The sequence below is a fragment of the Acinetobacter sp. ANC 5045 genome (genome assembly GCF_004331005.1).
In the GTDB taxonomy this organism is placed as follows: domain Bacteria; phylum Pseudomonadota; class Gammaproteobacteria; order Pseudomonadales; family Moraxellaceae; genus Acinetobacter; species Acinetobacter towneri.
In genome coordinates, this window is record NZ_SJNS01000010.1 from 1 (window position 1) to 57,671 (window position 57,671).

The 57,671-nt window shown below is 39.8% G+C and carries 61 protein-coding genes, 1 other RNA gene and 1 pseudogene (1 of these 63 running past the window's edge); 25 read left to right on the forward strand and 38 right to left on the reverse strand.

Going from position 1 to position 57,671, the window contains the following annotated elements; genetic code table 11:
• Positions 1–440 precede the first annotated feature (440 nt).
• The 4 genes from E0H79_RS09075 to ftsY all read right to left on the reverse strand — a co-directional run bounded on the left by E0H79_RS09075 (position 441) and on the right by ftsY (position 4,482).
• On the reverse strand, positions 441–1,106 hold the full coding sequence (locus E0H79_RS09075) for a DUF2057 domain-containing protein (protein WP_131261450.1): 666 nt from the start codon (positions 1,104–1,106) through the stop codon (positions 441–443).
• 194 nt (positions 1,107–1,300) lie between these two features.
• The gene (locus E0H79_RS09080) at positions 1,301–1,894 is read right to left on the reverse strand and encodes a nitroreductase family protein (protein ID WP_004976581.1); all 594 of its coding nucleotides are present in this window, start codon (positions 1,892–1,894) and stop codon (positions 1,301–1,303) included.
• A gap of 588 nt (positions 1,895–2,482) precedes the next feature.
• Positions 2,483–3,169, reverse strand: a complete 687-nt coding sequence (locus E0H79_RS09085) for a nitroreductase family protein (protein ID WP_096901452.1) — start codon at positions 3,167–3,169, stop codon at positions 2,483–2,485.
• Between the two features lie 206 nt (positions 3,170–3,375).
• Positions 3,376–4,482 carry a signal recognition particle-docking protein FtsY gene (ftsY, locus tag E0H79_RS09090; protein ID WP_004976589.1) on the reverse strand — a complete coding sequence of 369 codons (1,107 nt, stop codon included), beginning with the start codon at positions 4,480–4,482 and terminating at the stop codon, positions 3,376–3,378.
• 171 nt (positions 4,483–4,653) lie between these two features.
• Between ftsY and E0H79_RS09095 the strand changes: the two genes are divergently transcribed.
• Complete coding sequence (locus E0H79_RS09095; RefSeq protein ID WP_104851937.1) at positions 4,654–6,003, forward strand: M16 family metallopeptidase; 1,350 nt, start codon at positions 4,654–4,656, stop codon at positions 6,001–6,003.
• Between the two features lie 12 nt (positions 6,004–6,015).
• Complete coding sequence (locus E0H79_RS09100; RefSeq protein ID WP_131261451.1) at positions 6,016–7,656, forward strand: M16 family metallopeptidase; 1,641 nt, start codon at positions 6,016–6,018, stop codon at positions 7,654–7,656.
• Here the strand turns inward: E0H79_RS09100 and E0H79_RS09105 are convergent.
• Together E0H79_RS09105 and E0H79_RS09110 are read right to left on the reverse strand one after the other, a co-directional pair.
• Entirely contained in the window at positions 7,553–7,870 is a 318-nt protein-coding gene (locus E0H79_RS09105) for a hypothetical protein (RefSeq protein ID WP_004976594.1), read from the reverse strand. The genes E0H79_RS09100 and E0H79_RS09105 overlap by 104 nt on opposite strands.
• Before the next feature lie 126 nt (positions 7,871–7,996).
• Positions 7,997–8,356, reverse strand: a complete 360-nt coding sequence (locus tag E0H79_RS09110) for a hypothetical protein (protein ID WP_004976597.1) — start codon at positions 8,354–8,356, stop codon at positions 7,997–7,999.
• Positions 8,357–8,575: 219 nt separating this feature from the next.
• Here E0H79_RS09110 and E0H79_RS09115 point away from each other — a divergent pair, with 219 nt between their 5' ends.
• The 3 genes from E0H79_RS09115 to E0H79_RS09125 all read left to right on the forward strand — a co-directional run bounded on the left by E0H79_RS09115 (position 8,576) and on the right by E0H79_RS09125 (position 9,889).
• Positions 8,576–8,809 (forward strand): hypothetical protein, encoded by a 234-nt coding sequence (locus E0H79_RS09115; RefSeq protein ID WP_004976599.1) that lies wholly within the window; start codon positions 8,576–8,578, stop codon positions 8,807–8,809.
• A gap of 151 nt (positions 8,810–8,960) precedes the next feature.
• Positions 8,961–9,335 (forward strand): DUF2750 domain-containing protein, encoded by a 375-nt coding sequence (locus E0H79_RS09120; RefSeq protein ID WP_004976601.1) that lies wholly within the window; start codon positions 8,961–8,963, stop codon positions 9,333–9,335.
• A 119-nt stretch (positions 9,336–9,454) separates the two neighbouring features.
• Positions 9,455–9,889, forward strand: coding sequence for a CBS domain-containing protein (locus tag E0H79_RS09125; protein WP_004976604.1), 435 nt, complete (start codon positions 9,455–9,457; stop codon positions 9,887–9,889).
• Between the two features lie 92 nt (positions 9,890–9,981).
• Here E0H79_RS09125 and trpB read toward each other — a convergent pair whose 3' ends face one another.
• The 9 genes from trpB to E0H79_RS09170 all read right to left on the reverse strand — a co-directional run bounded on the left by trpB (position 9,982) and on the right by E0H79_RS09170 (position 17,792).
• Positions 9,982–11,190 carry a tryptophan synthase subunit beta gene (gene trpB, locus E0H79_RS09130; protein ID WP_131261452.1) on the reverse strand — a complete coding sequence of 403 codons (1,209 nt, stop codon included), beginning with the start codon at positions 11,188–11,190 and terminating at the stop codon, positions 9,982–9,984.
• Between the two features lie 105 nt (positions 11,191–11,295).
• Positions 11,296–12,483, reverse strand: coding sequence for a vWA domain-containing protein (locus E0H79_RS09135; protein WP_004976609.1), 1,188 nt, complete (start codon positions 12,481–12,483; stop codon positions 11,296–11,298).
• Positions 12,484–12,497: 14 nt separating this feature from the next.
• Complete coding sequence (locus E0H79_RS09140; protein ID WP_004976610.1) at positions 12,498–13,349, reverse strand: AAA family ATPase; 852 nt, start codon at positions 13,347–13,349, stop codon at positions 12,498–12,500.
• A 22-nt stretch (positions 13,350–13,371) separates the two neighbouring features.
• Complete coding sequence (locus tag E0H79_RS09145; protein ID WP_096901448.1) at positions 13,372–13,755, reverse strand: hypothetical protein; 384 nt, start codon at positions 13,753–13,755, stop codon at positions 13,372–13,374.
• A gap of 21 nt (positions 13,756–13,776) precedes the next feature.
• A complete protein-coding gene (locus E0H79_RS09150) occupies positions 13,777–14,085 on the reverse strand; it encodes a YcgL domain-containing protein (protein ID WP_004976615.1) in 309 nt (102 codons plus the stop codon).
• Positions 14,086–14,254: 169 nt separating this feature from the next.
• Complete coding sequence (locus tag E0H79_RS09155) at positions 14,255–15,397, reverse strand: ribonuclease D (protein ID WP_096901447.1); 1,143 nt, start codon at positions 15,395–15,397, stop codon at positions 14,255–14,257.
• A 239-nt stretch (positions 15,398–15,636) separates the two neighbouring features.
• Complete coding sequence (gene recR / locus E0H79_RS09160) at positions 15,637–16,233, reverse strand: recombination mediator RecR (protein ID WP_004976618.1); 597 nt, start codon at positions 16,231–16,233, stop codon at positions 15,637–15,639.
• Positions 16,234–16,243: 10 nt separating this feature from the next.
• Entirely contained in the window at positions 16,244–16,573 is a 330-nt protein-coding gene (locus E0H79_RS09165) for a YbaB/EbfC family nucleoid-associated protein (protein ID WP_004976621.1), read from the reverse strand.
• A gap of 31 nt (positions 16,574–16,604) precedes the next feature.
• Positions 16,605–17,792, reverse strand: a complete 1,188-nt coding sequence (locus E0H79_RS09170) for an O-succinylhomoserine sulfhydrylase (protein WP_096901446.1) — start codon at positions 17,790–17,792, stop codon at positions 16,605–16,607.
• A 151-nt stretch (positions 17,793–17,943) separates the two neighbouring features.
• Between E0H79_RS09170 and E0H79_RS09175 the strand changes: the two genes are divergently transcribed.
• The 5 genes from E0H79_RS09175 to E0H79_RS09195 all read left to right on the forward strand — a co-directional run bounded on the left by E0H79_RS09175 (position 17,944) and on the right by E0H79_RS09195 (position 22,164).
• Positions 17,944–19,038, forward strand: coding sequence for an alpha/beta fold hydrolase (locus E0H79_RS09175; protein ID WP_131261453.1), 1,095 nt, complete (start codon positions 17,944–17,946; stop codon positions 19,036–19,038).
• A gap of 13 nt (positions 19,039–19,051) precedes the next feature.
• Positions 19,052–19,924, forward strand: coding sequence for an NAD(P)-dependent oxidoreductase (locus tag E0H79_RS09180; RefSeq protein WP_096901444.1), 873 nt, complete (start codon positions 19,052–19,054; stop codon positions 19,922–19,924).
• An 85-nt stretch (positions 19,925–20,009) separates the two neighbouring features.
• On the forward strand, positions 20,010–20,279 hold the full coding sequence (locus tag E0H79_RS09185) for a YARHG domain-containing protein (RefSeq protein WP_004976631.1): 270 nt from the start codon (positions 20,010–20,012) through the stop codon (positions 20,277–20,279).
• Between the two features lie 38 nt (positions 20,280–20,317).
• Positions 20,318–20,731 carry an HIT family protein gene (locus E0H79_RS09190; RefSeq protein WP_131261454.1) on the forward strand — a complete coding sequence of 138 codons (414 nt, stop codon included), beginning with the start codon at positions 20,318–20,320 and terminating at the stop codon, positions 20,729–20,731.
• Between the two features lie 350 nt (positions 20,732–21,081).
• Positions 21,082–22,164, forward strand: a complete 1,083-nt coding sequence (locus tag E0H79_RS09195) for a porin (protein ID WP_004976633.1) — start codon at positions 21,082–21,084, stop codon at positions 22,162–22,164.
• Positions 22,165–22,301: 137 nt separating this feature from the next.
• Here E0H79_RS09195 and E0H79_RS09200 read toward each other — a convergent pair whose 3' ends face one another.
• On the reverse strand, positions 22,302–22,904 hold the full coding sequence (locus E0H79_RS09200; RefSeq protein WP_004976634.1) for a YidB family protein: 603 nt from the start codon (positions 22,902–22,904) through the stop codon (positions 22,302–22,304).
• A gap of 140 nt (positions 22,905–23,044) precedes the next feature.
• The gene (locus tag E0H79_RS09205) at positions 23,045–23,539 is read right to left on the reverse strand and encodes a DUF6231 family protein (RefSeq protein WP_004976635.1); all 495 of its coding nucleotides are present in this window, start codon (positions 23,537–23,539) and stop codon (positions 23,045–23,047) included.
• A 34-nt stretch (positions 23,540–23,573) separates the two neighbouring features.
• Here E0H79_RS09205 and E0H79_RS09210 point away from each other — a divergent pair, with 34 nt between their 5' ends.
• A complete protein-coding gene (locus tag E0H79_RS09210) occupies positions 23,574–24,446 on the forward strand; it encodes a DUF2797 domain-containing protein (protein ID WP_131261455.1) in 873 nt (290 codons plus the stop codon).
• Between the two features lie 81 nt (positions 24,447–24,527).
• Here the strand turns inward: E0H79_RS09210 and E0H79_RS09215 are convergent, their stop codons facing one another.
• The 3 genes from E0H79_RS09215 to E0H79_RS09225 all read right to left on the reverse strand — a co-directional run bounded on the left by E0H79_RS09215 (position 24,528) and on the right by E0H79_RS09225 (position 27,494).
• Positions 24,528–26,399 carry a SurA N-terminal domain-containing protein gene (locus tag E0H79_RS09215; RefSeq protein ID WP_131261456.1) on the reverse strand — a complete coding sequence of 624 codons (1,872 nt, stop codon included), beginning with the start codon at positions 26,397–26,399 and terminating at the stop codon, positions 24,528–24,530.
• Between the two features lie 131 nt (positions 26,400–26,530).
• On the reverse strand, positions 26,531–26,803 hold the full coding sequence (locus tag E0H79_RS09220) for an HU family DNA-binding protein (RefSeq protein ID WP_004976639.1): 273 nt from the start codon (positions 26,801–26,803) through the stop codon (positions 26,531–26,533).
• Positions 26,804–27,026: 223 nt separating this feature from the next.
• Positions 27,027–27,494 (reverse strand): phasin family protein, encoded by a 468-nt coding sequence (locus tag E0H79_RS09225; RefSeq protein WP_004976642.1) that lies wholly within the window; start codon positions 27,492–27,494, stop codon positions 27,027–27,029.
• A 195-nt stretch (positions 27,495–27,689) separates the two neighbouring features.
• On the opposite strand from E0H79_RS09225, the gene E0H79_RS09230 reads away from it, so the two are divergent.
• The 8 genes from E0H79_RS09230 to fdx all read left to right on the forward strand — a co-directional run bounded on the left by E0H79_RS09230 (position 27,690) and on the right by fdx (position 33,875).
• Positions 27,690–28,337, forward strand: coding sequence for a hypothetical protein (locus E0H79_RS09230; RefSeq protein WP_104851923.1), 648 nt, complete (start codon positions 27,690–27,692; stop codon positions 28,335–28,337).
• Between the two features lie 123 nt (positions 28,338–28,460).
• Positions 28,461–28,934 carry an Rrf2 family transcriptional regulator gene (locus tag E0H79_RS09235; protein ID WP_004976645.1) on the forward strand — a complete coding sequence of 158 codons (474 nt, stop codon included), beginning with the start codon at positions 28,461–28,463 and terminating at the stop codon, positions 28,932–28,934.
• A 1-nt stretch (position 28,935) separates the two neighbouring features.
• Positions 28,936–30,153: an IscS subfamily cysteine desulfurase gene (locus tag E0H79_RS09240; protein WP_004976647.1), complete on the forward strand. Its 1,218-nt coding sequence runs from the start codon at positions 28,936–28,938 to the stop codon at positions 30,151–30,153.
• 104 nt (positions 30,154–30,257) lie between these two features.
• Positions 30,258–30,644 (forward strand): Fe-S cluster assembly scaffold IscU, encoded by a 387-nt coding sequence (gene iscU, locus E0H79_RS09245; RefSeq protein ID WP_004976649.1) that lies wholly within the window; start codon positions 30,258–30,260, stop codon positions 30,642–30,644.
• Between the two features lie 36 nt (positions 30,645–30,680).
• A complete protein-coding gene (gene iscA / locus E0H79_RS09250) occupies positions 30,681–31,001 on the forward strand; it encodes an iron-sulfur cluster assembly protein IscA (protein WP_004976650.1) in 321 nt (106 codons plus the stop codon).
• Positions 31,002–31,100: 99 nt separating this feature from the next.
• Positions 31,101–31,616, forward strand: a complete 516-nt coding sequence (hscB, locus tag E0H79_RS09255; RefSeq protein ID WP_004976652.1) for a Fe-S protein assembly co-chaperone HscB — start codon at positions 31,101–31,103, stop codon at positions 31,614–31,616.
• A gap of 45 nt (positions 31,617–31,661) precedes the next feature.
• On the forward strand, positions 31,662–33,521 hold the full coding sequence (gene hscA / locus E0H79_RS09260) for a Fe-S protein assembly chaperone HscA (RefSeq protein WP_004976654.1): 1,860 nt from the start codon (positions 31,662–31,664) through the stop codon (positions 33,519–33,521).
• A 15-nt stretch (positions 33,522–33,536) separates the two neighbouring features.
• A complete protein-coding gene (gene fdx / locus E0H79_RS09265; protein ID WP_004976656.1) occupies positions 33,537–33,875 on the forward strand; it encodes an ISC system 2Fe-2S type ferredoxin in 339 nt (112 codons plus the stop codon).
• A gap of 122 nt (positions 33,876–33,997) precedes the next feature.
• Here the strand turns inward: fdx and E0H79_RS09270 are convergent, their stop codons facing one another.
• From E0H79_RS09270 to E0H79_RS09300, 7 genes are all read right to left on the reverse strand, one after another.
• Positions 33,998–35,479 (reverse strand): adenylate/guanylate cyclase domain-containing protein, encoded by a 1,482-nt coding sequence (locus tag E0H79_RS09270; RefSeq protein ID WP_004976658.1) that lies wholly within the window; start codon positions 35,477–35,479, stop codon positions 33,998–34,000.
• Between the two features lie 66 nt (positions 35,480–35,545).
• The gene (locus E0H79_RS09275) at positions 35,546–35,980 is read right to left on the reverse strand and encodes an HIT domain-containing protein (RefSeq protein ID WP_004976660.1); all 435 of its coding nucleotides are present in this window, start codon (positions 35,978–35,980) and stop codon (positions 35,546–35,548) included.
• A gap of 208 nt (positions 35,981–36,188) precedes the next feature.
• Entirely contained in the window at positions 36,189–39,650 is a 3,462-nt protein-coding gene (gene mfd, locus E0H79_RS09280; RefSeq protein WP_131261457.1) for a transcription-repair coupling factor, read from the reverse strand.
• 150 nt (positions 39,651–39,800) lie between these two features.
• Positions 39,801–40,160 (reverse strand): hypothetical protein, encoded by a 360-nt coding sequence (locus tag E0H79_RS09285; protein WP_131261458.1) that lies wholly within the window; start codon positions 40,158–40,160, stop codon positions 39,801–39,803.
• Between the two features lie 226 nt (positions 40,161–40,386).
• Entirely contained in the window at positions 40,387–41,166 is a 780-nt protein-coding gene (locus E0H79_RS09290; protein ID WP_004976665.1) for a glutathione S-transferase N-terminal domain-containing protein, read from the reverse strand.
• 53 nt (positions 41,167–41,219) lie between these two features.
• A complete protein-coding gene (gene rraA / locus E0H79_RS09295; RefSeq protein ID WP_004976667.1) occupies positions 41,220–41,732 on the reverse strand; it encodes a ribonuclease E activity regulator RraA in 513 nt (170 codons plus the stop codon).
• Between the two features lie 12 nt (positions 41,733–41,744).
• Entirely contained in the window at positions 41,745–42,410 is a 666-nt protein-coding gene (locus E0H79_RS09300; RefSeq protein ID WP_131261459.1) for an NAD(P)H-binding protein, read from the reverse strand.
• Between the two features lie 215 nt (positions 42,411–42,625).
• On the opposite strand from E0H79_RS09300, the gene rpsT reads away from it, so the two are divergent.
• Positions 42,626–42,895, forward strand: coding sequence for a 30S ribosomal protein S20 (gene rpsT, locus E0H79_RS09305; RefSeq protein ID WP_004976669.1), 270 nt, complete (start codon positions 42,626–42,628; stop codon positions 42,893–42,895).
• Positions 42,896–43,091: 196 nt separating this feature from the next.
• Here the strand turns inward: rpsT and E0H79_RS09310 are convergent, their stop codons facing one another.
• The 5 genes from E0H79_RS09310 to E0H79_RS09330 all read right to left on the reverse strand — a co-directional run bounded on the left by E0H79_RS09310 (position 43,092) and on the right by E0H79_RS09330 (position 48,986).
• The gene (locus E0H79_RS09310; protein WP_131261460.1) at positions 43,092–45,797 is read right to left on the reverse strand and encodes a M66 family metalloprotease; all 2,706 of its coding nucleotides are present in this window, start codon (positions 45,795–45,797) and stop codon (positions 43,092–43,094) included.
• A gap of 349 nt (positions 45,798–46,146) precedes the next feature.
• Complete coding sequence (locus E0H79_RS09315; RefSeq protein ID WP_004976677.1) at positions 46,147–46,881, reverse strand: histidine phosphatase family protein; 735 nt, start codon at positions 46,879–46,881, stop codon at positions 46,147–46,149.
• Between the two features lie 57 nt (positions 46,882–46,938).
• The gene (locus tag E0H79_RS09320) at positions 46,939–47,796 is read right to left on the reverse strand and encodes a 3'(2'),5'-bisphosphate nucleotidase CysQ family protein (RefSeq protein WP_131261461.1); all 858 of its coding nucleotides are present in this window, start codon (positions 47,794–47,796) and stop codon (positions 46,939–46,941) included.
• 182 nt (positions 47,797–47,978) lie between these two features.
• Positions 47,979–48,158, reverse strand: coding sequence for a hypothetical protein (locus tag E0H79_RS09325; RefSeq protein ID WP_004976682.1), 180 nt, complete (start codon positions 48,156–48,158; stop codon positions 47,979–47,981).
• 582 nt (positions 48,159–48,740) lie between these two features.
• A complete protein-coding gene (locus E0H79_RS09330; RefSeq protein WP_004976684.1) occupies positions 48,741–48,986 on the reverse strand; it encodes a hypothetical protein in 246 nt (81 codons plus the stop codon).
• A 285-nt stretch (positions 48,987–49,271) separates the two neighbouring features.
• Between E0H79_RS09330 and E0H79_RS09335 the strand changes: the two genes are divergently transcribed.
• From E0H79_RS09335 to E0H79_RS09350, 4 genes are all read left to right on the forward strand, one after another.
• Positions 49,272–49,946: an HAD-IA family hydrolase gene (locus E0H79_RS09335; protein ID WP_096901429.1), complete on the forward strand. Its 675-nt coding sequence runs from the start codon at positions 49,272–49,274 to the stop codon at positions 49,944–49,946.
• Complete coding sequence (locus E0H79_RS09340; protein WP_131261462.1) at positions 49,939–50,379, forward strand: RNA-binding S4 domain-containing protein; 441 nt, start codon at positions 49,939–49,941, stop codon at positions 50,377–50,379. The genes E0H79_RS09335 and E0H79_RS09340 overlap by 8 nt, the downstream gene beginning before the upstream one ends.
• Before the next feature lie 144 nt (positions 50,380–50,523).
• A complete protein-coding gene (gene recA, locus E0H79_RS09345; RefSeq protein WP_004976691.1) occupies positions 50,524–51,570 on the forward strand; it encodes a recombinase RecA in 1,047 nt (348 codons plus the stop codon).
• Positions 51,571–51,650: 80 nt separating this feature from the next.
• Positions 51,651–52,340: a regulatory protein RecX gene (locus E0H79_RS09350; protein WP_131261463.1), complete on the forward strand. Its 690-nt coding sequence runs from the start codon at positions 51,651–51,653 to the stop codon at positions 52,338–52,340.
• 66 nt (positions 52,341–52,406) lie between these two features.
• Here E0H79_RS09350 and ffs read toward each other — a convergent pair.
• Positions 52,407–52,503, reverse strand: an RNA gene (gene ffs / locus E0H79_RS09355) — signal recognition particle sRNA small type.
• Positions 52,504–52,844: 341 nt separating this feature from the next.
• Here ffs and E0H79_RS09360 point away from each other — a divergent pair.
• A pseudogene (locus E0H79_RS09360) lies at positions 52,845–53,691 on the forward strand (YbgF trimerization domain-containing protein).
• Between the two features lie 70 nt (positions 53,692–53,761).
• Here E0H79_RS09360 and lpxA read toward each other — a convergent pair.
• The 5 genes in view from lpxA to bamA are tightly spaced (at most 41 nt apart) and all read right to left on the reverse strand, a layout consistent with a single transcriptional unit that may run on beyond the window.
• Positions 53,762–54,550, reverse strand: coding sequence for an acyl-ACP--UDP-N-acetylglucosamine O-acyltransferase (gene lpxA, locus E0H79_RS09365; RefSeq protein WP_004976696.1), 789 nt, complete (start codon positions 54,548–54,550; stop codon positions 53,762–53,764).
• Complete coding sequence (fabZ, locus tag E0H79_RS09370) at positions 54,547–55,035, reverse strand: 3-hydroxyacyl-ACP dehydratase FabZ (protein ID WP_004976697.1); 489 nt, start codon at positions 55,033–55,035, stop codon at positions 54,547–54,549. The genes lpxA and fabZ overlap by 4 nt, the downstream gene beginning before the upstream one ends.
• Before the next feature lie 2 nt (positions 55,036–55,037).
• A complete protein-coding gene (gene lpxD / locus E0H79_RS09375; RefSeq protein WP_131261464.1) occupies positions 55,038–56,108 on the reverse strand; it encodes a UDP-3-O-(3-hydroxymyristoyl)glucosamine N-acyltransferase in 1,071 nt (356 codons plus the stop codon).
• Positions 56,109–56,111: 3 nt separating this feature from the next.
• Complete coding sequence (locus E0H79_RS09380) at positions 56,112–56,612, reverse strand: OmpH family outer membrane protein (protein ID WP_131261465.1); 501 nt, start codon at positions 56,610–56,612, stop codon at positions 56,112–56,114.
• A gap of 41 nt (positions 56,613–56,653) precedes the next feature.
• A protein-coding gene (gene bamA / locus E0H79_RS09385; protein WP_131261466.1) for an outer membrane protein assembly factor BamA crosses the window boundary here: on the reverse strand, positions 56,654–57,671 show its end. It continues 1,493 nt past the right edge of the window; 1,018 of the gene's 2,511 nt are visible here — the last part of the coding sequence; its start codon lies off the right edge, out of view; it ends in the stop codon at positions 56,654–56,656.

Here is a 57,671-nt window from a genome sequence, read left to right on the forward strand (position 1 = left end):
CATTTTGAAGTTTTAATCTAAACTTCCAAATCTGGCTCATCAATTTTCTGACTTAAATTTCGCTCAAATAAACTTCGAGTAATTTAAACCAATCAATCAATGAAATATCTTCGATCAATCAATCAGTAAAAATCCACACAAGTTGTTCTTCATAATCTCTTAATGATTTCCTGTTATTTCGTCAATAACAGCACCAATTCAATCAACACTGCGTTGGTGTGTTGCGTATTCTATACAGTTTTTGAATAGACGCAATATATTTTTTAGTTTTTTTCAAAAAAAGCACCATCCGCCCAAATTTTAGACGCATTTCATATTTTTATCACACTTTTCTTATAATTTGTCTTTTTTTCGCACGTTACTGGATTGGTTTTTAAATAAATCCTTTTAAGGCGATAACAAAAAACAACCAGCTCAATGGAGCTGGTTGCAAATCAACATTAATTGGCTTGTTCTGCAAGCCATGACATGAATTTTTGTCGCTCTGCTTTAGTGGCTTGTTGCCACAATTGAATCAATTGTTGCTCTTTGCCCTGTGTTTGTTTTGCTGTAGGCAATGTTACTGAGGTGGTTTTCTCAGATGGCAACACTGCTGCCGCGGTATAAACTGCTGCTGGCTGATTGACCGCAGCACTATTTTGAGTGGTATCTACAGTTTTATTAAGCCAACTACCACCTAACCAACCAGTTGAGTTTACTTTAGCACCTGTTTGTTGTACCAGCAACTGATTCTTTTGATTATATAAACCAACGCTTGGTTGATCTTTGAATTCTTTTGCAGCATCGAAGTCTTTAGGTGGATTTACCAAAGCGAGTCGATAGTTTTCGCCATCTTGAAGAATTGGGGTTTTGAGTGTAATGACGTCTGATTTTAAAATATCGTGCGCACCATTATGATGTTCAAAATATTGTTGATAACGCAAGTTAATGACATTTTCACCCGCATTGACTTTCACTTGCTGTGCAGAACTGAATAAACCTGAACGAATTTGTTGATCATTTACAGCGAGCAACTTAATTTCTTCAGGTACTGCAATAGTTACTGCTGAAAATGCTGAACTACAAGCCATCAATGTAATACTTGCTATGCCTAATTTAAATGCCATATTTCACTCTATATCGTTTATTAAAGTTTGATTGCACTATGCAATGTATAAATGACAGTTTTATGACAATTCATGGGTTTAGGCATTTGCACATGAATAAGTAAGTTGTAAGGCACATCACTACCCCCAGAAACAAAAAAGTAGGATGAATCATCATCCTACTTTTTTGTCTGTGCAGTATGTGTTGCTAGAGCTTAGTTAAAGCTTTTGAAACGTGCTGCATCATCCATAAATGTTTTTTCACCAGCAGGTGCTTCAATTGAACCAAACACTAATTGTGCACGTAGTTTCCAGTTTGCAGGAATGTCATAAGTTTGCGCAACTTCTTCATCTACGATTGGATTGTAGTGCTGTAATGATGCACCCACATTGATTTCAGATAAAGCTGTCCACGCTGCGAATTGTGCAATCCCTGTCGAATGTTCTGACCATACTGGGAAGTTGTCTGCATATAGCGGGAATTGCTCTTGTAGACCTTTTACAACATCTTGATCTTCAAAAAATAAAGCTGTACCAAAACCTGCAATAAAGCTATTAATTTTTGCTTCAGTGTTTGCAAATGCTTCTGCAGGAACCATTTTATGTAAAGTTTCTAAAACGATGTTCCAAAATTGTGTATGCGATGCACCGTATAAAGTCACAACACGTGAAGTTTGCGAGTTAAATGCAGATGGGCTTAAACGAACTGCTTGTTTGATTGTACTTTCAATAGTTGCCTGATCTACAGAAACATTTTTACCAAGTGCATAGATTGAACGGCGTTTTTCTAATTGATTTAAAAATGACATTTTTAATTCCTCTGCAGAATTTTGTATAAATTAATTGATACAGCGATATTAAGCTTTTTATTCAGCATAAACATTACAAAAAATACGACAGTGTGTTTTATGTATAGAACGATTATAGTTATATAAAGTGACAAATGTATGTGACTGCATTTAGGGTCTGTTGACATTTCATAAATGGCTTGCGCTGTAGGCTAAAACTGAGCAGATCAGGCATGAAACGCAGGGAATAGCGAGACTATTGCCAAGTTTCATAACGCAATCTGAGAAAGTTTTAGCCACAGCCTGAGCAAAAACAAGCACTGCTTTGTTTGCAGCGCAAGGCGCAGCGAAGGACGAGCATATTTTTTGCTGCTATTGCGTTATGAGTCAGTCATTTAGAATGACTAAATTTCCTGCCTCATGCCTTATATCAGCTAAAAAACCTTGCGAGATATATCTCTCACGTCGCAAACATAGACGAAGTGTCAACAGACCCTATTACCTTTTATTCTATAGATATAGTCTATTGCAATATAAATATGCTGCGGTTCGCTCTTTGTAGCACATAATAATAAGCTGATTTGACCAATCTTCATCAAATGCTGTTATTTAAGCATAGACTTTAAATTGATTTTGATAGTGTGCATGACTCCGTTCGGTTACTTCTTCTTCAATTGATCCAAAAACGAGTTGTGAACGTAACAACCATGTATCTGGAATATCAAAATGCTCTGCCACAGCACGGTCTATGTTTGGATTATAATGCTGTAAAGATGCACCCACGCCTGAATCTGCCAATGCTGTCCACACTGCAAATTGCGCCATGCCTGAAGTTTGCTCCGACCAAATTGGAAATTCTGCAGCATTAAATGGAATTTTCTTTTGCAATTGACGAATCACTTGTTGATCTTCATAGAACAATACCGTGCCAAAAGCTGCTGCACATTGTTCGATTTTCATTTTAGTACCTGCAAAAACCTGCTCTGGTACAAACTGACGTTGTACTTCCTGTACTAAATTCCAAAATTTTTTATGTGATTCAGAAAATAAAATAACCACGCGCGTACTTTGTGAATGATGTGCCGATGGACAGCTACGCACAGCTTCCTGAATCAGCTCGGTCATATAAGTTTGGCTAAAATGAACGCGTTTTCCTAAAGCATAAATACTACGGCGCTTTTTTAATTGATCGATGAAAGTCAGTTCATTTGCGTCATAGTTCGGCTTTTTCTTAAGCTTAAAGTCTTTCGTGATATCTGCTGTAAGCACATGACCAATTTTATTTAACAGTGTCATTTTGACTTCCCCAAAAAATCAATCAAAATCAATCTAATATTTTTTCTTATTCTATATAGACGAAAGTGCTTTTATTCACATTCGTATTTTTAGCTGCTGCTTTTTACAACACTCAAACCCGCTAAAAACAACAAACTCCGCATTTTGCGAAGTTTGTGTGAAACTTACAGCATTTTACATTTTAGCTTTAAAACTTAATTCAAAACTTATTTTTCAGTTTCAAACAGTGCTGCAACAAATGCTTTGGCTGAGAATGGACGTAAATCATCAATTTTTTCACCCACACCAATAAAGCGAATTGGCACATGGCTACGGCTTGCAATGTTAAATAACACGCCGCCTTTTGCAGTGCCGTCCAGTTTAGTGATGGTGATGCCTGTTAAGCCAACAGCCTCATCAAACATTTCAACTTGGTTAATGGCATTTTGACCCGTGCCTGCATCCACAACCAACATCACTTCATGCGGTGCAGTCGCATCAATTTTTTGCATCACACGCTTAACTTTAGTCAATTCTTGCATCAGGTTGCTTTTGTTATGCAAACGTCCAGCAGTATCTGCAATTAACACATCAATGCCTTTGGCACGCGCACTTTCAAACGCATCGAAAATAACAGAAGCACTGTCTGCACCGTGACCTTGTGCAACAACGGCAACATCGTTACGCTCACCCCAAATCTGCAATTGTTCTGTCGCTGCAGCACGGAAAGTATCCCCTGCGGCCAACATGACTTTTTTACCTTCGCCTTGTAAGCGTTTCGCTAACTTGCCAATGGTTGTGGTTTTACCTACACCATTTACACCCACGACTAAAATCACATAAGGGGTTTTATTGGCATCAATATGTAAAGGTTTTACCCGTGGCGCAAGCAAAGCCACTAATTCTTCTTGCAAAGCCTTATATAAAGAATGTGAATAAATTAAGTCGCCACGCGCAGTACGCTCGGTCAAATTGGCAATAATGGTTTTCGTTGCATCTACACCAATATCTGCAACCAACAGTTGTTCTTCGACTTCTTCTAATAATTCATCATCAATTTCTTTACCGCCAATCAGAATATTCACCATGCCATCGGCAAAGTTTTTACGGGTTTTGGTTAACCCTTCTTTCATGCGACTAAAGAAACCACCTTTCGCAGGCGCATCCGTGTCTGATGATGTTTCTGCAGCATGTTCAGAGGTTTCTGCTTGTTGTAGAGGTGTTGTTTCAACAATCGGAATATTTACCGCTGGTAAATTCGGTAATGTGACATCATCATCTCCGATATCAGCATCAATCAAAAATTTATTTTGCCCATTAGATTGCTGTTGCATGCCGAATCCTTGAAAAGCATTGCGTTAAAAAATCGGATTCTAACATAAACCAATTGCTTTTACCTCGTATTCCAACCACATAGCCGCATACAAAAAATACCTACAGCAATCCTTGCCTTTCCGCTTTAATTTCTGAAAGATAAGCCGATAACGATTGATCTCCACTTGCTTATGTTCCAATTTTCGATGAAGTCTGTTTGTGCGTTGCTTTGGGGTTTAACAGCTTCGATTAGCCATGCTGAAGTTTTAGCTGCGAATAACACTTTTGAAACCACACTCAACAATGGTTTAAAAGTCATTATCCGTGAAGACCATCGTTCTCCCATGGTGATGACTCAAATTTGGTACAAAGTGGGCAGTAGCGATGAGTCCGGAAATACACTTGGGATTTCGCACGTACTTGAACACATGATGTTTAAAGGTACAGCCAAGGTGCCGAATGATGAATTTACCCGTTTAAGTCGTATTTATGGTGGCAGTGTCAATGCAGCAACCTTTACCAATTACACGAATTATTATCAGCTCTATCCCAAAACTTATTTCCCACTGGCTTTAGAGTTGGAAGCCGACAGAATGAGTAATTTGTTACTTCGCCAACAAGACTTTGAGCCTGAAATTAAGGTGGTAATGGAAGAACGGCGGCAACGTACCGATGATAATCCACGGGCTTTGGCTTTTGAACGCTTTAAATGGATTGCCTACCCAACCAGTCATTATCGCCAACCCATTATTGGGCACATGAAAAACTTGCAAAGCATTCAGCTGCAAGATGTACAGGCGTGGTACAAAAAATGGTATCGCCCCAATAATGCTATTCTAGTGATTGTGGGCGATGTAGATCATCAAGCCGCATTGTTGCAAGTCCAAAAGTATTTTGGAGATATTCCGAAAGCACCTACGCCACCGCGCAATGATGTGTTGGAGTTTGAACAATTAGGTTATCGGCACATGGAATTGTCTGCGACTGTGCAAGTTCCTAATTTATATATGGCTTGGAATGTCGGTTCATTGGCAACAGCTAAAAATCCTCAAAATGCCTTCGCGCTCACTATCATCAAACAACTGTTAGACAGTGGAATTACTTCACGTTTAGAACAGCGCTTGGTCAGAAACAATAAGATTCTTAGCTCAGTCAGTGTCAGTTATGACCCGTATCAACGTGGGGATAGTTTGTTTAGTATTTCAGCATTGCCTGCAGCAGGTGTAACGTTAAGCGAAGCACAGGTCGCGATTCAAAACGAAGTGGATACGCTAAAACAGGATTTGGTCAATTCAAGTGAAATTGAGCGCGTGGTGACTCAATTTGTGGCCAATTGGATTTATAGTCAGGATGATTTGGCAGGACAAGCCCGAACCATTGGCAATTTGGAAGTCAATGGATTCAGTCACCGTTTAATCGATGTTTTACCACAACACTTCCAAGCGATTACTGCCCAGGATCTGCAACGTGTTGCGCAAAGTTACTTTAACAAAGACAGACTTAGCACCTTGTATTTATTACCTCAAAGCACAACACCTTAAACTGTGATTTTCATGAAAAAACATCTATTCAGCACGCTTATTTTAAGCACTAGTTTTAGCCTATGTTCTGCTGGCTTTGCGATGGAAACTGCCACCAGAGCAGCGCATGATTTTGCTGAAACAGATGTAAGTACGCCTTTACAATCTTTGAGCTTGCTGCACAGTTTAAATGCCGTAAATGAATTGGTCGATGTTCGCGCTCCACAGGTATATGAATTAAAAAATCATCGACACGTACGCACTTTATTTGTCGAAAATCCTGCTTTGCCAATGGTTGATATCCAACTGACTTTTAATGCAGGTTCTGCCCGCGATGCAGAAATTGAAAAAGGTTTATTTGGCGTTGCCAATATGGCAGCCCAACTGATTGATGAAGGCACCAAGCGTTATAAGGCAGAGGAAATTGCCGCAGCCTTTGAAACCACAGGCGCACGTTTTAGTACCACGGCGTACCGCGATATGTTTGTGGTACGGCTAAGAACACTGTCTGATCCGCAGAAAATGCAAACTGCCGTCAAAATGATGCTGGAAATACTGAAACATGCAACTTTTGAGCGTTCTAATATCCAGCGTGTGCAAAGCAATACACAAATTGGGCAAAAACAACTGCAAGAAAATCCAAGCCGTTTAATGAATATTCGCTTATATCGCGCAATTTACGGACAACATGCCTATTCAGAACCCATTACAGGCACCAATGGCAGCATCAAACGGATTCAACCAAAGCACTTACAACAATTTAGAGATCAGTTTCTGGTCGCGCAAAATATGAACATTGCCATTACAGGCAAATTAACCTTAAAAGAAGCAGAAAAACTTGCCAATACCATCAGCGCACATATTGCCCAAGGTGTTGCAGCAACAGCTTTGCCACAGCCTACACCTGCAACACGTTTCAACATCCAGCATATTCCCTACCGGTCACAACAGGCGCATGTCAGTATTGCACAACTTGCGACTACACGGGATGATCCTGACTATTTGGCTTTAGAAATTGCCAATAAAATGCTGGGCGGCAGCAGTTTCAATTCAATTTTGATGAAAGAATTACGAGTAAAACGTGGCTACACTTACGGTGTTAGCAGTTCGTTTCGTTTTACCCAAGCAGCGGGTTTGTTTAGCTTAGGCTATTCTACGCGCCAAGATCAGTTACTCGATAGTATTCAAGTCGCTCACCAGAGCTTAATTCAGTTTGTACAACAACCTATGAATTTAGAACAATTAAAAGAAACCAAAGCAGGTTTAATTCGTGCATTTCCGAATCAATACAGCAGCAATGCCAGTATTAATGCCCAGCTTGGGCACATCGGTTTTTATCGACTTCCTGCAAATTATTTAAGTGATTATGCAGAACGAGTGGAAAAAGTTACCGCTGAAGATGTGCAACGTGCAATTCGCAAACATTTGCATCCTGATCGTTTAACTTTAGTAATTGTGAGCGAACATTTAGATAAAGCCGCATTGGTAAAAATGCTGCAGGACAATTTACTCGCACCAACATCTTTAACACCGACACCGCACAATATGAATAACATGCCAACAGAAAAAATTACTCTTGCACCAAGGCAGGAAGTTGTTGAGCCCGATCTTGCTCCATTTGATGTGCCTGCATCAACTTTAAATAATGCACATAACGAATCGGACGTTGATTGAGTAAATGAACTGCCATGTCTTGGGTATTGGCATACATAGATTGTTGTGACAAACGCTCAACATTTTGAAATTGTTGCACCCCAACTGGGCGATAAAGCGCAACACTTGCTAAAGTTAAAATAATAAAAATGATACTCAGCACAACAATATTATAAATTTGCTCGAGTTTCAGTTGAGAAATAAATTGAATCGTTTTTTGAATTGCGTTGTGCATGACCTACCTCTAATCGCCTTAGTGTAGGATGCCCTTGTGAGATGTACAAGTTAAACAGCTCAATTTTACTGTATCGTCACAGTAAAAATTGAGCCTTTTTCTACAAATTCTACAAAGGATTTAGCTTTAGCCAATCGTGCCACGAATTACCGCAAAGTATAAAACCAATGCAATGACTGCAAGCACCAAGAAAATAGCAAATACACTGACACCGCCCTCTGCTTCGGCAGGATGCAGTTCATCTTCATCGGCAATACGGAGTAATTCACCATCATAATTACGATAAAACTCTATACGATCGCTTCGCTCTAAAGTTTTAGCAAAGTCAGCCACACGTTTACGTTGCGCCAAGCAGTATTCACCTAAATGAACATCTCGACGGAAAATTACCTCATCTAGTTTTTTACGGTGATGATGTGCCAACTCAATAATTTGAGAAGTCAATGGAGGTACATCAAAAGCACATCCGTCTACGGATCTTGTCATGTTGTTCTCCTTTTTTATCATGCTTAGAGCTTTAGTTTAATCAAAATTAAACTTGTTCAATGTTTAATCATGTAAACTTGAAATATGCTCATTAACCCCGATAATTATTTGACAATTCAATCAAATTGTAATATTAGTTTAACAATAAAGCGTTAAATTGATATGAAGCCTAAAAGGTAGGCTTAAATAAGTAATCATAATTACAATAAGGAGTTTAATATGATTCAAACGATCTCTCACCATGACTTAGAGCATGTTTATGCAAATGCAGTAAACACGATTCATTCACAAATGAACTTCCAAGACGCGGTAAAACAACTCGAAGAAGCTGCACGTGCAGGACATGGTAAAGCGGCAATGTTCTTAGCAGAACTGTATTATCAAGGTTTCCGCGTAGAACGTGATTCATTGAAAGCGCAATACTGGCAAAACATGGCCACCATGCAAGCATAATAAAACGTCACTTAGGTGGCGTTTTTTTTGACCCTTTTTTTAGATGCTCCAACCATAAATACATATTTGTTTACGATTTTAAGCAAAGCTTAAACGGTATATTCATCAATTCTTTTTACAATATAGCCAAATTTTACAACCTTGCTTGATTATGAATCAGATTAACCAACTCCACCCTTTACCAAAGGATTTTCTGCTTAAAGTTACACTATTAAAATCAATGATGTACTGCGGTGTACTTTGGGGTTTATTCCATCAAGGTTGGGCAATGAGTTCAGATCACGATGATTATATTTTCCCTTTTTGGTTAAATGCGGTACAAGCGCATAAATATGCTGCTAAACACTGGCCACAATATAGTCCTCGTAAAATTTCCGCGCAGGATTTTGAAACTTTTTTATTACCAACGCTCACCCGTTTAAATGTCACGCCAACCTTGTTTGGTTCGTCAAGTCAAAAAATTAAACTGACCACTTCACAAATGAAGCATTTCTTTTTTAATGAACCTGCGTTAAATATTGCTTAAATAAAAACTGAATAGAATTGACGTAAAAATCAACAATCGTGACTCTAAAGTATTTGCAATTTTTACAATTCACGTTACTTTAAAAGTCAAACAATAAACAACAAATCAGGACACAGAATATGACCAAGGTAACTCACGTTTTACAAGATAAAGCACATCACGAAATTTACACAATTCGCCCAGAAGCAACGGTTTTAGAAGCAATTAGTTTAATGGCTGAAAAAGGCATTGGTGCGTTGGTGGTTACCGATCAAAACAATCATGTGGTTGGTATTCTGTCTGAGCGTGATTACACCCGTAAAGTTATTTTGATGGAACGAACTTCTAAAAGCACAACGGTTAGTGAAATTATGACTGCTAAAGTACTGACCGTGACCAAAAACACCAGTGTGAAAGAATGCTTAAACTTAATTACTGACCATCATTTACGTCACTTACCTGTACTTGAAGGTGAGCAGTTGGTAGGTTTAGTGTCGATTGGTGACTTGGTGAAAGCGACTATGGATGATCAGCGCAAACTGATCGAGCAGTTACAACAATATATTGCAAGCTAAGACACTGTTTTATAAAACCTGCCAAATATAAAGTAAAGATAAAAAAACCGCCTAAACTTACACATTTAGGCGGTTTTTCATATTCAGTAGAATTAATTCAAACCTAATTTTTCTGCTACATAGTCTGAATCTTTATCACCACGACCTGAAAGATTAACCACAATTTTCACGTTTTTTGCCATTTTTGGTGCTTCACGTAATGCCCACGCCACCGCATGTGAGCTTTCCAAAGCAGGTACAATACCCTCTACACGTGACAACGTCATAAAGGCATCTAAACATTCTTGGTCAGTTGCCGTTGAATACTCCACGCGACCAATGTCTTTTAAGAAGCTATGTTGCGGCCCCACACCTGGATAATCCAAACCAGAGGCAATAGAGTGCACTGGCAATGGCTCACCATGTTCATCTTCAAGTACATAACACGCCATACCGTGAAGCTGGCCTGGTTTACCCAAAGTTAGGGTTGCAGAGTGTTGATCTGTATCTAAACCATGCCCTGCAGGCTCAACACCCACAAGTTTCACTTCTGCATCATTTAAGAATGCGGTAAATGCACCCACTGCGTTTGAACCACCGCCCACACATGCCACGATATAATCTGGATTTACTCCAAAGCGTTCTTGGCTTTGCATTTTAATTTCATCACCTATAATAGATTGGAAATCACGCACCATTTTTGGAAATGGGTGTGGCCCAACCACAGAACCAATCGCATAAATAAAGTTTTTTGGGTCTTTTAAATATTCTTCAAAAGCGCTGTCCACTGCATCTTTTAAAGTGGCTGTACCGCGGGTCACTGAAATCAGGTTGGCACCTAGAATTTTCATTTTCACCACATTCGGGTGTTCTTTTTCAATATCCACCTGTCCCATGTGAATTTCACACGGAATTCCCACTAGCGCACATGCCGTCGCCAAGGCTACCCCGTGCTGTCCCGCACCAGTTTCTGCAATGACTTTGGTTTTACCCATATATTTGGCTAGCAATGCTTCACCTAAACAGTGATTGATTTTATGTGCACCTGTATGATTTAAATCTTCACGTTTCAAATAAATTTGCGCACCACCTAACTGTTCAGATAAACGCTTGGCATGGAATAAAGGACTTGGACGGCCAACATAGTGAGCAAACAAATCTTTTAATTCATTCTGAAATTCTGCCGTTTTACGAATTTCCTCATAAGCAACGTTAATTTCATCCATGGCTTCTTTTAAATGTGGTGGAATAAACTGCCCGCCATATTGCCCGAAAAAACCGTCTTCATTCGGTAATGCGATGCCATTGATTTGATGATCCATATCGATCCCCTCAGATTGAAATTCACGTTGCCTATCGTGTCTGCACTTACTTAGTCTTCGCCTAACAATCACTCAAAAGTTGAGTGATATTGACGAAAATGACGATTAACGCGCCAAATATTTAGTCATATCTTCAATGCCTTTTAAAGTCATTGGATACATATGATGTTCAAAAATTTGTTTAATTAAACCAATGGTATGTGTGTAATGCCAATAGCCTTCCTGTTCAGGATTCAGCCATGCGGTTTTTTCAAAATGCTGACGCAGACGTTGTAACCAAACTTGCCCTGCCTCATCATTCATATATTCTACCGAACCACCAATCGAATTCAGCTCATAAGGTGCCATACTCGCATCACCGACCACAATTACCCGATAGTCGCGTCCATAGGTATTCAACAAATCCCACGTATTCATACGGGTACTGCTACGGCGTAAATTGTCTTTCCAAACATAGTCGTATAAACAGTTGTGGAAATAAAAATATTCGAGGGTTTTAAACTCAGTTTTGGCCGCACTAAACAGTTTTTCACATTGGGCGATGTGTGCATCCATCGAGCCACCCACATCAAACAACATCAACACTTTGACGCGATTACGACGTTCTGGCACCAATTGCACATCTAAAATGCCCTGTTTGGCAGTTTCTCGGATAGTGCCATCAATATCCAATTCTTCAGCTGCACCTTGACGGGCAAATTTACGCAAACGACGCAGTGCCAATTGCATTTGTCGTGTACCTAAAATCTGTTCATCGTCTAAATTTCGATACTGACGCTGCTCCCAGACTTTAACAGCTGAACGCTTACGTCCAGGCCCACCAATGCGTACACCTTCAGGATGATCACCAAAAGCACCAAACGGTGATGTACCGCCCGTACCAATCATACGGTTGCCACCCTGATGCTTTTTATGCTGCTCGCGTAAACGCTCTTCCAGCATTTTCATCAATTCTTCTAAAGAACCTGCTTTTTTCAGCTCTTCGCGTTGTTCTGGCGTGAGATGTTTTTCTAATAGTTCTAAGTCGAACCAGTCTTTAGGCAATTGATGAACTTGCTGCAGTAAATCATCTAAATCAAAAGTGGAAATGCCATCAAAATAATCTTTCATGGCACGGTCAAACTTGTCAAAAAAACGCTCATCTTTGACCATGACGGTTTTAACAAGTTGATAGAATTCATCTTGATCTGCAAAAACCAGACCCGATGCCACCGCCTGATTTAAGTCAATCAATTCACGTGTGGTGACAGGTACACCGTAACGTCGCAAGGTATAAAACAAGCGCACGAACATGGCGTTGTCCTCCCTTAACGGCGCGACATAAAGGCTAAACGCTCAAGCAATTGCACATCTTGTTCATTTTTGATTAATGCACCGTATAAAGGCGGAATGGCTTTGCTTTTATCGCTATTACGCAAAATATCTTCCGGCATGTCATCTGCCATCAATAGGCTTAACCAATCAATTAATTCAGACGTAGATGGTGGTTTTTTTAAGCCCGGAACTTGGCGCAATTTAAAGAAAACTTGTAAAGCTTCTGAAACCAATGTGCTTGAAATATTCGGGAAATGCACATCGATAATATCGCGCATGGTCGCTTCATCTGGGAAATCAATATAATGGAAGAAACAACGACGTAAAAAAGCGTCTGGCAGCTCTTTTTCATTATTTGATGTGATGATCACGATTGGACGTTGTGTTGCCGTAATGGTTTCGCCTGTTTCATAAACATAAAACGACATTTTATCGAGTTCATGTAGCAGGTCATTTGGGAATTCAATATCTGCCTTGTCAATTTCATCAATCAACAACACACAGCGTTCTTCGCTGGTAAATGCTTCCCACAATTTCCCGGGTTTAATATAGTTTTTAACGTCATACACACGGTCATCGCCCAGTTGGCTGTCACGCAAACGCGACACTGCATCATATTCATATAAACCTTGCTGCGCTTTGGTGGTCGATTTAATGTGCCATGTAATCAACTTTAAACCCAAACTTTTAGCAACTTGCTCTGCCAATAAGGTTTTACCTGTACCTGGCTCACCTTTCACCAAAAGCGGTTTTTGCAAAGCACGTGCGGCTTTCACCGCAAGTTTTAAACTATCAGTCGCAATGTACTGATCTGTACCCGAAAATTGTTGCGCATCAACAGACATGATTTTACCTTAATTGTTTTAGTTACAGTGGTGAGGTATTTTTCTTGGCTTTATAAGTCGTTTGTTTAAGACAGTATCTTGACCAGAAATAACCGATCAATAAGCCAAGACCGATCACAAATAAAATGGCAGATAAATTAGACCAAACCAATGGGGTTTCTTTGGTTAAAACACCAAAAAGAAGTCCAAAGATGGCTGGGGCAAGTGCTGCATTGCTGCCTTCTGATACTGTTGGGGTAAGTAAAATTGCAAACAGCACAATCCAAGTGATACCACCTAACGGATTGGGCAAGCGTTTGGCAATTTCGTACCAGCACCATAAAATAATGGCACTCCCCAACAAATAAACAGAAACAGCAATTGCAGTTTCAGGAATTGAATCCAATCCAGTCATCACACTATTCATTTCTCAACTCCTGAATAAAGCTTAAGCACCACGTAAACCTTCTGGTTCAACGGCATTTGGGTTAATTAAGCCTTCTGGTGGCACTTGAATAAAGAAGCCACGTGTTTGAATAGAATCCATGACATGCAAAACATTCACACGTGCCAACTTACGGCTTTCAGACAGTTGCAAATCCATTACAAATGTCGCACGACCAAATGCAACTCGCATTGGCTCAGGTAAAACCTCTAGCGGGTTAAACGCTTCTGCTTGATCTTCAGTTTGCTCAGGACGGGCGATGTATAAATACATCTCATCTTTTTTGCTCGATTTATAAATTGAACAGTGCATAAACAACAAAACTCTAAAAACTCAGGCAAAGGATACAACAAAAAAAACCGAGATACATTAACCATTATTAACGCATTGGTCTATGTTTACACTCAAACAAAGAATGGCGTGAAAATTCATCCATTTTCAGGTGAAAAACGGCTTTATTTAAAATGTGGATCGGTTTGATTTATTCAGCAACTTTCATCTGACCAGACAAATAACGCTCGTCGGCATGTAAAACTTCAATTAAAGGCTTGGTGAGTAATTCATAACGCCAACCTAACAAATAGTTAGGCAAATCTTGCTCATCGTTATGAAATACCACATGCTGATAAAGCGCATTGAGCCATTTTTTACGCAGCAAAACTTCTTTTGGAATTTGAGTTTCCTGTACGGCACGTTGAATCACCTGTTCTACATTTTCGCCCACTTCTTTTGAAGAATGACGAATTGGTCGCGCCATACGTAATGGCCATTGTGATTGATCAGGCAAATATTTAATTAAATCTAAAATAGTTTTGCCATGTTCACGCACAATATGCGCACGTAAATCTTTAATAGTACTGAGCTGGAACTGATTTTTAGGATTTTTCTCGACCAAGTCCAGCATAGTAGAATTACGCAAAATAAAACTACGTGGTTGGTTTAAGGCTTTTACCATTTGCTCACGCCAAACGGCCAATTGTTGCAATTGCATGAGTTGACGGCGTGAATGACGATAGTTGCCCACATCCTGATACAACAACTCTAAAGGTGTTTCTTCACCAATTTCCTGAGTTAAATTGCGGCAATCTTCTTGTGCAAAATCCAGTAAATAATTTTGTTTTAAGTCGGTTTGTACCTTATCTGCCAATTGCATTAGATACAGCACATCATTGGCAGCATAATTTAACTGCTCATCGGACAACGGACGTGCAAGCCAGTCTGAGCGAGTTTGCCCTTTATCAATATCGACATTGAGCATGGTTTTTAAAGCGTTTTGATAACTGACTTGTAAACCATGCCCTAAAAATGACATGCCAACTTGGGTATCAAACACGTTATCTAAGTTTTTTTGCTGCGCATAATGATAAATTAAATCAATATCTTCACCGCAGGCATGAAAAATATTTTGCTGCGCTTGAAACAGTTTTTCCCAAAATGCACTTAAATTTAAAGAAGTGCCATCTAACAAATAGACCTGATCATTCACATTAATTTGGAATACACCCAATTTTGGCCATAAAGTATCGACCTTAATAAATTCGGTGTCTAAACCATAAATGCTGTTTTGGCTCATTAATGCCAAGACATTTTCAAAGTCTTTTTGTTGGTGAATAAATTGGAACATAGCGAGCAGGTAAAACAGGATTCTCTAGGGGTTCATTTTAAACATTAAATAGCATTTAGCTATAAAAATATGTCCAGTATTTTCAATTTTTATCTTATTTCTAAGTCGATACAGTGAAAATTTAAATTTTTTATCGTTTTTTTATCTTAATTTGATTTTTTATTGGCTTTAAAGGCAAGTAATCATTTTTGTGGATGATTTATCAAATGACTATTCACATGAAATAAGCACCTAAATGCTTATTTCATTCGCATCCGATTATGCACCGCCTGACTTAAAGTATGGCTATCGACATATTCAAGTTCGCCACCTTGCGGCACACCTTGCGCAATACGGGTCATCTGCACAGGCAAATGTTTGGTCGCTTCTGCCAAATAGTGCGCTGTCGCCTGACCTTCTACGGTTGCATTGGTCGCCAAAATGACTTCGGTAATGTTGCCATCACTTAAACGCTGAACCAGATATGGAATACCAATTTCGTCAGGCCCAATGCCATCTAAAGGTGATAAGTGTCCACCTAAAACATGGTATTTGCCACGAAAACTGCCGCTTTGCTCAATCGCCATGACATCGGCCGGAGATTCCACCACGCAAAGTAAGTGTGCATCACGATCATGTGAGGCGCAAATATTGCAGACTTCATCTTCCGTTAATGAGTGACAAATTGAACATTCATGAATATAGCTAGTAGCTTCGTTCAAAGCATGAGCCAAACCGACTGCACCTTCTCTATTTTTCATAATCAGGTGCAATGCCATGCGTTGAGCCGATTTTGGCCCAACACTTGGCAAAATGCGTAGCGCTTGTACCAGTTGATCAAAACGATCACTAAACATACGCCGTTCCTTAGAATAAACCAGCCAAGCCCGGTGGCAAGCCCATGCCTGAGTTTGCAGACTTCATTTTTTCTTCAGAAATTGCTTCGGCTTGACGGGCAGCATCATTCATTGCAGCGGCAATCAAATCTTCAATCATGTCTGCATCGTCTTGCAATAATTCAGGGTTGATTTCAATGCGTTTGACCACATTACGGCAGGTCATAGTCACTTTCACTAAACCACCACCTGCTTCTGCATGCACTTCAGTTTGCGCAAGTTCTTCTTTGGCTTTTTTAATGTTGTTTTCCACTTCTTTTTGCATGCGCTGTGCTTGCTGCATCAACATATTAATGTTCATAAAAATCTCCGAACAAATGATCTATTTAGTTTTAAATGAGGTCTAAACCGCGCTCGATGTCGCGAATAATATCATCAATATCTTCCAAGCCAACAGAAACACGAATTAAACCTTCGCTGATACCTGCTGCTTGTTTGGCTTCTGGGGTCATTCTGCCATGCGATGTTGTTGCAGGATGGGTAATGGTTGATTTTACATCGCCCAAATTACTGGTGATAGATAGGAAGCGTGTGTTGTCAATCACAGTCCACGCGCCTTCACGCTCGCCTTTCACCACAAAAGATACAACACCACCAAAGCCAGACTGTTGTTTTTTCGCCAACTCATGCCCCGCATGATGCGGCAGACCTGCATAATACACTTTTTCAACTTTTGGATGTGCATCTAGCCACTCGGCAAGTTTTTGTGCGCTAGCGCAATGTGCTTTCATCCGCAGGCTTAAAGTTTCTAAACCTTTTAAGAAAATCCATGCGTTAAATGGACTTAATGAGTTACCCAAAGTACGAATCACACCGTTGATTTCTTCAACCAGTTTATCTTTGCCCACCACAGCGCCGCCTAAAGCACGTCCCTGCCCATCAATATATTTGGTCGATGAGTAGATAATTAGGTCAGCACCAAATTTAATTGGTTGTTGTAAAACTGGGGTACAGAAGGTGTTATCAACTGCAAATAAAGCATTATTTGCATGTGCAATATCGGCAATGGCTTGTAAATCGCCTACTTGTGCCAATGGATTTGATGGTGTTTCAATAAATAACAAACGCGTATTTGGACGAATCGCTTGCTTCCAACTGTCTAAATCTTCTAAATCAACAAAAGTGACATCGACACCAAACTTCATCACGTATTTTTCAAATAGTGAAATGATCGAGCCAAATACAGCACGTGAACAGACTACATGATCACCCGCTTTAAGATAAGCCAAAGTGATCGCATGAACGGCCGCCATACCCGAACTTGTCGCAACCGCACGTTCTGCACCATCTAATACTGCCAAGCGTTTTTCAAAAGCCTGTACAGTTGGATTGGTATAACGTGAATAGGTATTGCCTTCAATTTCACCTGAGAATTTTGCAGCTGCATCGGCAGCATTTTCACAAACAAATGATGAAGTCAGGAAAATTGGCTCACTGTGTTCGCCTTCAATTGTACGGTTGTGTCCGGTACGAATTGCCAAAGTATCTAATTGATATTCAATGTCGTCGTGTTGACTCATCTTTACTGCTCAGCCCTAAACTTAGTCCTAAGACCTGTTTGTTAAATAATTGCCAACATTTTGAGCGCCAAGCGCATTTAAGGTCAAGGTAAAATGTATAAATATCGCTTAGACTTCATTCAAATCGGCGCCACGTGTGATGGAACACCTCATGAATCAGCTACAAAGAAAATTTAATCCGCACCGAAAAAAGCTTAAAAACCTCAGCACTCGCTTATTTAAAAGCCGTGATTTGATCTTATCTCAGACCACGCCATACGACATCGTGGCACGTTATAAGTATGCGCAGATTCGCTATTACGCTTCGCCAGATAAGCAATATAAAGAGCCGCTGGTTTTTGTTGCGCCTTTAGCAATTACCATGTCGATTTATGACTTATATCCTTATCGCTCTTTAGTGAAACATTTTCAGCATAGCGGTTTTGATGTGTATTTGGTTGATTGGGGACAATTGACCTATCAACATTGTCATTTAAATTTTATGGCTTTTATTCAGGATGCAATCCCTAATTGTATTCAACTCATTTTACAACACGCCAAAGTCGAACAAATTTCACTACATGGTTGGAGTATGGCGGGTATTTTTGCCATGCTTTATACCGCCGACCAACAAACAACTCATATTAAAAACTTGATGGTTTTGGGTAGCCCTGTAGATAGCTATGCTTCGGGGCGGGTTGGTAAACTCTTTCAACTGACCAATCAACTGATTTCTAAATATCCCAAATTGCAACATGCCTTTTATTCAGGAAAAATTCCAAAGCATTTAATTCATACACCGGGTTTAATCAATGCGATTGGTTTTAAGATTTTAGACCCTAGAGCATGGCTGGAAAGCAATAAACAGATGCTGTCGAATCTGCACGACTTACAAACCTTGCATGAAAACGCAACTTTAGCCAATTTTTTAAATAATATGATTGATTATCCGGGTGGGATTAATCAGGACATGGTATTGAATGTATGGCTGCAAAACCCACTCAAACAAGGTCATATTCAACTCAAACAACATCAGATAGACCTTAAAAATATTCATTGTTCACTTTTGGTCGGTGCGGGTGATAGCGATCAAATTGTCACTGCTGAAGCTGCTCAACCTTTATGTGAATTGACAAGTAGTACCGATGTCACGTTTACTCTTATTCCAGGTGGACATTTGGGTTTAATGTCCAGTCAAAAAAGTGCCAATGAATTCTGGCCTAAACTGACCACTTGGTTAGAACAACGATCTAGCAAAATTGCATAAAGAGAGCAAAAACATGATTCAATCTGTTGCATTTATTGGCTTAGGCGCAATGGGCTACCGCATGGCAGCCCATTTACCTAAACATTTTGATACGGTCTATGTCTGGAATCGTAACTTTGCCAAAGCCGAGCAACATGCTGCTGAATATGGCACACAAGCGGTTGAATTGGCTCAAGCGGTGCAAGCAGATATTATTTTTTCTTGCTTGCCCACCAGTACCGAAGTTGAAAACCTGATTGCACAAGTTCAACTTAAAGCAGGTTCAGTCTGGGTCGATTGCACCAGTGGCGTACCCGAAAGTGCTAAAAAATTGGTACAACAACTTGAAGCACAACAGATCGACTTTTTAGATGCACCTGTAAGCGGACAAACCATTGGTGCAGAAAATGCCACATTAACAGTCATGATTGGCGGTAAAGCTGCTGCTTTTGAAAAAGCCCTACCTGCAATTCAGGCTTTTGGTAAAGTGATTCAGCATGTGGGTGAACCTGGTGCTGGCTTTGCCGTAAAAGCGGTGAATAATATGTTAATGGCAGTGAGTTTGTGTGCTGCAGCTGAAGGTTTTACCACCTTAAAAGCACATGGCGTAAACTTAAATCAGGCCTTGCAATGCATAAATGCTTCAAGTGGTAAAAGCGCAGTAACGGAAATGATTTTGCCGCAGCGAGTACTGAATCGCGCTTTTCCAAATACTTTTGCACTCCCTTTACTGGCTAAAGACACAGGTATCGCATTAGATTTAGTCCATGAAGCAGCTTTGCCTGCACCTGTATTGGCTTTAACCCAAAGCCTGATTCAAGCAGCGAATTTAACCGCAGAAAAAGACAGTGATTTTTCCACTGCTGTGAAAATGTATGAATTATGGAGTAATATTACCCTAGAGTAAGAACTCGCCATTGAATATACAGCCATAAACCCAATAATGTGTATCAAGTGGCTAGTCACACCATCATTAAGTAGAGGAAACTCTTATGAACAAGTTTAGCATTGCCGTATTTGCAAGCCTTGCAACTTTAATTGGGGCAAGTTCAACTACTTTTGCATCTGAACAAGAATGTCAGAAACTGAAAAATGACCACGATGTTATTTATGCATCTAAAGGGTTCTGCTTCAAAGACCCAGAAGCTAAAGCACGTTTTGGTAATGACAACTGCTATACAACCAAACCTAAGTTTTCTGAAAAAGAACAACAACGTCTTGACGCAATCAAAGAACGTCAAAAAGAACTGAACTGTAAATAACCGTTCTGAAATATCAAAGCTGAATTTAAGGAATCATAATGGCTTACGATGATCAAAATATTTTTGCAAGAATTCTACGTGGCGAACTTCCTGCAATTAAAGTGTATGAAGATGACCAAGTGCTTGCTTTTATGGACATCATGCCGCAAGCCGATGGTCACACTCTCGTGATTCCTAAAACGCCTGCAGTGACTTTATTGGATTTACCCGCAGATGCAGCAGCCTATACTATTCAAATTGTGCAAAAAATTGCGAAAGCAATGGAGCAAGCTTTGGGTGTAGATGGTATCGTGTTAATGCAATTGTCTGGTGCAAGTTCAGGTCAAACTGTCCCCCACGTGCATTTTCACTTAATTCCAACATCGGTTCATCAACTTGGGAAACATGCTGCACAAATGGGCGACCAAGAAAAAATTAAAGCTCAAGCGGAAAAAATTAAAGCAGCGCTTTAAATATTTCAAAAATGTCATACAAAAAAAATGGAGCAGCTGCTCCATTTTTTTGCATTCAGCTTTCTTCATTCATTTATATCACCATTTATGACACTAAGATGTCTTTCCCTTTGCAATTAAGTTATTTATTTCACATATTTTTCTATAAATAAAAATGTAATCATTAAAAAAATGCGAATAAAAGTAAGTTTTTGATCTAATTTGTTCTTTTTAATAATTTTGAAATATCTCCTTAATATTACTGTCGCATTTGTAAGGAATACTTAGCACCAATAGAGAACAGCAGTAGATCTACCCTACTTCTGAACAATGTTTAGGACTAAAAACAATAGTCTGTATTGGAGCTACACATGAAAAAAACGCTTTGCGCATTAGCAGTTGGGGCAACCTTCTTAACACCAGCATTAGCTATGGCTGCTGATGTTAAAGTTTATGGTCGTGCACACGTATCTTTAGACTATCTTGATGATGGTAAAGACTATAACGAAGTTGGTCTTTCTTCTAACTCATCACGTTTAGGCTTCAAAGCTGAACAAAAATTAGAAAACGGCATGACTGTTTTTGGTCAAGTTGAACAAGAAGTTAACTTTGCTAGCGGTAGCCAAGATGGTAAAAGCGTAGACTTTGCTACTCGTGATACTTTCGTAGGTTTAAAAGGTGACTTTGGTCAAGTACGTGCAGGTCGTTTTGACAGCCCATTTAAAGTTGCTCGTGGTCCAGTGAACTTCTTTGGTGATATGGTTGGTGACATTCGTAACGTAACACGTGTTAGTGATAATAAGTTTGATGAACGAAATGAAAATACCGTTGAATATAAATCTCCTAAATTCGGTGGTGGTTTTAACGTACTTGCAGCTTTATCATTACATCCAAGCACTTCAATTCCCAAAGATGCAACGACCGGAGAAGGTCAGGACGACAATAAAGCTTACGATCTGGCTTTAACTTATAAAGAAGGTCCTGTTGACTTTGCAGCTGCTTATGAACGCTATGAAGAAAACTCTGCAATTGGCTCGGGTGAGCGTGATGGATTCCGTATCGCAGCAGCATACAAAATCACACCAGAACTAAACTTAGGTGGTTTATACCAATATCTTACACATGACTTGGAAGGTACTGCAACCAAATATGCTGATGCACAAGTATTTGGTGTAGCGGCAGACTATAAAGTAGCACCAAAGACTTATGTACGTGGTCAGGTATTCCACCGTGACGTTGACACCGAAGATGCAAATTCTACACTTTTAGCAGTTGGCGTGGAACATCGTTTAGACAAGGCTGTACGTGTATACGCAAACCTTGCAACCATGTTAAATGATAAAAATGCTGATCTTACTCCTTGGAAAGAAGGTCGTAGCTTTGGTAACTCCGTAAAAGGTGCTAAAGACGAAAACTCAACAGCTCTTTCTTTAGGTTTCCGTTACGACTTCTAAGTCTGAACCAAACTTAAAACATAAAAACACGCTTCGGCGTGTTTTTTGCATACTTAAAAAACCAAATAAAAACTAAGCCAACAAACTTGCCGGCTTAGTTTATTCAAGTCAGTTTTGCAAAGCTGAATTTTTCAATATTAACGCTTTAAAAATCCAGACACTAAATTCATCACTTGTTGAATATCATCATTGGCTTCTTGTTTGCTAGTTTGCTCACCTTGTGGTGTCAATGAATCAATAATTTGCGGCAATACTGCAGAAATCGCATTATAAATATCTTGCTTTGGCGCCTGAGTTTGCTGTGCGACCTGCTCTACATCGGCATCATCAAATAAACTTTGTACTTGTTCAGCACCTACATGCGCATTTTCACCTGGGCCTGTAGACACCCAATCATCCACCTGACTGGTTAAGCCTTGTCCTTTGAGTTTATCCAAAGCACCTTGCAAGCCACCCTGTTTTTGAATCCATGCCAACACCAAAGGCAAAACTGCAATCAATAAACTTTGTGTACCTGAAGCACCTGTAGCAGAACGCTGTTGTTGCCCACCTAACTGACCTAGTACCGAACCAAGAATGCCACCCAAGCCGCCTTGCGCAGATTGTTGGTTATTACCACCAAGTTGCCCCAAAACCGAACCTAAAATACCACCCAATCCGCCTTGAGATTGATTAGATTGCTGATTCGCGCCCAATGCCTGCTTTGCTAAAATTTCAACAATATTGCTTAAATTGGTCATTTTATTTTCCTCATAATGCCCTTATGACAGCATACGAAGTTTTGACTGAATTGCGCGCTTGAAATTGTTAAATTTTGCAATATCCTAAATTTATGTGAATTAATTATCATTATTAGAATTTTGTGATCGTAATTCAGCACTTACCAGCGGAATTTATCCCAATTTTCAGGGTTTGCCCAAAACTTAGAATTAAACCAATCAGGCACGTGCTTATAAGTCAAAATATTAAATTGCCATAAGCACAAATGATGCTGCTCAAAGCGATGTTCAATCAATTGCGTAAAACCAAGCGCTCTAAGCAATTGCTCATCTTCACGCGCAGCAATCACCACAATACGTTTTGCCAATAAATCACGTAGCTTCACCAAAATTTGCGAGGTGTGTTGTGGTGTCTGCGCAGCAAAATCGGCAGCATCTAAAAATACAACTGCCAAATCAAAACGTTGGGTAAAAGGCAGATTTAAAAATGCCAATGCGCTAAAATACTGCCATTGGATAGTTGGCTGCTCATCAGCCGCTTGATTGTTATACTTCGGGCTTGCTTCAATATTTTGCCCTATACACAATGCAGTAGAAATTGGCTGTTGTTGAGATAAATCATCAATTAATGCTTGAATTAAACGCATTTCAGCCATCACTGCATTCCTTCATTTTCGAGAGAGTATTCTTATGGAACTACAAGGCATTTGCCATAAAATGCACGCAGGTCTTAAGGACCATAGTGTAACTGATGAACAGGTACACAAGGCAAATGTTGAATATAAATTTATTCTAGACCGTGCAGAAATTGACCTGCCTTTTCAGCTTGGGCAAGAACTTGAACTGGAATGGACGGGCAATATTTATTGTGTTTCTTGTGGTGTGAAAACACCAAAATCCTATTCGCAAGGACATTGTTTCAAGTGTTTTAAAACCAAAGCATCTTGCGATATGTGCATCATGAAGCCTGAGACCTGTCACTATCATTTAGGTACCTGTCGTGAAGATAGTTTTGCTCAAGAAGTCTGCTTTCAACCGCACATCGTATATTTAGCCAATTCAAGTGCTTTAAAAGTGGGAATCACCCGTTTAGGTCAAATGCCAACACGTTGGCTAGATCAGGGCGCAACTCAAGCCTTGCCAATTATGAAAGTCGGCTCACGCCGTTTATCTGGGCAATTGGAAGTTATGTTTGGTACACAAGTCGCAGATAAAACCGACTGGCGCAAACTACTCAAAGGCGAAGCAGAGCCGCTAAACCTAATTGAAGTGCGTGAACAACTGATTGAAGAGTTTGCGCCTAAAATTCAGACCATTCGTGATGAGTTTAGTCAAAACCTTGAATTCAACGAAACGGTAGAGCTTTTAGATCAGGAACTTCCGCGTGAATTTGTGTACCCTGTAGAACAGTATCCTGAGAAAATTAAATCGCATAACTTAGATAAAACCCCAATCATTCGCGGCAAACTGCAAGGAATTAAAGGGCAATATTTAATCTTGGATACAGGTGTCATCAACATTCGTAAATACACAGGTTATGAGCTAAAAATTCGCGCTGAATAAATCTTGAAACTGCTTACTTAATCATTTTAGATGCACAAAAAAACCAGAAAATTTGCTGGTTTTTTTGTAGATGTTCATCACTTATTTGATTTTCGCTTTCGATTTCAAATATTGCGTATAGTCATCTAGCTCTTGTTGAGCACGTAATTGTTGATACAACTGCGCTAACTCTTTCAGTTGCTCAGGCGTTAAAGCATTCGATGTAGTATCGTTTACATTTGATACAGCTACCACCACTAATTCATTTGGTATAGATGCTGTTGTTACTGACCACATACCATCTTTAGGCGCAAGCACACTAAATGCAGCACGTTCAATTTCACGCTTTAACAAACCATCTGCACGGGTGAATGTGCCTGCATTTTCAAAACGGATTTGGTTTTTCGCCAAAACGGTCGCTGCAGGTTGAGTTTTAAAGGCATCCAACGCAGCTTGAATATCTTTTTTCGCTGCATCAAAGGCTTTTTTCTCAATCAGTTTAGCTTTTACGCGGGGTGTTGCTTCTTCTAAAGTTTGCACACCTGCGGCATGGTAATTACGCACTTTCACCCATACCACATCGCCATTGGCTAAAGTAATGTTACTCGATGCGTTGCGATCGCCATTTTTCACATCATCATTAAACAATTTAACTTTGACAGATGGCTGGCTTAAAACAGGATGCTGCGCCGCCAAAGTTAAACCATTAACAGATTCGACTTTGGCCGTTTTCACTTCTTCTGCCACAACATCTAAAGCATCACTACTCACCACCAATTCATTTAAGCTGTTGATGGTATCGGTATACGCATTTTCAGTTTTGGCTTTTTGCAACTCTGCCATTAAACGTGCTTTTTGAGTTTCAAACGCAGGGACTTGAACTGTAGCACCTTCTGTTTGAATCACATGATAGCCATATTGAGTTTTAATCGGCTGTGATACTTCACCAGATTTTAAGCTACCCACGGCTTTGTCAAAGGCATCGCCAAATACGCCTGCTTCATAACCTGCAACCTCACCACCTTTGGCTTTAGACTCAGGATCATCCGAATACTTTTGTGCAGCTGCAGTAAAGCTTGTACCTTGCTTAATTTCAGCTGCGGCTTGCTCTGCAAGTTTTTTAGCTGCGGCATCATCACGCGCATCGGTGGTGATTAAAATATGTTTCACTGTCGGTACAGCAGCACCTTTTTGAGTTTCGACAAACTTTTGATAAGCCTGTTGTAACTCTGCGTCAGTGACAGCCGTATTTGCAGGTGCAATATTGGCTGGAGTCACCACAATGTAATCGACATCAACGCTAGCAACCTGTTTAAAGGCATTGGCGTGCTGTTCATAATACGCAGCAATCTCTTGTGCATTTGTGGTGATGTTTTTCTTGTAGTCATCTAACTTAATGCTAGATAAATGCAAAGTACGTTGCTGGGTTTGTAAATTGGCAATTTGCTGAATATCAGACGGGCTAACTAAAGCATAATCGGTAAAGCTAGCACTCAGCATTTTTAACGCATGGTCTTGGCGTAAATTTGCCACAAGCGCCTGATTGGTCATGCCTACAGATTGCAGATAGTTCGCATACAAGCTTTCAGAAAACTTGCCATCTTGTTGGAAATTCGGTTGCTGTGCAATCATTTGTTCAATTTGTGCATCGCTCAAAGAAATCCCTAATTTCTCAGCTTGTTGTAATAACAAGGTACGTGCAACCAACGTATCTTTGGCTTTGTTTTGAATATAATTTTGATTCAATAGTGTTTCATCACCATTGGTATAGGCCAAGTATTGTTCTTTCAAGGAATTGGTCAGATTATCTAATTCTCGTTTTGAAATTTGCTGACCATTGACTGTTTGTGCAGTGTCTTCAGACTGACCTCCACTAAAATATCCTTCAATACCTACAAGTGCTAAAGGGGTCAAGAACAAGACGAGCAAAACTTTGCCCAACCAACCCTTAATAACTTTACGAAAAGATTCCATAAGTATTCCAATATTTTATTTGTGCGAGATTTTAACTGAAAACCCTCAACGAATGAATGCGTTGAAGCCGTTTATTGACATTATTAATAAAAAACGCGCCAATTGGCGCGCTTTCTTGGCATTTTAAAAGATTATGCTACTGAATCTTTTAAACCTTTACCCGCTTTAAAGCTTGGTACTTTGCTTGCTTTAATTTCAAGTGTAGCACCTGTTTGTGGGTTACGACCTGTGCGAGCAGCACGCTCTTTCACATTAAATGTACCAAAACCAACGAGGGTTACAGTATCACCCGCTTTAAGCGCTTCAGTAATAGAAGCAATTGTTGCGTCTAAGGCCTTACCTGCATCAGTCTTAGACAATCCCCCTTTCTCTGCAATTGCATCGATTAATTCTGATTTATTCATGAAAATTACGTCCTCTTAATATCGTTTATTTAAGGTCCAGAGATTTAATTTAAATTACCGTAACGCCTTTATAGCAATGCTTTGAGGGTAAAAGCAATACTCCCTGCACGCTTTTATGCAAAATAAATGGTAAAACGATGGAACTATTAGCCTCTATTCAGTTTTGCCCTAAAATACCCGATGTATAATAAAGCAACATACTTTAAGCCCCCTTTGCACAGAATTACTTTTTCGCGACATCTTCTTTTAATTGTTTATTTTCTTCAATCAACGCATCGACTTTGGCATGTAATTGCAGTACCAATTGCTCCAAATGTTGTAGGTCTTTTGCTGTCACCAAGCCAATTCTATTTAAAGAATGATTGACGCTATGGTCAATTAAACGCTCAACTTTATCTTTAGTATCAATGACCGACTCTTTGGCTTTTTCAGACACTTTTTCAACTGTTTGATCGGCAATTTCTGTAGTTTTAGATTCTAATTCCTCACCCACCTTGACCAGAGAGTCAAACAATTTATTGCCTTCTTCTTCTGCGCGTGAAAATGCACCTAAACCTGCTAGCCAAATTTGCTTGGTATATTTACGAAAATCGAGTGATGATTTACGTCCTGAGCGTAATTTATCTTTATTTTTCAATGTGGTTTCTGATTCAAGCAAATGCTCTTCTACGCTATCCGTCGTTTTTTCCATGAACCTCTCTCCTGCTTATTTTATGCGCACATAAATGTAATAAACCTACAAAATGCTTTCATAATAGCAAATTAAATACTTGATCGTTTTGCTAAACTGTTCTACAAAGCAAGATTATTCGCTGCGCTTCTTAGAATGTATTCTCAACGAAGCGCAAAACAAGGAATTCAACTTTAGATTTAGGGACTTGATTTTATGAGTGATTCGCAACAAAGACAAAGTAATCCACATTTGTTGCTGACCATGCTCATGATTGTGCTGGAAACAATTTTTAGCTTTATTCTAAAACATGATCGTGTGGTCGCTTTGCAGGCTAAAAAGTTTGTCGACCAGAAAATCACCATTAAAATTAATAGCTATATTCCTTATTTCGACATTTACGTGGAATTCAATCCAAACGGCATCTTATTTGACAGCAAAGCACCTGAACAAGCTGTCGATTTAGATGTGCGCACCACCCTCATAGATTTATTTAAAATCTTTATTTTAGGTAATCGTCGCAGTATTAAACACATGCGTATAGATGGTGACATTACCCTTAAAGATGAGTTTCGTGATCTAATTTTGCATTTTAGTGCACCCAAAGTTTTAGCTGACTGGAAACAATGGCTGAAAGAAGCACCGCAAGAACAAGAAGTGATTGGTTCTAAAAAGCGCATTGCCCCACTTTTAGACAAAATTGATGAACAACGCTCTAAGATCAACACCCTACAAGTTGAGCTTAAACAGCATAAAAACCGTATTCGTCGGATTGAACGTCGTCAAAAGCGCATTAACATCGCCTTTGGAGTAATAACAGTATTATTAATTACGTTATTAGTGTATAATTTATGGATCGTTTAAACGCATTAAAATATCAATAAAAACAGCGTAAATCCTTGCGCACGATATCATAATAAAATACTTGACTAATTTAGTCGGGATTCATACAATACCCATATCTAGTCTAATCATGTGTATCGAATCATGCGCTTAACAACTCGCGGTCGCTACGCAGTGACTGCTCTACTTGATTTAGCTTTGCAGCCAACTGAACAAACGATCACGCTTGCTGAAATTGCAGCCCGTCAAACTATTTCTGTTGCTTATCTTGAGCAGTTATTCGCAAAACTTAAGCGCCACGGCTTAGTGTCTAGTGTTCGCGGTGCTAACGGTGGTTACCATTTAGCACGTAGTGCAAATGAAATCACTGTGCTAGAAATCATTGAAGCCGTAAACGAAACTGTTGATGCAACGCGTTGCGACCATAAAGGCAACTGTCAAAATGGTGCAATGTGCTTGACTCACGACTTATGGCAGGAACTCTCCCATCATATTGCCGACTATCTCGCTAAAATCTCACTTGCTGATTTAGTTGCGCGTGACAACGTACAAACTGTTGCCATTCGCCAGAACACAGCACCGTTTGATTCAGCTCTGTTATCGGTTACAGGTATTTGACATGAAACGTCCAATTTATCTTGACTACGCAGCAACCACTCCTGTAGATCCTCAAGTTGCAGAACGCATGATGGAGTGCCTGACTTTTGATGGGACTTTCGGTAATGCCGCTTCTCGTTCGCACGCTTATGGCTGGCAAGCAGAAGAAAAAGTTGAATATGCACGTGAACAAGTTGCGAACTTGATCAAAGCAGACCCACGTGAAATCGTGTGGACTTCTGGTGCAACAGAATCAGATAACCTTGCACTTAAAGGCGTAGCACAATTCTATTCGTCTAAAGGCAAACACATTATTACCTCTAAAATTGAACACAAAGCCATTTTAGATACCTGCCGTGAGCTTGAATCTGAAGGTTTTGAAATCACGTACTTAGAGCCACAACCACAAACAGGTTTAATTACACCTGAAATGGTTGAAGCGGCAATTCGTCCAGACACAATTTTAGTGTCGTTGATGATGGTCAATAACGAAATTGGTACGATTACCGATGTCGCTGCAATTGGCGAAATCACCCGTGCCAAAAAAATCTTCTTCCACGTTGATGCTGCGCAAGCTGCAGGTAAGGTAGAAATTGATTTATCTACCTTAAAAGTAGACTTAATGAGCTTCTCTGCACACAAAATCTATGGCCCTAAAGGTATTGGTGCGCTATTTGTACGCCGCAGTCCACGCGTACGCTTAAAAGCACAAATGCATGGTGGCGGTCATGAGCGTGGCATGCGTTCAGGCACACTTGCAACCCACCAAATTGTAGGTATGGGCGAAGCATTTGAACTTGCAGGCAAAAACTTGGCTTCTGAACAAGCCCGTTTACGTGTATTGCGCGACAAACTTTGGAATGGCTTGAACACCATGGAACAAGTTTTCCTGAATGGTCACCCAACACTAAACGTAGCCAACTATTTAAACGTCAGCTTCAACTTTGTTGAAGGTGAATCTTTAATGATGTCTCTTAAAGATGCTGCAGTATCTTCAGGTTCTGCGTGTACTTCAGCGACTTTAGAGCCATCTTATGTATTACGTGCACTAGGTCTTTCAGACGAACTTGCACACAGCTCAATTCGTTTCAGTTTTGGTAAATACACCACTGAAGAAGATATTGATCATGTCCTAACTGTGACTAAAGCTGCTGTTGAAAAGTTACGTGAACTTTCACCGCTTTGGGATATGTATAAAGAAGGGATTGACCTTTCTAAAGTAGAATGGACTGAACACTAATTCATCCCAAATCTAATGGCTTTGACAGGAAGCCATTAGATTGATAAAGGTAATTTCACCCCCATATTTATATTAAGGCTGACCCCGAGGTTTGGAGAAGCGACATGGCTTATAGCGATAAAGTAATTGATCATTACGAAAACCCTCGTAATGTTGGCGTTTTAGACAAAAATGCTGAAAACGTTGGTACAGGTATGGTGGGCGCACCTGCATGTGGCGATGTAATGCGTCTGCAAATTCAAGTGAATGACGAAGGCGTGATTGAAGAAGCACGTTTCAAAACTTATGGTTGTGGTTCTGCCATTGCTTCTAGTTCTTTGGTTACTGAGTGGCTTAAAGGTAAAACTTTAGATGAAGCACAAGCGATCAAGAACATTGATATTGCTACCGAACTTGCCCTTCCACCAGTGAAAGTACACTGCTCTGTATTGGCAGAAGATGCAATTAAAGCTGCTGTAGAAGACTATCGCAGCAAAAAGACCAAAGCTTAATTTGCTAAGTTTTGTGGAAAAATAAACGGAGTTTTCATGATCAATTTAACTGAAAATGCTGCAACTCATATCAGCAATTACTTAAAGAATCGCGGTAAGGGTCAAGGTATTCGCGTTGGTGTGAAAACTTCAGGCTGTTCTGGTTTGGCTTATGTACTCGAATTTGTAGATGAAGTCGATACGCACGACCAAATGTTTGAACAGTTTGGTGTTAAAGTTTTCGTTGATCCGAAAAGCCTAGTTTACCTAGATGGCATGGAAATGGACTATGTCAAAAATGGTTTAAACGAAGGTTTCGAGTTTAACAACCCCAATAAAAAAGGTGAATGTGGCTGCGGTGAATCGTTCACGGTATAACGCCACCTCCCTCTTTTTAGCTTAAAACAGTGTACAATACACTGTTTTAATTGCATTTATGCAGCCAATTTTGCACACTAATTGCGGATTCCATCTCCCATGAATCATTTTGAGTTGTTTAATCTTCCTGTTGCACTCGATATTGATTTCGCTACTTTAAAAGCTGAATTTTTAAAGCTACAGCAGCAATATCACCCCGACAAAGCCGAAGACAAAGATCAAGCCTTGATTAAATCTAGTAAAATTAATCAGGCGTTTAAACAACTCTCTGCGGTAGACAGTCGTGCTGCATATTTACTCTCATTGAAAAAGCAAGATTATCATCTCGATCAATCCATCCATGACTTTGAATTTTTACAAGATGCCTTGGAAATTCGTGAGCAATTGGATGATGCCAACTGTGCCGATGACTTACAGTCATTAAAGGTTGAAGTACAACAATGGGTTGATGGCTTAGTCCGTGAATTTAAAATTGACTATGCCGAAGAAGATTGGGCAGAAGCGCGTGACACTGTGCGTAAATTACGCTTTTTCATGAAAGTTATGGCTGACCTAGACAAAGCTGAAGATCGTTTCCTTGATGATGACAGTTTTGATTTAGACGATGATTTTTAATTTTAGTTTGTATTTTAATATTTAACGGGCAAAGGATTTTACATAATGGCGCTCTTGCAAATTGCAGAACCAGGTCAATCAAGTGCACCGCATGAACATCGCATTGCGATTGGCATTGACTTAGGCACCACTCATTCATTGGTTGCCACAGTTCTTTCTGGTAAAGCCAAAGTCTTGCATGATGAGCAAGGTCGCGTGCTACTGCCTTCTATCGTCCATTATGCAGAGCAAAATACACATTATGGCAATGCTGCTGCGCCATTTATTACTACAGACCCTAAAAACACGATTGTTTCAGTCAAGCGTTTTATGGGTCGTTCTAAAGCGGACATTAAATTTCAACATCCATACACGTTAGTGGGTGAAGACAATCAAATGCCTGCTTTTGAAACAGCTCAAGGCCGTAAAACACCTGTTGAAATTTCGGCAGAATTACTTAAACAACTCAAAGACCGCGCAGAAGCCAGCTTACAAAACCCTGTAAATGGTGCAGTGATTACTGTTCCTGCTTATTTTGATGAAGCTCAACGCCAAGCCACACGTGACGCTGCCGAGCTTGCAGGTTTAAAAGTATTGCGTTTATTGAATGAACCGACTGCAGCAGCGGTTGCCTACGGTTTAGATCAAGACACCAACTTGGCTCAAGACCGTAACTATGTGATTTACGACTTGGGCGGTGGTACGTTTGACGTTTCTATTTTACGTTTCTCTCAAGGTGTTTTTGAAGTTTTAGCCACAGGCGGCCACACTGCTTTAGGTGGTGATGACTTAGATCGTCTGATTGTAAAATGGGCAAAAAAACAGCTGAATATTGAAAGTTTAGATGATGCAGAATATGCACACTTTATTGTGTCTGCACGTAAAGCCAAAGAAGCGCTCAGCAATGCAGAAAGTGTTGAATTAAAACTGTTAGAGCACACGCTGCAATTAGACCGCGCAAACTTTGAAAGTATTATTCAGGTTGCTTTAGATAAAACCATTAGTGTATGCAAACGTGTATTACGCGATGCCAAACTTGACCTAGATGACATTCAAAATGTAGTTTTAGTTGGTGGTTCAACACGTTCTTATGCCGTGCAAAAAGCTGTTCGTGAAGTATTTAATCAAGAACCATTATGCACAATTAACCCAGATGAAGTGGTTGCAATTGGTGCATCAATTACCGCCAATCAACTAATTGGTAACAGCAAAGATGGTTCGTTGCTATTAGACGTTACCCCACTGTCTTTGGGTTTAGAAACCATGGGCGGTTTGGTGGAACGCTTAATTTCACGCAATACTGCAATTCCTGTAGCACGTCGCCAAGAATTTACCACTTATCAAGATGGCCAATCTGCCATGTTGATTCATGTGGTACAAGGTGAGCGTGATTTGGTAGAACATTGTCGTAGCTTAGGTCGTTTTGTGCTACACGGTATTCCACCAATGACTGCGGGTCAGGCACGCATTGAAGTTACGTTCCAAGTCGATGCTGATGGCTTGCTCAGTGTTTCTGCTAAAGAAACCACTTCTGGTGTGACTGCAAATATCGACATCAAGCCATCTTATGGTTTATCTGAAGCAGATACCGAGCGTTTGCTGCTAGATGGTTTCAAATATGCAGAAGAAGACAAGCAATTGCGTCATTTGCATGAAACCAAAGTTGAAGCACAACGTGAACTTGAAGCTTTACAACAAGCCTTAAAAGTAGATGCACAACTATTAAGCCCAGAACAATTAGAAGCTTTAAATACTGCCAAAGCGCAGTTGGAAGCCGAATTGACTGGACAAGACATTAAAGCCATTGAACATGCTGTTGAACAGCTTAAAATACACAGTGATGCTTTTGCTGCAATTCGTATGAATCAACATATTGATACAGCACTTAAAGGCACTAAACTCGACGACTGGTCAAACTCAAACTAATTTAAGGTAAAGATTATGCCACGTATTAAAGTACTTCCACATGCGCAATTCTGCCCAGAAGGTGCTGAGTTTGAAGTCGAACAAAATGCCAACTTATGCGAAAGCTTACTTGAAAATGGCATTAAAATTGAACATGCTTGCGATATGTCTTGTGCATGTACCACTTGCCACGTTGTTGTTCGTAAAGGCTTTGACAGCCTAGAAGAAATGGATGATGTTGAAGCTGACTTATTAGACCGTGCTTGGGGTTTAGAGCCTGATTCACGCTTATCTTGTCAGGTTAAAGTGGTCAATGAAGACTTGGAAGTCGAAATTCCAAAATACACCATTAACCATGCTTCAGAAAATCATTAATCATAAAATGATGCTAATTCTAAAAAACTGCGCTACGGCGCAGTTTTTTTTATTGCACAACTTTAGATTTAAAATTTTTGAGGATTTAAAAGTTAAACGAGATCTACATTATAAGAAAAATTTTAGTGTTTTTCAGGAATATGAGTTTTGGCAATTTCTTCAACAGGTGGATGTTCAATCACTTCATCTTCAAGATTAAGTTTTACAATGCCCTGTGAGTTGGTCAGCTTTTGCTGCGTTTGAATTCTTTTAATCATTTTTTCTAATACGGTAATTAGCTCAGGATATTCAAAATTCTGCACTTCATCCAAATTAAGCAACAAATGAAAACCTTTATATTCGTAGTCAAACCAACGCTGATAATCCGACTTGCTGGCCGCATATTTTTCCATCACTTGCCAAGTTTTTACAGGACCTTGAATCCCCTTTAAAAAGATCGGTGCTTTCGGAGCACACAAATAATCATTTTTAATCAGTTTATAAGTGTCATCTGAAAGTAAAATTTCATCAACTTCGGCCGCACTTTGCAAACGCGCAGCTAAGTTAGCATCACGCCCAACAATGGTATATGCCATCCGATGTGCTGCACCGTAGTTCCCAACGTGGCAATATCCTGTACTGATACCCATACGAATATGTAAAGGCGGATAGCCCATTTTGACCCAACGTTCGCGTAACAATTTCATTTGCTGACGCATCGCAATAGCCATCTCTACACAAGTTTTAGCATCTTGTTCAACACCTTGCGTATTTGGATCACCAAAGAAAATTAAAATCGCATCACCCATAAACTTATCCACCGTCGCTTCATATTGCTTGGCAATTTCGGTCATGTGGCTTAAATAATCATTGAGCAGGAATGCTAAATCATCTGGAATTAGTGTTTCAGAAAGTTCAGTAAAGCCTTGAATATCAGAAAAGAAAATCGTCATTTTTTTACGTTTATATTCAATTTTCGCTTCCGACTCACCTTTCATAATCGATTGCCACAACTGCAAAGGTGCATAGCGACTAAGCTGATTCGCAAATTCCATATAGCGGTTCATTTGTGTGTAGTAATGGTCTTTCTTTGCCGTGGTATAGCGGATACGACGTGCCTGATAGGCACTGCCCATGCCAAAGTAAAAGATCATACATAAAAAGGCTAAAATCGTAAGTTCGGTACTGCTTTGTTCAAAATATTCGTTAAAACCAAAAATAAAAATATTACAAAAATAAAAAACTGTGACCGCCAATAAGGATGCCAATGCCACCAAAAAGAAAGAAACTTTAATATAAATGGCGGTATATAGCAGCGCAAATAAAGCGGCAAAAGTAAGTACCAAATTCAGATGTACCGCAGACAAACATACTGCGACTACCACAATATCAATAATAAACAGGATATTACGCTTGGCTTGATGACTATATTTATATTGCAGCCAACGCGAAAATTTAGGAATTATCAGTAATAAAAAAGTAAGAAAAAACGGAAGGTAAATTTGATAATTGGTATCGGCGTAGGTGTAGTGATAGACCACCATAATCAGGGATAAACTTGCATACCCGACTAAACGATGCAGAAATTCGAATTGTTTGGGATCTCTTTCCATCCAATTGTACATGAACACCGCGGCCTACTCCAATCTAGGATTAAAAAGCCACGCATCCTGCGTGGCAATTCATTTCAATTAATCCATTCGCCAGTCAAATGGCATATCGCCTTGACCACGCAGAGCAAGCATCAAGGTTTGACGCATGTGAGCCAAAACTTCATTGCTGTATGGTACAGCTGGCGTACCCCAAACTGGTTTAGGCCAAGCCACATCATTTTGATAACGCACGACGTGATGAAAATGCAATTGTGGAACCATATTACCTAAAGCCGCCACATTCATTTTATCGGCACGGAATACACGTGATAATTGGCTAGATAACCAGCTAGATTCACGTAAAAATTGTTCTTGGTCTGCCTGGCTTAATTCGTATAGTTCTGTAACCCCTGGCACACGTGGAATTAGAATTAACCAAGGGAATTGCATATCATTCATTAAACGACATGTTGACAGAGGAAAGTCGCCTACAAAAAAAGTATCTTGAGCAAGTTGTGGATGCAAACTAAACATATCTTTATAAATGACGCAAATTGTAATGATGGGTAATACTATCACATCCCTAGTGAACTGAGTATGATTCCCATCATGTTTCGATGTAAATAAAGTGCAATTTTAACCAAATTCATCATGAATAATATTCATTATAGAATCAGAGGTTTCTTAGCAAATATTCATAAATTTACCGATATGATATTTGGATCAATTTGCATTTTTAAACTCAGCTGTGCAAAGTTTTTAGCAGGCTGTTTAATAGATCGGCAATAAATTTAATCCGCTTTTCAGCTTCCTCCAACATCACCATCACTTTTAAACGCTGTCCACCATCCATACGGAAATAGGTCGGATGTTTTTGCATCATTTGAATGATGCTCATGGCTTGCACAGGTGTATCTGGTGAAAATTCGATATGACCGCCATTTGTACCAATATCAATTTTAGTGATGCCCAACTGCTCTGCTTTTAAACGCAGTTGATGTACAGCAAATAATTGTTTCACCGCTTGTGGTGGAATACCAAAACGGTCAATCAACTCCATACGGATATGATCAAGCTTTTCTTGAGTATCGGTATTACTAATGCGTTTGTAGAACAATAAGCGCTGATGCACATCGCCCAAATAATCATCTGGAATTAAAGCAGGCATGTGCAGGTTGATTTCTGCAGTTAAAGACAATGGTGCATCGAAGTTAGGGGTTTTACCTTTTTGAATGGCTTTGGTGGCTTTTTCCAGCATTTCCATATACAGGCTATAACCAATAGCTTGCATTGAACCGCTTTGTTGCTCACCCAGTAATTCGCCCGCACCACGAATTTCCAAGTCTTCGGTTGCCAGCATAAAACCTGCACCCAAAGTTGAGGCACGCTGAATCGCATCCAAGCGTTTTTCAGCATCGCCTTTTAAGCCCTTAATGGAAGGTACCAGCAAATACGCATAAGCTTGGTGATGCGAACGTCCAACACGACCACGTAGTTGGTGCAACTGCGCCAATCCGAGTTTATCTGCACGTTCAATTAAAATGGTATTGGCATTTGGAACATCAATCCCTGTTTCAATAATGGTTGAGCAAACCAACACGTTATATTCTTTATGATAAAACTGCTGCATGACTTGCTCTAATTCACGCTCGCGCATTTGCCCATGCGCAACTGCAACCCGCGCTTCTGGTACCAATTCACGAATGGTTTCAGCACTACGCTCAATGGTTTCCACTTCATTATGCAGGAAATACACCTGACCACCACGTAACAATTCACGTAAAATGGCTTCTTTCACCGTATCGCCTGTATGCTCTTGCACAAAGGTTTTGACCGCTAAACGGCGTGCAGGTGGTGTAGCAATAATGGATAAATCGCGCATACCGCTAAATGCCATATTTAAGGTACGTGGAATTGGCGTTGCGGTTAAAGTCAGCATATCCACATCGGCGCGCAGCGCTTTAATACGTTCTTTGTCACGCACCCCAAAACGATGTTCTTCATCGACAATCATTAAACCCAACTGCTTGAACTGAATATTTTCTTGCAGAATTTTGTGCGTCCCAATCACAATATCGACTTTGCCTTCAGCTAAATCTTCAATGGTTTTTTGATGAGATTTGCTTGAACCAAAACGCGATAAGACTTCAATACGCACAGGCCAGTCGGCAAAACGGTCTTTAAAAGATTCATAATGCTGTTGTGCCAACAATGTGGTCGGAACCAATACCGCGACTTGTTTATTATTCTGTACCGCGACAAATGCAGCCCGCATGGCGACTTCGGTTTTACCAAAACCAACATCACCACAGACCAAACGATCCATTGGTTTTGCCAGTTGCATGTCATGTAAAGTCGCTTCAATTGCATTGGCTTGGTCTAGGGTTTCTTCATAAGCAAAGCCACTGGCAAATTGCATATAAAGACTATGATCCAACTCAAAAGCAAAACCCGGTTTAGATTGACGACGTGCCTGAATATGCAGTAATTCTGCTGCCACATCGTGAATTTGTTCCAACGCTTTGCGTTTGGCTTTATTCCATGCATCTGTGCCTAATTTATGCAAAGGCGCAAGGTCTGGATCACCACCGCTATAACGGCTGATTAAATGCAAATTGGTAACAGGTACATACACTTTTGCAGCATCGGCATAATCAAGTTGTAAAAACTCATGCTCTTGCTCATCAATATTTAAAGTAATTAAACCTGCATAACGCCCTACGCCATAATCAATATGTACCACAGGTGCACCAATGCTTAACTCGGTCAAACTGCGAATTAAAAACTCTTCAGAAACTTCCTGCTGACGTTTACGACGGCGCTGCACCACACGATGTTCATACAACTGATTTTCTGAGATTACACTCAATTGATCTTGAATGACCAAGCCGCGATCTAAAGGTGCATTGGTAATCGCAATGGCTTGTAAAGACTGCTGAAATGCCTCAAAACTCTCCACTTGTGGAATTTCACCCAAAGCGGCACGCAACGCATCTTTTAAGGTTTCACGACGACCTGCACTTTCTGCCACCAATAAAACAGGATGATTGGCCGCATCAATATATTGCTTAACGGCATGAAAGGGTTGTTCTTGTTTAGGATCAACCGCCAAACGTGGTGGTACAAGTGTGCTTAAGTTCACTACACCTGCTTTTTGCTCAAAAGCTTCGGGCGATGCAATCACACGTCCAAATTGATTCAGTTGTTCTAATAATTGATTTGGTTGTAGGAATAATTGCTCAGGCGGCAAAATCGGCTGGTCGATGTTATGACGTCTGTCCTCATAACGATACAGCACATCTTTCCAAAATTGAGTTAAACAGTCATCCACCGCCTTATCTGTAATGACAATGCAATGCTTTGGTAAGTATGAAAGTAATGTATTTTGACCTTCAAGCTGTGCTTGAGTGAAGAATAACGGAAAATAAAACTCTAAACCAGGCGATGCAATGCCTTCTAACACATCCTGATACACAGGGTTCTTTTTCGGGTTTGCCGTTGGGAAACTTTCTGCATAGCGGTCACGGAAAATCGCACGACCTTCTTTTAATGGAAATTCTTTGGCGGGTAAAACCGTAAAATTCTGCAAACTTTGGGTGGTACGCTGCGTTTCTGGATCAAAAAACTTTAAGGTTTCAACTTCATCATCAAATAAATCAATACGGATGGGTGCTTCCTGTCCCGAAGCATAAATATCCATAATACTGCCACGCACAGCGAATTCACCATGATCATAGACTGTATCGACCAGATGATAGCCTGCTTGTACCAAACGCTGCTTTTGTTGTTCCAAAGCAAACTTTTGCCCAACACGAATATCGAAATGCTCGCCTAACACCCATGAGGTTGGTGCAACACGTTGTGCCAAAGTGGTTGCCGAAACCAACAATACACCTTGCTGCGGCATATTGGATAAAATCGCCAAACGCTCCGACACAATATCTTGATGCGGTGACAAGCGGTCATAAGGCAAAATTTCCCAATCGGGGAAAATAGTCGGTTTTACCCCGTAAAATTCTAATTCGCTTTCTAACTGCGCCAAATGTTGTTGATTGCGCGCGACAATCACAAATAAATGCTGATTCTGCTGACCAATTTCTTTAAATAATAATGCTGCGGCAGAACCTTGTAGATTACCAATCCAGCGTTTTTCGCCAGCTTTCAGTTGTGCTAAATTGAGTTGGGAAATTTCGTGTTGGAACATGTATATAGCTTTAGGGTCTAAACAACATGGGGCTTATACTAGCACGATGAATTGACGGTTTTACGTAATTTTTTTCATCCACCATTACAGCGTATTTAATTGCAAAATTTTATAAAACAGCGAGCTTTATAGTTTGATACACACGCCTCTTTACTTTTGATCACGTAAAAACTGTCGATAATAATCATTCAATTTTTTAACAATCGCTTTAAATTCCAGTAAGTTTTCTTCGGTATTACCAAGCATTGTGTTAAAACGCTGTTGCGCAATTTCCAGATCAATTTTTTCATTGATAATCATAGCTGTAGAATACAGCTGTGCCAAATCATCAAACTGCTGCATACGGCGGTTGGATAAATAATTTAAACGCTCTGCCAAAACATCGTTAAGCAAAATACCATCGACCATATAGCCTTGTTCCGCATCCCATTGAATATTCTGTGCTTCTAAATAGGCAATTTCTTCGAGATTGGCTTTATTTTTAAACAACCCTGTAAGTTTGCTGAACATTTTGAACCTATAAATTGGCGAAATCAAAGTGAATGCTGCAGAGTTTAAATGCTTCACTAAAATAGATGCAACTGATCAGGGTGATTTATGCTCCCCTGATGTTATAAGTCAGTGTTTCAACCCCACTTTGCTTAGGCTATTTATAATGATGCATATTTTGCATCCTGCCAAATGCAAAAAAGCATCTTGAAGATGCTTTTATAACAATCAAAAAATGACTTAAAGCTTATTTGCCATAAGTTTGCTGTAAATACTTCACAATCTTAGCTGATTCAAAAAGCTGAGTCTGGGTATTTGGATCGATTAAAAATGGGACTTGAATATTATCACCCATGACTTTTAATACCTGCTCACGCTTACCACCTGCCAGTGGCACATATTTACCCGGTTTTAAACGTAATTTTGCCAAGCCTTGATCTTGCCAACGCTCTTTGGCTACATTATGAAATTTGAATGGCAACTCCAGTTCAGTCAATACACCACGTACTACACGTGTATAAGGACTTCCCTCAAAACCCCACAGTTCAATCAGTTGTTCAGGTGCAGCGCGCTCTACAATTTTCTGGTTAATCCACACACCACGTGCACCATTCAATAACGTGCCTGCAAGTGCAACATAAGGAATTTTAGGAAAATGCGCGTATTTTTTTGGCGTTTTTCCACTTTTGCCATAATGTTTGAATAAATGATGAATGATCTGCTGTGATTCATAGAGCTGATCACCTGTATTTTCATCAATTAAAAATGGAAACTGAGTTTTACCACCCAGTTGTTTCACCAAAGGTCGATATTTTGTGCCGCCTTTGGGGCATGGATAAACCTCATAATCCAAATTTAACAAGGTCATGACTTCGCGTACACGACGGCAAAATGGTGAACCTTCAAACTCATATAACTTTAAGGCTTTTTCGGGTTGCTTAGGAAATGCTGTCCCATTCACTCCACGTCCACCTTCGGTGAGCATAGATGCCACTGCCTGAATGACTTTAATTTGATGATGCACCATTTTGTTTTCCTTGTGATGTGCTCAGCAATTTGATGACTGCGCCATCAAACCGCTTATAAATCGACCAACTTTTCTTTTGCCACAATAATACCGTTGTTATCAGCATAGACATAATCGCCCGAATTAAAAGTGACTTGTCCGAAATGCAAACTCACATCCACTTCACCCACGCCTTTGCGGTTACTTTTTTGTGGAATTGAAGCCAAAGCATGTACGCCTAAATCAAGTGCTGCAATTGCATCGACATCACGTACACAGCCGTAAATAATCACGCCATTCCAGTGATTTTTCACTGCAGATTCAGCAATCAAGTCCCCCATTAAGGCACAGCGCATAGATGCCCCACCATCTACCACCAAAACTTTGCCCGTGCCATCGGTTGCCAACAACTCTTTTACACGCGAGTTATCTTCAAAGCACTTTACAGTCACAATTTGACCGCCAAAAGTTTTACGTGCACCGTAACTTTTGAAAAATTTGCCATCCAAAGATGGAATCACCACTTGAAGGTCATGTTCTGGATGGTCATCTAATAAGTCACAAGTTACGAATGGTACTGTAGACACGTTGTTCCCCTTTTACTTGGTTTTTTGTATTTGTAAATTATCATAAATTTGGAATTTATGAATTTGCGATTGCGCTGCCTCGACCATAGTATGAGCCACTTGCGTAGCACTTACTGGCTTATATGTAAAATGATCGGGAATAAATCGTGATATTTTAAGATACAGCTTTTGTCCTAAATCTTCTAAACGCCGTTGTTCGTTGCGCTCACCCAATAATAAAGATGGACGCAAAATTGATACTTTGTCTAAATCCAAACTTTCAATATATTGTTCTAGCTCACCTTTGACACGATTATAAAATACGGCTGATTTGGCTTCTGCTCCCAAAGCACTGACCAATATGTAATGCGTACCCTTCGCCTGCAATAATTCGGCAAAATGTGCATTGATGGTATAGTCCACAGCATAAAATCCCTGCTTTGAGCCTGCCTTTTTTAAGGTTGTGCCTAAACAACTGAATGCATGACTATAACCGCTCACATCTTCATCATTGAGCAATAAAAAGTCTTCGAGGAGTAACGTCTGGACTTTTTCTAAGCGATTTAATTCCGAGCAAGGTCTACGCAAAACAACGGTGATATTTTTACATTCAGGCAGCTGATTAAGCTGTTTGACCAATTGCTGCCCAACTAAACCATTCGCACCAATTACAATTGCATTTTGAATAGAATTTGTCATTTTTTAAACAATCTCTGAGGCTTAAAGCTAATCTACCTGTTTCTTTCTGATTTTTCTGCAGCTAAAATGTTGTCAAAGCATGTCAAGACTTGACTTAACTGTCTAGTTTCATCAAAATATGGCACTTGTTTACGGGCTGGTGATAATTCTTCTGATGTTGGTTTTCGGAAGTAATTGCAGCCCGCCCAGACCAATCTATTTCAAGGAGTGCACGAGTGGCAAACTCTGCTCAAGCTAGAAAACGTGCTCGTCAAAACGTTAAAGCACGTAAACACAACGCAAGCTTACGTTCTATGGTTCGTACTTATTTAAAACGCACAATCGCTGCTATTGCTGCAGGTGATTATGCGGTTGCTACTGAAGCTTACAAAAAAGCTGTTCCAGTAATTGACCGTATGGCTGATAAAGGCATCATCCATAAGAACAAAGCAGCTCGTCATAAGAGCCGTTTAAACGCTCAAGTTAAAGCTTTAGCTTCTAACTAAGTGTTAAACAAAAGAAGCCCGTTAAGGGCTTTTTTTGTGCCTGCTGTTTCGATAATTTATCAAATTAAGCAATCTTTAGTTTCTGCACGCCAATTACATCACTTCAAATACACCTGCCACCATAAAATAAAAAACACCTCCTGAACTGGTCAAAAGGTGTTTTAAATTAATGAAGATGAATAATTCAGACGAAGAATTATTTCAGCATCAGTCGTAAATTTTGTGGACTTAAATAAGCCAGTTGCAAACTGTTATTAGCCTTTAATTGCGTCCATTGCTGATTCGCACCACCTGTGCAACCATAACGAATTAAACGCGCGCGGTTTTCTTTTAGGTAGCCATGCTCTAAATCAAAGCACTGATTCCCCTGACGAATCGTTCCCGAAGCTGTGTGCATTTCCCAGACCTGACTGTCTTTAGATGTACTGCAGCTTGCAAGTGAGACCACATTGCCGTTGTTGGTTAAGCACTGATCCATTTCTGCTTTGCTGTGAATACGCCCCAAACCATCATAAATCCACTGCTCAGTTGCATCGCCTGTACAGCCACTTGCTCCACTAATGTAAGCATTTTTCTGACCACTCGCCAAAGTTTCAACTTTCAAACAGTTATTTCTGTTTTTCATTAGTGTTGCTTCAGCCACAATATTTTCATTGCCTAAACCCAATCGCTCCACAAAATTGTGCAATGCTGTTTCCGCTTCAGGCTTAGTCTTTTCTAAATCGGCACGATAAACATTCATCCAGCGGTTTAAACGATAAATCGTATTTTGCTGTTGTTCATAACGCTGTAATTGTTGCTGTGCAGTTACACTTAGCTCTTGACGATAATCTGCATAAGAATCATACAATAGTTGTGCAGCAGGTTTTAAAGCCACCACAGCTTGACTGGCTTGCGCTTCCAACTGCTTCTGAAAATCAGGCATTTCAACTTTTCTTAAAGCTTCATAGCCATGTGTACGACCAATTTTTACCGCAGGTTGAATACTATCGCTATATTGCGGAATATTCAGTGTCGATAATAACTTCTCGGCATGATTGGCTTTTTTACAGTATAAATTCACCTGTTTTGGCTGCTCAGCAAGTGCTAAATTGACATGCAGTTTATTGGCATTGCTGGTCATACGGTTAGGTGCCAATGCCACGTTCTGATTACGATTGGCATATTGAACATCTAACCAACATGCGGCATTTTCAGCAGCACGATTTACCCCAGGTAAATTATAAACATTACCCCAGTTACTGCGTGCAGCAGGATACAACACACCTTGCTGAGTTTCAGGATCATATCCGCCAATAATAGTAATTACAGGCACACCAAATAAGCGCGGTTTTAAATAGTAACCATCGGCACTGTTGTACCAAACCTGATTGGAGCTTGGTACTTTTGGATAAACCACTTCCATTTGGCGTGTGTCTTTATTCCAAATTTTATAACCACTTGGTGAGCTTTCATCCCAAACATGTCGCGCCCCAAAGTGGGGTTGAATCCGAATATGGGTACTGTAACCCGTGTAATGGGTATAACGCGAAATGCTACTGTTGGTTGCACCACCTGACATCGCATCCCAACTATAAGCATATTGTTTCAGGAAGTTAGGCACACCATTTTTGCCATCACCCAAGTTTCGAGTATGCCACGCTAAGTTACCGCGCATTTTATTACGATACGCAATATAGCCCCAACCGCTGTCTGCATGGTGTGCAGCCCAGAACATATTTTCACCTTGTGAACCCGGATAATGCCCTAGACCATAATGATGTCCAATTTCATGGCTGAACTCGTTGCCCACAGAATCATACAGGGTCAACATACCATTACCGCCACTTAAACCATGCGTTTGATCACCATTTGTATATTTACCTCGTGCATGATGGGCAATTACAGTTTGTGTAAGTTGTGGCTGTTGCTGACTTTGCATAGAGGCACTGGTCACACCCCAGTTGGCTAAGTTAATTCCCACACTAAAGGTCGATTTTGCAGTATTTTCCCGCATGTCCCCCGAATAGACACCACCTTCACCCGCACTTTGGGTATCGTAAATCGTGCCGTTGGCGACCATCACTCGATCTAGCTGAATGTCATCATATTTTGCCACGGTCATTTGTGCCGCAGGAATGGTTTGGAAATAATCGGTACCCGCTTTTTCAGGCTCTAATAACATATAATGCCCGCCCGATTTCGGTGGTGCAGTTAGTAGACCAATACGAATATTGTTGAGTACCAATTCACCCGGTGCTGCAAAATCAATTTTTTCTGCGTCAAGTGCACCACTACGGTTTTTAGAATCAACCAAACGCAGCTTTAAACCAGGACGTACTTCATCCCAATTTAATTTAGCCGACCACGCACGCTTACTATACAGTACCTCGGCACGACCATCTTGATTGCTCTGGTCTGAAGCAGTAATCTGGGTTGGATCAAGTAAAGCAACACGACGTAACAAGCGCTCATTTTGATACACTTCAAGCTGTAAAGTGTCGATATTGCCCATGCCTTGATTTGGCGTAACCAATAATAATGCTTCTTTTTCTGCGGTTAGACGTGGCATTTTTTTCACCTCGTTACCATTCGGGTCAACCACATGCCCTTGAGCAAATTGAATCATTGCCTGAAAATCACCATCTAAATCATTACGCACTTCACGTGATTCAGAATTAGCGTTGTAATCATAAAACCCGAGTACCGATTGATTGATGACATCTTGTTTAGGTTCAGGATAAGGATTAGCCACATTGCCCACAGGTGGTTGCTGAGGATTTTCCGGTGGTATTGGATTTTCTTGATTTGAATTCCCAGCGGTATCTCCCTCGCCACCACCGCCACCACCACATGCGGCAAGCATGGATGATAATATACATACACTTAATAGACTAAGCGAAAACCGAGTCACACTTTTCATTATTTATTCCACCCCAATGTCAATTTATGACAAAAAATATAAAAATAAACACATATTTTTCAATAACTTGTATTTTTATATTAAATAGATGTATAAAATTATGCAATTCTCAAGTTTCATATCGCTTTATATTTTCAACACAATTTTATTAATTTTTCTTTATAAAAATCAGCGAATTTTTAAAGCAGCACACAGATTGATAGACAATATTTGATCGAGTTTGCGCTCACAACTGCATAAAATGAAGGAAAAAAAGAGAATAAAATTTGAATTATTTTTTTTAATTTCTGACAGACGGTATTCTATCGTACTGAATGGATAGCACTAGAATATGCGTTCAATGTTCTGCTTAAACTTTCTGACGAAATTGCGAGATATCTAAAGTGTGAATCTGACCGCGCCAAATCCATTTTAGCTTGGATTCTAAAAACTCATCACCTTCAAACCAAACGAATAAACCTTCCATCATATCTGGCCAATCGGCTTGCGTGACTTCATTACGTCCAGAAATTACCGCGATAATTGCAGCTAAAATCGTATCATGACTCACAGCCAAACTCAGTCCGTATTGGTTGGTTGGATGGGTGTTATAAATCAGCTCAAGGACATCCACGACACCATGAATCGGATGTTTCATGCCGGGCAAGGCATTATTCACAAAACTATTAATAAAGCCTAAAGCACCCTGTTTCTGAAAATATGGGCCTGCCTGTTTGATATCAAGTACAAAGCTTCCTGGTTCCACCAATAAACCTTGTTCTATAATTTCAATGTGATGGGTATTGGGTTCGAGGGTAATGCCATCTGCCCCACGAATCATTAAAGCAGCCGTATCGACACAACGCTGAATAGGACTTGAAATACAGTGTTGAATCACCCGATCTGTATTTCCAACCAAGTAGCCTCCCCATGCTTCGGCTAAATCGCGACCTTGTTCGGTCAATTGTAAATTATAGCCAGCCAAACCCTGACCAACGACAATTTCACGAATAGAATGACGTGTAAACAAAGTCACAGGCGTCTGAGCATCAGGCAATAAATCAATTGCTTTAAGCATACTTGCAGGGAGTAGTTCTAATGCCATGATCTAGCCAAAATTTTAACTTGGTTGCTTGACACTATACCATGTTCAGCACTTTGCTCAATCTGACTTCGCCATAAGTCCAAGTGCTTGTAAGGCAATCTGTTTCATCTGCGTATTTTTATAGGCGATAAAACCACCATTTAACAATGTATCGCGCTGATTATATAAAAATGCCCGCCCCTGAAAATCGACCAATCCACCACCTATTCGTTCCAATAAACATTGTCCTGCACTGGTGTCCCACTCAGAAGTCGGATGAAAACGTGGGTAAATATCGACACGATCTTCCAAAATCATGCAGAATTTATAAGCACTACCTGCTTTTAGTTCTTCAAAATTGGTCAACTGCGCCAAGCTTTTTAAATAGTCTGCATAGTGTGATTTTTTTTGACTACTGTGGCTTAATCCAATTTTTAGAACTGAAGATGTTACCGTGGGTTCAGACTGATAGAGATACCATTGCTGAGTTAAAATATGATATTTCAATGGCATACCCTGTTCAGGACAAAAATAAATAGTTTGCTCGCCTGGTACTGCAAGTACTGCAAAAGTTGTTTGCACACCACAAATTAAACTTAAATTAATGGTAAATTCAGGACGTTGATGTAAAAACTCTTTCGTGCCATCTAAAGGATCAAGCAACCAAAATTGCTGCCATTGCTGACGTTGGTCTTGCTCACCTTCTTCGGACAACACAGGTAAATTGGAGATTTTTGCCAAAGCCTGCATTAAATAATAATTGACTCGATAATCGGCTTGCGTAACAGGAGAATCATCGGTTTTCTTTTCTACATCAAAAGCAGCACCTGAACAATAATCTTGAAATTCCTGATTTAAAATTTCACACGCCTGCTGCACGATTGGCAATAACTGTAAAATTAAAGTATGCGTTGGCGCCTTTGTTTTTATAAACATAACTATCCTTTTTAGACTGTATCTAAAGGTCTAATTTTTCATTACTTTCATAAAAACATTGTAATAAAATTTACGGCTGATGCGTAGATAAAATTTAGTGGCTAGATATGCTAAATCAAGACTTTATGTGTCAAAGCAATTCATTTTTACTTGAGTTTTTTATTTATTGAGTGCTTAGTTAATTAATCTTTAAATGGATTGGATAATCTTTTTTTAAACATCGATAAAGTGAGTGCACCACTAACCAATAATAAAATACCCACAATCACCAAATAAGTTTCACCACCAAAAAAACCAATAATAATTGCAGCAATACCCAATAAACCCAAAATAGTGGTAATAGCAATTCCTAAAATAGACATCACAATTCCTTTTAAATTTATTTAATCATGAAAAATTGTCAATATTCTCAGGTATCGTTCTGTCATATTCATGCCTCTTTTGATAGTTAAAGCGTAACATTTGAGCGCACCTTGCCACATTTATACACAGAACTTATACTGAAATAGACTAAACACGACCTATTACATTTCACTGAGTTTGCTGAATAGCTTAAGTGCAGATTATGACAACTTGATGCATTTTATTTAAAAAGATTCTTTCTTAAATCATTTTTGAATCACTGCAAAGGAAATTCCCTTTCCTTTTAGGAGACTTGCGGAGCATGCTCCTCAGGGAGAGGTTTTTTATAAGAATCCCCTCATCCACTTGCGGAATATTCCTCATCCTGAGCAATACATGGCGTAAAAGAAGGGACTTTCAATACTAATTTTACTGATCATTTATGATCAAATTTCGACTTATAAAAGGATTCTAATTCAGGTTGAACCATTCATAGAATTAAGGTATAAAAAAGCCCGATCTGCATCAATCGGGCCAGATTTAAAGGTACACAAATTTGTATACATAATCAAAATCACTAGAATTTTAAATCAAAAAATTAATCAATCCTTTTCTAGAAAAGTTAACTCTCCCTCATCTGAGGTGATTTTAATTTTGACTTTACGATAACTACGTTTATCTGGGTTTAATGCCGACTCTGAAACATGATGGGCGAATTTTTCATCGCCCATTAAATGCGCAAATAATTTATAGCCGATACGCATTTTCTTAATTTTTTTCTTCTTTTTCTCAAACTCATCGAGTTGTTTATCTAAGTGTTTTAAATCTAAATACTGTTGTTCAGCCATTACTAGCTCCCTAATTTAAAAAATTTACCATTCAATTTCTATGCTTGTACAGACAAACAAATACAGAAATATGTCAAAAAAATTGTTTTTGTGAACGCTACAGTTACTTTTTACAACTGCCCCATCTCACCTAATTTATATGCAACGCATGTACAGTGCTTATTTATTTAGCCTAGCACAATTTGGCGAATAATCAGACAGCATTTTGAGTTATGCCTCAAGCATGTTTAAATGAGCCAGTTTTATTTGCCTTTTGGCAATTGCTTTATGGTTTAGGATGTCTAAATGCACAAAAATATCATCATGTTTGACATGGACGGAACGCTGTTAGATCTCGCTTATGATGATTTTATTTGGAATGAACAACTGCCTATTCGCTATGCAGAATTACACGCCTGTTCTTTAGAGCGCAGCAAAGAAATTTTATACGATTTTTATCAAGCGCATAGCCACACCTTAGAGTGGTATTCCTCACGTTTTTGGACGGCTAAAGTGGGTGTAGATATGCTTGCGATGCAACTTGAATATAAAGATCAAGTCACGTTGCGTCCACAAGCTATCGAGTTACTGGAATATTTAAAAAATAATGGCTATCACATTTGGCTCACCACCAATGCCGATTGTGCAGGTTTAGACTTTAAATTAGCACATACAGGTTTAGCAAAGTATTTTGAAGTGATTGTTAGTTCTGAAAGTATTGGTTATGCCAAAGAGCGCGTTGAATTTTGGCAAACATTGCAACAACAACATGCATTTAATCCTGAAGATTGCTATTTTATAGATGACACCGAAAAGGTGCTTAATGGTGCTAAAGCCTTTGGGATTGGACACTTATATAGTATTGCCCAGCCATCCTCAGCAAAACCTACGCGTCAGACTTGTAATTACCCTATGTTGCACCAATTAACAGATTTAATTCCTGTCTTAGAACAATTTGAGGACACTCAAAAATATGCCTAAAACTTCGTCCCACGAAGCCATTGAAACGATCCGAATTGATAAATGGCTATGGGCTGCACGTTTTTTCAAGACCCGCTCTATTGCAAAAGCTTCCATTGAAGGCGGCAAAGTACATCACAATGGCGAGCGTGTTAAAGTTTCCAAAGAAATTCGTGTAGGAACTGAGCTGACCATTCAACAAGGTTTTGATAAGAAAACCGTATTGGTCAAGGCATTATCTGGCGTGCGTGGCCCTGCGCCCATCGCTCAGCAACTTTATGAAGAAACTGAAGTGAGTATTGCACGCAGGGAATTGATTGCGACCCAAAGAAAGTTGCATAATCTAGCACGACCTGATCATCGACCAAGTAAAAAAGACCGTCGTGACATCAGCAAATTTAAACAAGAGAATGATCAGCAATTTGACCAATTTTGGTCATATAATGATGATTAAATAGAGCGTCACAGGCTGTCGTACAGCCCGTGATATAAATAGAACTACAGGACAAATTCTGTCACTATATTGCATGTGGAAAAGATTTAAGTAAATGCATCCACTTGAGTATATTGTTTCGTGACATCGTATTGAGGTTGTAAGATGGATGAGAATAAAAGCAAGGCGTTAAACGCTGCGTTAAGCCAGATTGAAAAGCAATTTGGTAAGAACACAGTCATGCGTCTTGGTGACAACACTGTGCAAGCGGTAGAAGCCGTATCTACAGGCTCATTGACCCTAGATATTGCATTGGGTATTGGTGGCTTACCTAAAGGTCGTATCATTGAAATTTACGGCCCTGAATCATCAGGTAAAACGACTATGACCTTGCAAGCCATTGCAGAATGTCAAAAAGCTGGTGGAACTTGTGCCTTTATTGATGCCGAACACGCGCTTGATCCTCAATATGCACGTAAACTTGGTGTAGATATTGACAATCTTTTAGTATCGCAACCAGACAACGGTGAACAAGCCCTTGAAATTGCCGATATGTTGGTACGTTCTGGTGCAATTGACATGATTGTAGTCGACTCCGTGGCTGCCTTAACCCCTCGCGCCGAGATTGAGGGTGAAATGGGTGATTCACACATGGGCTTACAAGCGCGCTTAATGAGCCAAGCCTTGCGTAAAATCACAGGTAATGCCAAACGTTCGAACTGTATGGTGATCTTCATTAACCAAATTCGTATGAAAATTGGTGTAATGTTTGGTAGCCCAGAAACCACAACTGGCGGTAACGCATTGAAGTTCTATGCTTCTGTTCGTTTAGATATTCGCCGTGTAGGTCAGGTGAAAGAAGGCGACGAGATTATTGGTTCTGAAACCAAAGTCAAAGTTGTGAAAAACAAAATGGCGCCTCCATTTAAAGAAGCATTGTTCCAGATTCTTTACGGTAAAGGCGTTAACCATTTGGGCGAGCTGGTCGATTTGGCTGTTCAACAAAATATCGTGCAAAAAGCAGGTGCTTGGTATTCTTATCAAGGCGATAAAATTGGTCAAGGTAAAAACAACACCATTCGCCACCTTGAAGAACATCCAGAGCTTGCTAAAGGCATCGAAGCGATTATTCGTGAACAACTGCTCACGACAGGTCAAGCAGCACCTGTAGAAGATAAAGACGAAGAAGAATTCGACTTACTTGATGTTTAAGCATACGCTAATATGAACACAACAAACTGAATTAAATAGAACGCTCTACGGAGCGTTTTATTGTATATGGAAGCATTACCATGCCTGAAGACAAATTCCCCAAACTGATTGATTACGCTGCGCTAAAACAACAATTTGGCGAAGATGAGCAATCATGTAGCCGAACTGAGCAGATATATTCCGAAACAACGTCTGCCCTGCATTTTGCCTCAAATTCTGCGCCTAACATTAATAAACAATACCCTGCTCATACGGAAGCCATTGATGATCAAGAACACAATCACAATGAAGACCAAGACGAACAGCAAAACAAACGCCCAGGACTAACAGGTTCTCGTCTACGCAGCTACGCCTTTGCTGTCTTAACGCGTAAAGAATATTCTAAAAATGACTTAATTGAAAAACTGGCTTTATATGCAGAAAACCGTGATGAAGTGATTGAGTTAGTCAATGAATTGGCACGTGAAAATTATCAGAGTGATCAACGCCTAGCAGAAATGTTACTGGCTAGCCAAAAGCGGCAAGGTAAAGGGCCAAATCGTATTAAAATGGCTCTTAAAAACAAAAAAGTGGATAGCAATTTAATTTCAGAAGAACTTAAAGAAACTGATTGGACAGAACAAGCCTATCAACTGAAAGTGAAAAAATTCGGCACAGAAGTCGCAAACGAGCCAAAACTTAAAGCCAAACAAATTCGTTTTTTACAGTATCGGGGCTTTGATATGGATGCGATTATGAAAGCAATTCGTAGGAAAGAGCAGGATTTTTAAAATAGTGGATATAAGATCAAAATAAGTAGAAGATAAATAGAATTATTATTTCAAAACTGGTGGCAACCCTACCAGCAAGCCTTCGGCACATCATAGTTCCACTACCGCTGCTACCTTCCGGTCCTGACGGGGTTCGTAGAGTACAATTGCGAAGTAACCAGCAGGGCTACCATTGCAAAAACAGAGTATAGAGATTTTTAACAAACTTGCAAGCGTTGTTCTGTATTTCCTTTTATAATGCTATCCAATTGATTATTTTAAAAACAATTGAAGACATTTATAGAATAACGTCATTTAAAATTTAGTCTAACTAACCCATCATAAAATTATTTCGAGATTTAAATCCTAGATTTACCCATATTGCGCTGAGATTGATGATAAGTTTGTAAAAGCTTATTGCAATTCCACGCGTGGACGTTTTAAATGTGGAAAATGACCAAATCAACAGGTTGAGTCCAATATGCTTACAAGGACTCACCTACACAAGATTAAGATGGATGTTCAATTATGCTAAAAAAGCATGCACTTTGTGCTCTTGCCCTACTGTGCTCAACGCCTATATTTGCCAATATTCCAATTGAAAGCCACAATCTCAGCCAAAGCAGTGCTAGGTATGCCAATAGCCCTGCGATTGCAACGAGTAATATGGCAACTGCCAATGTACCCACCAATATCAATTGGCAGTTGATGCAAAAAAACCAGCAACTTGAAAATGACATCCGCCAGTTACGCGGCAAAATTGAAGAACAAGACAATGAAATTGCGCAGCTCAAACATGAATTGCAAAATCGCTATACCGATTTAGATCAACGTCTAGAACTGCTCCAGCAAAAAATAGACCCTGAATCTACTCCTACCGCTGAGGAGGATAACCAAAAGGATACTGCACCCAGTCACCAGCAACAACCAGTTAAATAGCAATGCCCCGCAATCTGCGCAAAATACAACGCATGTTAGCCCAACAGCTCAAGGTTTAAATACCAATATTGAGCTAGAAAAAGCAGCCTATACTGTTGCATTGGATGCCTATAAACAAGGTGGTGCTAAAAAAGCCATTGCACCCATGCAAAACTTTATTAAAAACCACCCAAACAGTGTGTATATCAGCAATGCTTATTTTTGGTTAGCTGAGTTTAATTTAGCGATTGAACCGACCAATTACAGCGAAGCCAAAAAGAATTTTGAAATTGTGGCAACCAAGTACCCTCAATCTGCAAAAGCATCAAGTGCCCTATATCGTTTATATAGTATTGCGCAAGATGTAGATCACAAACCTGCTTTGGCAGCGCAATACAAAAGTAAAATTCTGAGCCAATACCCAAAGTCTGAAGAAGCAAGATTCTTTAAATAAGCCAATAAAAAAGACATCCGAGGATGTCTTTTAATATTCTGAAGCTTGCCGCATTCGACAAACTCAAAGCTTAACGCACAATACCACGTTCAGATTGCTCTAAAGAATCAATTAAACGCTGCGCTTCTGCCACATTTGGCAAAATATCAATGCGAATTTGCTGAATGGCTTGCTCAGTGGTTAATCCAGATTTGTAAATGAGTTTAAAGGCTTCACGAAGACCTTGAATCACATCCTTCGACCAGCCTTTACGACGCATTCCTTCCACATTCATTGCAAATGCATGTGCAGGATTACCAGAAACCATGACATACGCAGGCACATCTTTAAGAATGAGCGATGCACCACCAATCATGCTATAAGAGTCAATTTTACAGAATTGGTGAATACCAGAGTTTCCACCGACAACCACATAATCCCCAACATGCACATGACCTGCCACACCCACGTTATTGGCAAAAATATTGTGATCACCCACCATACAGTCATGTGCGATATGCGTATTGACCATAAGTAAGTTGTGACTACCAATTTTGGTCAGGCTATTGTCTTGCACCGTACCACGATGCAAACTGCAGTGTTCACGAATTTTGTTGTGATCACCAATTTCTAGCCAAGTTTCCTCACCTGCATATTTTAAGTCCTGACAGACCTCACCTACGCTGGCGAACTGGAAAATTTCATTGTGCTGACCAATACGGGTGTAACCACCAATCACCACATGCGAATGAAGTTTTGTACCCTCACCAATCGTTACATTTGGGCCAATAATACAGTATGGACCAATCGTGACATCTGAAGCGATTACTGCAGATGAGTCAATAATAGCGGTTGGGTGAATGAGTGGGTTATTGCTCATGCTTGCTCTGTTTTCTGATGCGAAACCATAATTTCCGCGGTTGCTGCGACGACGCCATCAACGGTGGCGATACAATTATATTTGTAAATGCCTCGTTTTTGCATAACTAATTCAGATTTTAATACAAGTTGATCGCCTGCAACGACTTGTTTTTTAAATCGAACTTTTTCTGCGCCTGCAAAAAGGAACAAAGAACCTGCGCTCGGTTTCTCATTATTCATGATAAAACCTAAAATACCCGACACTTGTGCCATCGCTTCAACGATTAAAACACCCGGCATGATCGGATAATTCGGGAAGTGTCCTTGCAAGAATTCTTCATTGATAGATACGTTTTTATAACCCACGATACCGTTATCAGTGACTTCTACAATACGGTCTACTAATAAAAACGGATAGCGATGGGGTAAATATTCACGAATGGTTTGAATGTGCATTGGCAATTCAGGTTTAGTGAAGGTGCTAGAATTCGACTCAGTCATCATAATTATTTACGCAATTTAAAAGTTGATTCAAGGAACTCAATTTGAGATTGCATATCATCAAGTCTTTTCACCAATTGGGTCAATGGCACATCTGCTAATTGTCTGAGGCGCACAACAGTACGTTTCCACTTTTGATTTTCAAATAAGCCAATACCTGACGAATATTTTCCTGATTCAGAAATATTATTTGTGACCATTGACATTCCTGTCAAAGTCACATTATCAGCAATATTTAAGTGCCCTGAAATTGCACTTCCACCACCAATGATACAGTTTTTGCCAATTGTCACACTTCCAGCCACGGCTGTTTTTGCTGCAATAGCCGTATGAGCACCTAATTTGACGTTATGTGCGATTTGCACAAGGTTATCAATAATGACACCATCTTCCAAAATTGTATCATTTAGTGCACCGCGATCTACGCTGCAATTCGAGCCAATACGAACGTCATTACCAATAATCACCGAACCCAGCTGTGCAATACGGTGCCATTTGCCTTGATAAGGTGCAAAGCCAAAGCCTTCACTACCAATTACGGTATTGGCATGTATACGCACGCGATGCCCAAGCTTGGCTTCGCCTGTTAGCGTCACATGTGAATCAATAAAACACTGTTGACCAATTTCGACAAAGTCATCAATTTTACAGTGCGATTGTACAATCGTATTGTCACCCACCACGCAATTTTCACCAATCACGACGTAATGACCAATATAGGCACTATCGGCGATGATGGCTGATGGATGAATTTGGGCTGTGCTTTCTATACCACGTTGCGTATGCTTACGCTCAAATACATGGGTCAGAATCGCAAAAGCCAGATATGGATTATCGACCACAATAAAGTTGTGATGATTGTCTAACTCGGCTTGTAGTGAAGCTGTCACAATGAAAGCTCCCGCTTGGGAGCTACGTGCTTGCGCTAAATATTTATCGCCATTCACGAATGCAAGTTGATGCGCCTGAGCAGACTCAAGGCTTGCCAAACCTTGCAAACGTAAGTCGGCTTGTCCAATGTATTGACCTTGAACTAAACTAGCAATTTCTTCTAAGCGATAATGTTGGGAACTCATTGATTATTTAAGTACGTTGACCTTTTGGATCATTTTATCAGTTAAATCATACTTCGGGTCATAGGCAAGTGCTGAGTTTTTATTCAAAACCACATCTAAACCATTTTCTTTACGCAATTGTTCAGCAACTTGCTTTAAACGAGTTTCAAAACCATCGTTAATTTTGTGCAATTCTGACTGAACACGAGTTTGCACTACTTGTTGCAAACCATTAAATTCTTTCAATTTCGCTTGAAACTGAGTATTCATTTTTTGCTTTTCAGCATCTGACAAATTCGTAGCCTGCTGCGCTCGTTGCTGCATGGTTTCTAGCTCTTTTGCCAGTTGCTCAAGCTTAGTGGTTTGTGGTTTGACCGACTGCTGCAAAGCTAGATTTTGCTGTTTGAGATAACTGCTATTTTCTACAACACGCTCTAAACTTACCACACCATAGCCTGCAGCATGTGCTACTGCAGCCATTGTAGATAAACCCAACAATGCCAAACTCAATATTGTTTTTTTCATGTGTTACATCCTGTGTTTAAACAATCCAACATGGGTCGTACTTAGAAAGTACGACCAATTTCGAATTGGATATTTTTAGTGTCATCGCCTTGTTTATCATTCAACGGATACGCATAGCTGAGTGATAATGGGCCAATCATGGTAATCCAAGTAAAGCCTACACCCACGCTATAACGCATTTCACCGAAGTCGAAGCCATAATTGTCTTTACAATATTGCTTGGCATTCACAGAAGCACCATTCACAAAAATATTTGAATCAGAAACATTACACTGAGTATCAAAAACTTGTGCGCCTTCTGCAAAAATTACTGGACGGACTTGACGCGTCCAATCTCCTTTAAATGGCACTGGTAGAGCCAATTCTGTACCGAACTGTACTAGAGCATTACCACCAACTTCTTCAGGTGAGCGATCCGTTTGACTTGTATCAGAGAAATAAACACCTGGATATTTCGGGCCTAAGGTGCTGTTGTCATAACCACGTACTGAACCATAACCACCTGCATAGAAGTTCTTATAGAACGGTAAGTCATTACCAAAACCTAACTTACCGTAGCCACGTAAGACAAAATCATGACCTAATGGCATATAAGCCTGTGCATCATAGGTCACTTTTTGGAATTCCACATCACTACCGGGTAAAGCAATTTCAGCATTAACACGATGCGACATACCATTGGTTGGGAAAATCGGACGATTTAAAGTGTTGTATGACCAACCTAAATTTAGGTTATACGTAAGGAAATCACCTTTAAATTCTTTGCCGTAAGGAATTGGATTTGCACAAGGCTCATACCCTACTACATCACCATTTGCATCTTTAATAGGGACTAAATCATCTGGACAATATTCGTCACTTTTGGTTTCTTTACCCCCATGGCGCTCTAAATAGTCTGCGACATAAGTTGAAACATAAGGTCCTGTGGTTACTTCGGTCTGATCAATATTTAAACCTGCACTAATACTTTGGTTTTCATCAATTGGATAACCGAAGTTAATTCCACCACCAAAACTGTCTGTCACATAGTTGTTAACGTTATAGTTATCATCTAACTTG

Bases quoted from the DNA above. Each gene is read 5' to 3' on its own strand.
- E0H79_RS09275 (WP_004976660.1), bottom strand. From the start codon at position 35,980: ATGTTTAGTTTGCATCCACAACTTGCTCAAGATACTTTTTTTGTAGGC.
- E0H79_RS09340 (WP_131261462.1), top strand. From the start codon at position 49,939: ATGCCTAAAACTTCGTCCCACGAAGCCATTGAAACGATCCGAATTGAT.
- E0H79_RS09205 (WP_004976635.1), bottom strand. From the start codon at position 23,539: ATGGCTGAAATGCGTTTAATTCAAGCATTAATTGATGATTTATCTCAA.
- E0H79_RS09085 (WP_096901452.1), bottom strand. From the start codon at position 3,169: ATGACACTGTTAAATAAAATTGGTCATGTGCTTACAGCAGATATCACG.
- E0H79_RS09115 (WP_004976599.1), top strand. From the start codon at position 8,576: ATGATTCAAACGATCTCTCACCATGACTTAGAGCATGTTTATGCAAAT.
- E0H79_RS09380 (WP_131261465.1), bottom strand. From the start codon at position 56,612: ATGAAAAAAACAATATTGAGTTTGGCATTGTTGGGTTTATCTACAATG.
- E0H79_RS09180 (WP_096901444.1), top strand. From the start codon at position 19,052: ATGATTCAATCTGTTGCATTTATTGGCTTAGGCGCAATGGGCTACCGC.
- iscU (WP_004976649.1), top strand. From the start codon at position 30,258: ATGGCTTATAGCGATAAAGTAATTGATCATTACGAAAACCCTCGTAAT.
- E0H79_RS09215 (WP_131261456.1), bottom strand. From the start codon at position 26,399: ATGGAATCTTTTCGTAAAGTTATTAAGGGTTGGTTGGGCAAAGTTTTG.
- E0H79_RS09120 (WP_004976601.1), top strand. From the start codon at position 8,961: ATGAATCAGATTAACCAACTCCACCCTTTACCAAAGGATTTTCTGCTT.
- E0H79_RS09290 (WP_004976665.1), bottom strand. From the start codon at position 41,166: ATGGTGCATCATCAAATTAAAGTCATTCAGGCAGTGGCATCTATGCTC.
- E0H79_RS09165 (WP_004976621.1), bottom strand. From the start codon at position 16,573: ATGAACATTAATATGTTGATGCAGCAAGCACAGCGCATGCAAAAAGAA.
- E0H79_RS09310 (WP_131261460.1), bottom strand. From the start codon at position 45,797: ATGAAAAGTGTGACTCGGTTTTCGCTTAGTCTATTAAGTGTATGTATA.
- E0H79_RS09225 (WP_004976642.1), bottom strand. From the start codon at position 27,494: ATGGAAAAAACGACGGATAGCGTAGAAGAGCATTTGCTTGAATCAGAA.
- E0H79_RS09105 (WP_004976594.1), bottom strand. From the start codon at position 7,870: ATGCACAACGCAATTCAAAAAACGATTCAATTTATTTCTCAACTGAAA.
- lpxA (WP_004976696.1), bottom strand. From the start codon at position 54,550: ATGAGCAATAACCCACTCATTCACCCAACCGCTATTATTGACTCATCT.
- E0H79_RS09125 (WP_004976604.1), top strand. From the start codon at position 9,455: ATGACCAAGGTAACTCACGTTTTACAAGATAAAGCACATCACGAAATT.
- E0H79_RS09330 (WP_004976684.1), bottom strand. From the start codon at position 48,986: ATGGCTGAACAACAGTATTTAGATTTAAAACACTTAGATAAACAACTC.
- E0H79_RS09175 (WP_131261453.1), top strand. From the start codon at position 17,944: ATGAATCAGCTACAAAGAAAATTTAATCCGCACCGAAAAAAGCTTAAA.
- E0H79_RS09320 (WP_131261461.1), bottom strand. From the start codon at position 47,796: ATGTTTATAAAAACAAAGGCGCCAACGCATACTTTAATTTTACAGTTA.
- E0H79_RS09135 (WP_004976609.1), bottom strand. From the start codon at position 12,483: ATGTTCGTGCGCTTGTTTTATACCTTGCGACGTTACGGTGTACCTGTC.
- lpxD (WP_131261464.1), bottom strand. From the start codon at position 56,108: ATGAGTTCCCAACATTATCGCTTAGAAGAAATTGCTAGTTTAGTTCAA.
- E0H79_RS09315 (WP_004976677.1), bottom strand. From the start codon at position 46,881: ATGGCATTAGAACTACTCCCTGCAAGTATGCTTAAAGCAATTGATTTA.
- E0H79_RS09325 (WP_004976682.1), bottom strand. From the start codon at position 48,158: ATGTCTATTTTAGGAATTGCTATTACCACTATTTTGGGTTTATTGGGT.
- E0H79_RS09270 (WP_004976658.1), bottom strand. From the start codon at position 35,479: ATGTACAATTGGATGGAAAGAGATCCCAAACAATTCGAATTTCTGCAT.
- fabZ (WP_004976697.1), bottom strand. From the start codon at position 55,035: ATGATGACTGAGTCGAATTCTAGCACCTTCACTAAACCTGAATTGCCA.
- iscA (WP_004976650.1), top strand. From the start codon at position 30,681: ATGATCAATTTAACTGAAAATGCTGCAACTCATATCAGCAATTACTTA.
- E0H79_RS09150 (WP_004976615.1), bottom strand. From the start codon at position 14,085: ATGCACTGTTCAATTTATAAATCGAGCAAAAAAGATGAGATGTATTTA.
- E0H79_RS09200 (WP_004976634.1), bottom strand. From the start codon at position 22,904: ATGACCAATTTAAGCAATATTGTTGAAATTTTAGCAAAGCAGGCATTG.
- E0H79_RS09335 (WP_096901429.1), top strand. From the start codon at position 49,272: ATGCACAAAAATATCATCATGTTTGACATGGACGGAACGCTGTTAGAT.
- E0H79_RS09170 (WP_096901446.1), bottom strand. From the start codon at position 17,792: ATGAGTCAACACGACGACATTGAATATCAATTAGATACTTTGGCAATT.
- E0H79_RS09140 (WP_004976610.1), bottom strand. From the start codon at position 13,349: ATGTCTGTTGATGCGCAACAATTTTCGGGTACAGATCAGTACATTGCG.
- E0H79_RS09300 (WP_131261459.1), bottom strand. From the start codon at position 42,410: ATGACAAATTCTATTCAAAATGCAATTGTAATTGGTGCGAATGGTTTA.
- E0H79_RS09110 (WP_004976597.1), bottom strand. From the start codon at position 8,356: ATGACAAGATCCGTAGACGGATGTGCTTTTGATGTACCTCCATTGACT.
- trpB (WP_131261452.1), bottom strand. From the start codon at position 11,190: ATGGATCATCAAATCAATGGCATCGCATTACCGAATGAAGACGGTTTT.
- E0H79_RS09240 (WP_004976647.1), top strand. From the start codon at position 28,936: ATGAAACGTCCAATTTATCTTGACTACGCAGCAACCACTCCTGTAGAT.
- recA (WP_004976691.1), top strand. From the start codon at position 50,524: ATGGATGAGAATAAAAGCAAGGCGTTAAACGCTGCGTTAAGCCAGATT.
- E0H79_RS09195 (WP_004976633.1), top strand. From the start codon at position 21,082: ATGAAAAAAACGCTTTGCGCATTAGCAGTTGGGGCAACCTTCTTAACA.
- E0H79_RS09155 (WP_096901447.1), bottom strand. From the start codon at position 15,397: ATGTTCCAATTTATTCACCAACAAAAAGACTTTGAAAATGTCTTGGCA.
- E0H79_RS09080 (WP_004976581.1), bottom strand. From the start codon at position 1,894: ATGTCATTTTTAAATCAATTAGAAAAACGCCGTTCAATCTATGCACTT.
- E0H79_RS09230 (WP_104851923.1), top strand. From the start codon at position 27,690: ATGAGTGATTCGCAACAAAGACAAAGTAATCCACATTTGTTGCTGACC.
- E0H79_RS09190 (WP_131261454.1), top strand. From the start codon at position 20,318: ATGGCTTACGATGATCAAAATATTTTTGCAAGAATTCTACGTGGCGAA.
- E0H79_RS09285 (WP_131261458.1), bottom strand. From the start codon at position 40,160: ATGTTCAGCAAACTTACAGGGTTGTTTAAAAATAAAGCCAATCTCGAA.
- hscB (WP_004976652.1), top strand. From the start codon at position 31,101: ATGAATCATTTTGAGTTGTTTAATCTTCCTGTTGCACTCGATATTGAT.
- recR (WP_004976618.1), bottom strand. From the start codon at position 16,233: ATGTTTAGTGATCGTTTTGATCAACTGGTACAAGCGCTACGCATTTTG.
- E0H79_RS09235 (WP_004976645.1), top strand. From the start codon at position 28,461: ATGCGCTTAACAACTCGCGGTCGCTACGCAGTGACTGCTCTACTTGAT.
- hscA (WP_004976654.1), top strand. From the start codon at position 31,662: ATGGCGCTCTTGCAAATTGCAGAACCAGGTCAATCAAGTGCACCGCAT.
- E0H79_RS09220 (WP_004976639.1), bottom strand. From the start codon at position 26,803: ATGAATAAATCAGAATTAATCGATGCAATTGCAGAGAAAGGGGGATTG.
- E0H79_RS09350 (WP_131261463.1), top strand. From the start codon at position 51,651: ATGCCTGAAGACAAATTCCCCAAACTGATTGATTACGCTGCGCTAAAA.
- E0H79_RS09145 (WP_096901448.1), bottom strand. From the start codon at position 13,755: ATGAATAGTGTGATGACTGGATTGGATTCAATTCCTGAAACTGCAATT.
- E0H79_RS09210 (WP_131261455.1), top strand. From the start codon at position 23,574: ATGGAACTACAAGGCATTTGCCATAAAATGCACGCAGGTCTTAAGGAC.
- fdx (WP_004976656.1), top strand. From the start codon at position 33,537: ATGCCACGTATTAAAGTACTTCCACATGCGCAATTCTGCCCAGAAGGT.
- ftsY (WP_004976589.1), bottom strand. From the start codon at position 4,482: ATGCAACAGCAATCTAATGGGCAAAATAAATTTTTGATTGATGCTGAT.
- E0H79_RS09075 (WP_131261450.1), bottom strand. From the start codon at position 1,106: ATGGCATTTAAATTAGGCATAGCAAGTATTACATTGATGGCTTGTAGT.
- mfd (WP_131261457.1), bottom strand. From the start codon at position 39,650: ATGTTCCAACACGAAATTTCCCAACTCAATTTAGCACAACTGAAAGCT.
- E0H79_RS09100 (WP_131261451.1), top strand. From the start codon at position 6,016: ATGAAAAAACATCTATTCAGCACGCTTATTTTAAGCACTAGTTTTAGC.
- E0H79_RS09095 (WP_104851937.1), top strand. From the start codon at position 4,654: ATGTTCCAATTTTCGATGAAGTCTGTTTGTGCGTTGCTTTGGGGTTTA.
- E0H79_RS09185 (WP_004976631.1), top strand. From the start codon at position 20,010: ATGAACAAGTTTAGCATTGCCGTATTTGCAAGCCTTGCAACTTTAATT.